This window comes from Pseudonocardia humida, assembly GCF_023898865.1.
In the GTDB taxonomy this organism is placed as follows: Bacteria; Actinomycetota; Actinomycetes; order Mycobacteriales; family Pseudonocardiaceae; genus Pseudonocardia; species Pseudonocardia humida.
The window spans coordinates 56,005-111,311 of record NZ_JAGSOV010000034.1 but is presented as its reverse complement, the minus strand read 5'-3'; the positions used below and the strand labels follow the sequence as shown (position 1 = coordinate 111,311).

Below are 55,307 nucleotides of genomic sequence, written 5' to 3'. Positions count from 1 at the left end.
GGCGAACTGCCGAGCACGTCGTGCAGCGCGCGGGCGTCCTCCGGGTCGAGGAAGTCGTAGGTGGCGTGGCTCAGCACCAGGTACGAGCCCACCGGCACGGCGTCCAGCAGCGCGCGCACGTGCTCCTCCGGCGCCTCGTCGTCGCGGATGTGGTGCAGGACGGCCACCAGCATGACCGCGGTCGGCCGGGCGAGGTCGAGGAACCGCTCGGCCTCGGCGAGCAGCCGGGCGGGCTCGCGCAGGTCGCTCTCGATGTAGGCGGTGGTGCCCCCCGGATCCAGCAGCGCCTGGGCGTGGGCCAGGACGATCGGGTCGTAGTCGACGTAGACCACGCGCGCATCGGGGTTCACCCGGTGCGCCGCCTCGTGCGTGTTGGCCACGGTGGGCAGCCCGGTCCCGATGTCGAGGAACTGGTCGATCCCCTGGCCCGCGACGAACCCGACGGCGCGGTTGAGGAACGCCCGGTTGTGCCTGGCCCACACCGGCATCTGCGGCGTCACCTGCAGGATCTGGTCCCCGGCCGCGCGGTCGACGGCGTAGTTGTCCTTCCCGCCCAGCAGGTAGTCGTAGACCCGCGCTTCGTGCGGCATGGACGTGTCGATGTCGTCGGGCACGCCGGGGATGCTACTGATCGGCCTTCGCCCGACCTTCCTCCGACACGGTGGGGTTAGGGTCCGGTGTGCGCCAGGCCTTCGGCGAGGGGTTCGACGTCCCCGACGGCTACCTCGACTCGGCCGGTTCGGGTGTCCCGCCGGCGTCCGCGGTCGCCGCCGTGACCGCCGCGGTGCACGACTGGCGCGGGGGCGCCGTGGACTGGGCGGGGTTCGAGGACGCGGTCGCCGCCACCCGAGCGGCGGTCGCCGCGCTCACCGGTTTCCCCGCCGACCGGGTGGCGCTGGGCCCCGCCGTCTCGGCGCTGGTCGGACTGATCGCCGCCGACGTGCCCGACCGGGCCGCGGTGCTCGTCGCCGAGGGCGAGTTCACCAGCGTGAGCTGGCCGTTCGCCGTCCAGCGGGGCCGCGGGGTGACCGTCGATGAGGCGCCGCTGGAGCGGCTGGGCGAGCGCGCCGCCGGCTACGACGTGGTCGCGGTGAGCGTGGCGCAGTCCGCCGACGGGCGGGTCGTCGACCTCGACGCGCTGCGCGCCGCGCGCGCCGCAGGATGCCGGGTGGTGCTCGACGCGACCCAGTCGCTGGGTCGGCTCGACGCCGACCTGTCCTGGGCCGACGCGGTGGTGGCGGCGGGCTACAAGTGGCTGCTGGCTCCCCGTGGCGCGGCCTGGCTGGCGCTCGGTCCCGACCTCGACCCGGTGCCGCACCTGGCCGGCTGGAGCGCCGCGGAGCAGCCGTGGGACAGCGCCTACGGCCTGCCGGTCCGGCTGGCCCGCGACGCGCGCCGGCTCGACCTGTGGTCGTCGATGCTGGTGCTGGCCGGTGCCGGGGTCAGCGTGCCGTGGGTGGCCGGCCTCGACCGGGCCGCCGTGCACGCCCACTGCGTCGGCCTGGCCGACGCGTTCCGGGAGGGCCTGGGGATGGGTCCGGGCGGCTCGGCGATCGTGTCGGTGCCGGGCGATGACGCGGACGATCGGCTGGCCGCCGCCGGGGTCGTCGCCACCTCCCTCGCATGCGGCGCTCGCCTCGCCTTCGCGCTGTACAACACCCAGTCCGATGTGGACCGGGCGCTGCGCGCGCTGCACGGGGCGAGCTGAGTGCCCGGCGTGGTGCGCGCCGCCCGGCAGCCGGGCGAGGGCGGCTCGCTCACCCCAGCCCGAGCAGTTCGGGACGGGCGGCGATGGCCAGCCAGTAGCGGCCCGGGTCGGGCAGCAGCCGCCGGGTGTCGAGGTCCAGCAGGCCGCCGACGCTGCTGACCTCCGCGGCCAGCACGCCGTCGCCGCGGCGCAGCTGCTGGCGCACGCGGCTGGTCCGGCCGGTGCCCCACTCGAACGCGGTGACGACCTCGACCGCGTCGTGGGGGCGCAGCTCGCGGTGGTAGCGCAGGGTGGTCTCCAGGTTGACCGGCCCGATGCGGCGCGCCCGCAGGTCGGCCGGCTCGACGCCGGCCGCGTCGAGCGCGGCCCAGCGCGCGTGGTCGCCGTAGGCCAGGTACGCCGACCCGCGGACGTGACCGTTGGGGTCGAGGTCGTCGCTGCGCACCGCGACCACGACCCGGAACGCCCATTCCTCGTCGACGGCCTCGGCGAGGGCGGCACCGCGGGCCTCCGGCGCGGGCGGGACGGTGGGGTCGGCGGCGGGGTCGGACCGGGACTGCGGATCGGGCGTCATGCGGACCTCCGGCTGGGACGGCGACTGGTCACCGCCCCAGCGTCACCGCCGCCGGCGTCCTGGTCTTGTGGAATCCGGCCATGCCCCGGCCCCGCGCGGCGGTAGGCGACGAGCAGCTCGGCCGGGGTGGACCCGGAGAGCCTGCGGCACTCGTGCCCGAGGTGGGCCTGGTCGACGTAGCCGACCCGGGCCGCCGCCGCGGCCAGCGACTCGCGGCCGGCGAGGACGTGCTCGAGGCGGGCCAGGAACGCCTGGAAGCGCAGCACCCGGTGCAGCGACTTGGGCCCCAGCCCCACGGCGGCCCTGATCTGCCGGCGCACCGTGCGCTCACCGAGCCCCACCGTCGAGGCCACGTCCGGCACGCGAGCGCCCGGTACGCCCAGCGATCCCACCACGGCGGCCAGCCGCGGCTCGGCCGCGCCGGATCCGCCCGCGCCGGCGGCCGTCCGATCGCCGATCCACTGCTCGAGCACGGCGCGTCGACGGGCCGGTCCCCCCGCCGTCCGCAACCGCTGCTCGACCTCGGACACGCCGGCGCGGCCGCCGAGGAGGTCGGCCACCGGGATGCTGCGTCCCGGCTGGTCCCAGACCGCCCCGGACAGCACCGCCGCCGCGGTCCCGCAGCGCAGGCGCACCCCGACGCTCGGCACCGCCGCGCGCAGGCGCACGCGCAGCGGCTGCTCACCCGCCCACGTCACCCCGAGCGCTTCGCCGTCCCACCAGACGTCGACGCACCCGTCCGGCAGCAGCCGCAGCCACCCGTCGCGGCCCGGCTCGCCCTCCCAGGTGGCCGCCACGTGGCGTGCCGTGCGGGTCGTCGGGCGGTACTCGCGGACCAGCGAGGTCCACCCCGTGGTCGCGGCACGGGCGCGCAAGGAGACCGACACACCACCAGTGTCGCCCTCGACGGCGCGCAGGCTCGCAGATCCGCCGCTCGACCCGGTGGGGGAGTCACGCGCGCGCCGCGGCCCGGGTGACCAGCTCGCGGACCAGCGCGGCGACCTCGTCCGGGGCCAGTTCCACGGCGTTCTCGCCCACGCTGACCTCGAACGAGCAGCGGCCGGGGTCGGGGGCGGAGCGCAGGTAGCCGAAGAGCTGGACGCCGGTCTCGGCGAGCAGCTCGGCGTGCGCGCGTTCCACGGCTCCCGGGGCGGCGGGCAGGTGGACGTGGAACAGGGGAGTGGGGGGCACCTCGGGGACCGTGCGGGCCGCGCCGTCGGCGTTGAGGGCGGCGGCGAGCGCGACCGCGTGGTCGCGGAAGGCGGGCATCCGGGGCAGCAGCTCGTCGAGCCCGAGCAGCGCGACGGCGGCCAGCGGCCAGGCGTCCGGGATGCGCCCGCCGAGCCGCCTGCGCCACACGTCGGCGTGCGCGACCAGCTCGTCGTCCCCGGCGAGGACGGCGCCGCGGGCGCCCTGCAGGCCCTTGTAGAGCGAGACGTACACCGAGTCGAACAGCCCGGCGATCTCGCTCAGCGGCCGGTCGTAGCCGGTCTGCGCCTCCCACAGCCGGGCGCCGTCGAGGTGGGCGGCGGCGCCGCGGTCGCGGGCCCAGGCCACCTGCGCGGTGAGCTCGGCCCAGCCCGGCAGCCGGCCGCCGAGGTCGCGCTGGGGCAGCTCCAGCACCAGCGCGGCCAGCGGCTCGGCCACCTCGGCCAGCGCCTCGAGGGTGAGGGGGGCGTTGCGGTCGCCCACGGGGTGCAGGCGCAGCCCGTGCACGACGGCGTGCCCCTGGCCCTCCCACACCGCGAGGTGGGTCTGCGGGTGGGCGGCGAAGGCCCGGCGCCCGCGCCGCTCGGCGTGCACGCGCAGCGCCACCTGCTGGGCCATGGTGCCGCTCGGTAAGAACAGCGCGGACGGCGTGCCGAGCAGCCCGGCGATGCGCCGCTCCAGCACCGCGACCGGCCCGTCGGGGCCGTCCGGTGGCGTGTCGGCGGGCAGGTGGTCGAGCACCCGGCGCAGGACGTCGTGCGGCATCCGCCGGATCGGCGCGTGCAGGAACAGCGAGCGGCGGATCGGGGCGGCGGTCACCCCAGGAGCGTACTTGTTGCCATATATAGGCAACAGCGCTCCAGCTGGTCGTCGGGCTCGGCGCGGCCGCCGTGCAGGACCGGTCGGGCGCCCCCGATCGGGCCCGGAACCCGGGGCGTGGAACGGCGGCGGGATCGGCCGGACCCGGTGGCCACTACGGTGAGGGCGCGGGTCCGGGTGGGAGTGGTGGTCGGAACGATGCCGTCGTGGTGAGCCAGCGCGAGCGCAGCGAGCGCACGATCGCCGCGATCCTCGGGGCCGGACGGTCGTTGATGACCGAGGCCGGGTACGCCGGGGTGACGGTCGACGACGTGACGGCCCGGGCCGGGGTGGCCAAGGGGGCGTTCTACCACCACTTCTCCTCGAAGCGGGCGCTGCTCGACGCGGTGGTCGACCAGCTCCAGGGCGAGATCGCCGACGAGCTGCGGGCGGACCGGGCTCCGGACCCGTTGTCGAGCGACGACCTGGCCGCGGCGCTGGAGGGCTACCTGAAGCGCGCCGCCGACCCCGCGCGGCGGCGGCTGGTGCTCGTCGAGGGTCCGGAGGTGCTGGGCTGGGAGCGCTGGCGCGAGATCGACGACGCCCATTTCGCCGGCATGACGCGCGCCGCCCTCGAGGCCATCCTCCCGGTGGGGACCGACCCGGAGCGGGTGGCGGCGGCGACGCGGCTGATGCTGGGTGCGGTCATGGAGGCCGCACTGGCGCTCGGGCGCGCACCGGAACCGGACCGAGCGGCGCCGCGGTACGGCGAGGTGCTGCGAGATCTGCTGTCCGGACTGGCCTCGCGCGCCTCCTGAACCGACTCGCAGTCGGTTGTGCTCCGTCGCGCCCGGTCCCCGGCGCACCCACGTCCTTCACTTACCGACTTCCAGTCGGTACCTTCTCCGCATGCCGTTCGAGACCCTCGCCACACTGGTGCACGACCGCGCAGACGCCTCGCCATCGGACGTCGCGCTGCGCCATCGCGAGGGCGGTGCCTGGACCGACGTGACCTGGGCGCAGCTGCGGACCCGCGTCGAGCACATCGCCGCCGGGCTGCTCACCGGTCCGGCACCGCTGCGGCCCGGCGACCGGGTCGGCATCGTGGCCGAGACCTCGGCGGCGTGGATCGCCTGCGACTTCGCCGCGCTGTCGGTGGCCGCCCAGACCGTGCCGATCTACACCAGCCTGCCCGCGCCGGAGATCGGCTACGCGCACGTGGACACCGCGATCCGCGTGCTGATCGTCGGCGACGCCGCGCTCTACCGGAAGGCCGTCTCCGTCCGGGAGGGCTTCCGGTTCTTCGACCGCGACTACGACCCGTCCGAGCTGGTCCTGGAGCACGTGGTCGTCATCGACCCGACCGGCCTGGAACCCGGCGACGACTGGGAGTCGCTGAGCGCGCTGGAGGAGCGCGGGCGCGCGTACCTGGAGTCGGTCGGCGCCGAGCTCGCGACGCGCCGCACGTCGGTCTCGGCCGGGGACCTCGCGACGTTCACCTACACCTCGGGCACCACCGGGCCGCCGAAGGCGGTGACCCAGACCAGCGCCAACCACCTGGCGATCGTGAGCGGGACCGCCGAGGTCGGCATCCTCAGCGACGCGATGCGCGAGGCCGGGCTGTTCCTGTTCCTGCCGCTGGCGCACTCCTTCGGGCGGCTGGTGCAGTTCGCCGCCCCGGTGCACGACCTGCCACTGGTGCTGTCCTCGGTGCCGACCGTCGTCGCCGACCTGGTCGAGACCAGGCCGGGCTTCGTCCCGGCGGCACCCCGGGTCTACGAGAAGCTGCGGGCCGGGGTGCTGCGCCGCATCGAGGGGTCGCCGGGTCCCCGGCGGGCGCTGGCGGTGTGGGCGCTCGGCGTGGGCGAGGAGGTCGCGGCCACCCGGCTGGAGGGCGGGACCCCTTCGGTCTCCGCACGGTTGCGCTGGGCGGTGGCGGACCGCCTGGTCCTCGCCCGGATCCGGGCCGGCCTCGGACTGGACCGGGCGGGCGCCCTGCTGAGCGGGTCCGCGCCCCTGCAGCCGTCCGTCCTGCTGTTCCTGTACGCCCTGGGCCTGCAGGTCTACGAGGCCTACGGCCTGACCGAGACCTGCCCGGGGCTGACCGCCAACCGCCCGGGCCGGGTGCGGCTGGGCACCGTGGGGCAGGCGCTGCCGGGCGTGGAGCTGCGGATCGCCGCGGACGGCGAGATCCTCGCCCGCGGTCGCAACATCACGGCCGGCTATCACAACCGGGAGGAGGAGACCCGCGCCGCCATCGACGCGGACGGCTGGTTCCACACCGGCGACCTGGGCAGCCTGGACGACGAGGGCTTCCTCACGATCACCGGGCGCAAGAAGGAGCTGATCAAGACCTCGGGCGGCAAGTACGTCGCCCCCACCAAGATCGAGGGTGCGCTGAAGCTCTCGCCCCTCGTCTCCGAGGCCGTGGTCGTCGGCGACGGGCGCCCGTACTGCGTGGCGCTCCTGGCGCTCGACCCCGACGCGGTCGCCGACCACCTGGCCCGGGCGGAGGAATCCGCCCGCGAGGGCGCCGTCGCCGCCGCGCTCGACGCCCACGTCCGCACGACGAACGCCGACCTGGCGCCCTTCGAGACCGTGAAGTACTGGCGGATCATCGATGCGCCCACGGTCGGGTCCGGCGAGCTGACCGCCTCGCTCAAGGTCCGGCGCACGAAGGTCGAGGAACGCTGGGCGGAGCAGGTCGAGGACATGTACGCGACCGTCCGCCAGGCCTGAGCCGACCGCCGGTACGGGGTCAGGGCCGGGGCTCACTCCACCGGGCGCGACGATGGTCGTGCTGAGCCGCGGGTATCAGGCGCAGCGCCGCGGTGCTCGTGAGGAGCGCGAGTCGCTGCGCCAGCAGCCCGGAGCCCCGGAGGAGGTCGCGTGCCGGCCAGTGCCCCGAGACCACCCCGCCCCGGTGGGCGCCGTCGCAGTGGCGTCCCGTGGCTGGCGCTCGCCTACGTCGCGCTCTGCGCCGCGGTGGTCGTCCCGGTCGTCCTCGTCCTGGTGGACGGGCTGGACCACGCGCTTCGTGCGTTGCTCATCTTCGGCACGGCCTTCGTGCTGTGCTTTCGCATGTCCCGCCGGCAGGCTCTGCCGCAGGCGGACTCGATCGAGGACTTCCCGACGGCCGCCGACTCCGTCCTGTTCCTCCGGCCCTTCCGCGGGGAGAAGGCGCCGTTCTCGCAGTCCGACGACCGCCACGGGCGCCATCGGCTGAAGGCCCTCGTCGTCGACCCGGACGAAGAGTTCCTGTCCTTCGAGCGCTACCTCGGGCCGGAGCTGACCGCGCAGGTCGGGCCGATCATCGGGCTCGGCGCTCCCGGCGACCGCCTGCCCCCGGAAGGTCCGGTCGTGCGCCACTACGCGTCGGACCTCTCCTGGCAGGACGACATCGAGCGGCTGATCCCCGCCGTGCGCTGCATCATCATGCTCCCGCAGACTTCTGAACCCCTTCGGGACGAGCTGCGGCTCATCCGCGCGCACCGTGCGACCGGGAAGCTCTTCCTCGTGCTCGGCCCATACGACGAACCGGGGGAGCAGGCCACTGGTAGGCGCGCCCCGGCCCGGCTGCGCACGAGCCGCGCGCTGATGGGTGCGCAGCCTCCTCGCTGGACGGAGCTGGTACCGGTCTTCGCCGAGCACGGTCTCGTGCTGCCGCCCCGCCACCCCGGGCCCGGCAGCGTCATCGCGTTCCGATCCGACGGCCGCGCCGTCGTGCTGGCCTCCGGCCTGGACCGCGCCGCGGACTACGTCTCGGCCATCGCCGGCCGCCTCCCCGGGCAATAGCGCGTGGGCGCTCCCAGAGCCGGCAAGACGCTGCGCCGGTTGCTGCGCGACCGGGGACGACCCGGGTGAGCGGATCCGCGGTCGTGGTCGTCGCCGGTGAAGCGGGCCCACTGAGCCGCACGAACCAGATGGAGGTGGCGATGCGCGGCGCCCGGGATCCGGCCATCAGGTCGTCGACGGTGTCCGCCTCGGCTCGCCGATGTCGTTGACGAGCGCGAGCAGGGTCGCGGGGTCCTCCTGTTGCACGTCGCGGACGATCCGCTCCGCGGCGCCCGGTCGGCGACCGGCGACGCCGAGGGCGGCGTCGCGGAGCCGGCGGGCCGACGGTGAGCGCAGGTGGGCCGGCCGGGTCAACCGGTCGGCCCTGGTCTGCACGGCGTGCACCGCCGGGCGGCGGCGTGCGGTGTAGCCGGCCAGCCCGGCCTCGACGGGTCCCGGCCGCGGACAGCTCGGCGACCAGGACGGCGGCGTGACGCCGAGAACCGGGCCGGCCGCCCGGCGACCGCGGTGAGCACACCGACGGACGCCCTCACCGGTCGACGCCGAGGAACGCGGCCACGGCCTCCTTCATCGGGCCGGAGCGCTGCTTGGGCCCGCCGTGCCCGCTGCCCGGGAAGATCCGCAGCTCAGCGTCCGGGATCGCCGCCGCGGTCGCCGCCAGCGCGTCCGCCGGGAAGAACGGGTCGACCGACGCGCCCAGGACCAGCGCCGGCACCGCCAGCACCGCCAGCACCGCCAGCACCGCCAGCACCGCCAGCACCGCCAGCACCGCCAGCACCGCCGAGGTGGTGGTCACGAAGTCGGCGGCCTCGGTGACGGTGGGGGCGGTGCCGGTCAGCGACATGATCGTCCGCGCGAGCCCGCGCAGCACGGGGCCGTCGACCACCTCCGCGGCCATGTCGCCGGTCAGCTCGCGCCAGCGCCGCGCGCGGGCCAGCTCCAGCCACCGCAGGCAGATCCGCTGCCCGGACGGGGCCAGCCGGGCGCCCGTGACGACCAGCGCGAGCCGGCGCACCGCGTCCGGGTGCGCCAGCGCCAGCTGCTGGGCGATCATGCCGCCGGTGGGCAGGCCCATCAGGTCGAAGCGGCCGATCTCGGGCCCGAGCACCGCGGCGTACTCGGCGGCCAGGTCGGCGGTCGCCGTCGGCGAGCCCCTGCGGCCGCTGGACGATGTGGAGCGTGTGGTCCCGGGCCAGCCGGTGGAACGCGCGGGCGTAGGTGGTCACGGCCGGCCCGCTCGGGGCCCCGTTGGCCAGCGCGAGGCCGGGCGGCACCACCAGCGGCGCCGCGCCACCGTCGATCCGGACGAACGAGAGCCGCCCGGCGAAGGTGTCGGCGAGGGCCCGCGCGGCCGCCATGTCACCGCACCTCGGCGGGAGCAGGGGCGTCGGCGCGCGCGGCGGAGGTCGCGGCGCGGCGCTTGAGCCAGTGGCCCACGCCGATCAGCACGGCGTCGACCACGGCCAGCCCGATCAGCGCGGTGGGCAGGTGCGCGAGCGCGCCCTCGCCCCCGCCGACGACGAACGTCCAGACGACCTTGAACAGCACCCCGGCGTTGATCACGACCAGGCCCCAGCCCAGCGATCGCCGCCAGAGGGCGGCGCCGAGGCCGACGAAGAGCAGCGGGATGAGCAGTGCCGCCGCGACCTTCCAGATCGTCCACTCGCCGAGCAGGTACTCCTGCTCGACGCGCAGCATCTCGATCACCGCGGGGTCCGGCGTGGACGGCGTCGGGAACCACGCGATGGACGACATCAGCGCGACTACCGTGCCGATGGTGCCGGCCCAGCTGCGCCGCCAGGCGAAGAAGCAGAACGGCAGCAGGAACAGCGGGCGGATGTACCAGCTCAGGATGTTGTGGTGCCGGCCCCAGGCCCAGGACACCAGCTCGGTCAGCCACTCGTTCATCGGGATCCCCTCGGGTCGGTCCGGCTCCGTCGAGCCTCCGCCGGGGCGGCCGGTCGCGGCAGCGGGACAGCCCGCGTCCGGATGAGGGACAACCCTGTACGCCCGATTCGCCGCCCTCGGCCAGAGGGCGAGGAGGGCCGGGCCGGAAGGACGTGCAGGAGGAACTGCCGGCGATCACGCCCTGCCCGGCGGCCACGTCCGGCTCAGCCGTTCACCCGGGCGAGCAGCGGCCAGAACGCGGGGTCGGTGCTCGCGTAGTCGTAGTGGCCGGCGCCGATCGCGCCGCCGTCGCGGGCGGCGTCGACGAACCGGGCGATCCGGTCGGCGGTCAGCGGGGTGCGGCCGGCGCCGGCGACCCCGCCCTCGACGGAGACCGGGCGGCCGGTCAGCGCCCGGGCCCGCTGCACCTGGTCGAGGACCCACGCGTGCACCTGGTCCGGGGTGAGGTCCGTGCGGTAGGACCACAGCGCCATCGGCAGCACCACCTCGCTGCGCTCGCCGACGGCGGTCCACGGGAACCCGGCCCAGTTGTTGCCCGGGTCGGTGGTGAACGGCGCGGGCACGATCGCCACGACCATCGCGTCGGTCCGGGCCCTGACCTCGGCCAGGTGGGTCACCAGGCGCTCGGCGAACCGCGCGCGGTCGACCTCGTCGAGGCGCTCGATGTCGATCCCGACCGCGTCGAAGCGCTGCCCGCCGGGGCTGGCGTACTCGGCGATCGCGGTGGTGCGCCGCAGGTCGCGGGCCATGTCCCCGTACCCGGGGACGTACCAGCCGACGACGCTGAGCCCGGCCCGGTGCGCCTCGTCCAGCCACCGGCCGGCGGCGACGGCGTCGTGGAAGTCCGCGCCGCTGGTGAACCGGGCGGTGGACAGGTACAGGGTGCGCACGCCGCGCGCCCGCATGTCGGCGACCGCCGTCACCGGGTCGAGCGCGGCGTAGTCGAACACGTCGACCCACGTCGCGAGCCCCCGGAACGGCCGGTACGGGTCGGCCGCGGTCCAGCCCGACCAGTCGCCCGACGGCGAGGGGCGGGTCGCCTCGTGGACGACCCCGTCCGGAGCCCGGCCGACGACCCGCACCGCGCCGCCGTCGGCGTGCGCGCCGGGGCCCGACGAGAACCGCCCACCCAGCGAGCTCCACCCGGCCCAGCCGGTGTCGGGGCGGTAGCGGCGCAGGTGCGCGGCCCGGTCCGGGCCCACCACGACGACGTCGAGCAGGCCCGGGCCGGACGCCGCGATCGCCGGCTGCGAGGCGAGCACCCCACCGAGGGGAGCCCACTCGCCCCAGCGGCCGCCGTCGAACGCCTTGTGCCACAACCCCTCGTCGGGTCCGCGGACGGCCACGTCGAGCCGGCCCGCCGACCAGGACGCGACGGCCGGGGCCGAGGTCGCCGTCCCGCCCTGGGACGCCCAGCCCCACCAGCGGGTGCCGTCGAAGGCGCGGTGCCACAGGGCGCCGTCGGACCCGCGGACGAGCACGTCGAGCCGGCCCGCGGACCAGGACGCGACGGCCGGGCCCGAGCGCAGCGACCCGCCCAGCGCTGCCCAGTCCCACCAGCGCGCCCCGTCGTAGGCGCGGTGCCACAGCCGGTCGTCGGTGCCCCGGGCGAACACGTCGAGCCGACCCGGTCCCCAGGACACGACCGCGGGCTGGGAGGCCAGCGCGCCGCCGAGGTCGATCGGTCGGGTCCACGAGCCCCCGGCGGGCCGGTACCGGTACTCGAGGCGCCCGGTGTCCGACCGGGTGAACAGGTCGACCCGGCCGGGCCGCGACGCGGCGACGGCGGGCGAGCTCGGTCCGGTCGCGTCCGGCACCGGGGCCGCGCCCGCCCGGTCCGGGGCCGCGACCGTGGTCAGGGCCAGTGCGGTGGCCACGGCCAGCAGCATGCCCGCCACCCTGCGGGGGAGTCGCGGACGGGACGGCACGGGCACCTCCAGGGGCGGGTGGCCGGGCCAGTAGACCGTCGGCTCCGCCGTCGGCACCAGGGCTGTCCTCCCTCCGGTGGACGGCCGCTCGTCTCGCGCCTGTCCACCACGCCCGCACCTGGCCGGAGTCGTTCACCCCACCCCAGCGGGGCGGGCCGGGCAGGTTCCGGCACCGGACGGGCGCGGAAGGACCCGTCCCCGGTGGCGTCCGCCTGCGTGGAGCCGAACGGCCCGCGCGGCGCGGGACCTGCGCCGCTGCCGTTCCCCGTCGTCGTGGAGCAGCGTCGGGCCGGACCCGAGGAGGACGACATGATCGCCGAACGGGTTGTGCGGGTCAGATCAGCCACTTCTGGCGCTGCACGAAGGGCAGGGCGGCCCACTGCTTGCCCAGGCCCCAGGTGTGGCCGGCGTAGGTCATGGCGGCGACGATCAGCGCGATGGCGTAGATGATGTGGTAGTCGATGACGGGGTTGGTCGACATGCTGGGTTCGCCCGCGGCGGTGAAGCGGTCGAGCGGGAACTCGGCCAGCCACATCAGCAGCATCATGATGGTGCCGGCGATGGCGCTGAGGCGCAGGGCGATGCCGAGGGTGACGGCGATGCCGATGCCGGCGAGGCCTGCCATGAACAGCCAGTTGGCCCACCATGCACCGGCGATGGCCTGGAAGGCGGTGTCGAAGGGTCCGACTTCGACGCCACCGAGGAAGCCCTCGGTGGGGGATCCGCCGTTGATCCAGGCCCGCTCGGCGGTGGTGGCGTAGCCGAGGCCGAACAGCTTGTCGAGGAAGGCCCAGAGGAAGACCAGGCCGGTGCTGATCCGCAGCACCGCCAGGGCCTTGGCCGCTGTGGTGCCGGCCGCGAGGGTGGTCGCGTGGTCCGCCTGGGTCGTGTGTCGGACGCTCATGGCTCCTTCTTCCCTGTGCTCTCTCGTTGCCTGCACCAGAACACTCCCGCGCGGACCGGTCCGGTCGCGCCTGCACAACTGCCCGTCCTGACCGGGTCGAAGGTCATCGCGATCGGCGTCCCCCGCGGGACCATCGGCACCTCGAACCGCGGCGAGCGGCGGCCTCAACGGTGGCGGTCGCGGGCCGCGCCGGGCGCCCGGGAGCCGTGCCGTCGGGGACGCGCGGCTGGGGTGGCGCAGCCGGCGTCCGTGCCGGCTCACTCCTCGGCCGGCGGGACCTGCTCGCTCGTCGCGGCGTCGTCGGCCACGGCGGGAGCCGGGACGCTCCGGTCCCCGCGCCGGGTCCGCGGGACCCGGGCGATCCGCCGGTCGAGGCGGACCGCGCGGTGGCACTCGCCACCGCGGACGAGCACCTCGACCGGACCGGCGGCCGGTCCGGTGCGGGTGGCGTTCACCGGGGAGCCGCGAGTCGGTCCTGCTCGGCCTGCATGGCGCTCGTCCTGTCTGTCCGGGTGCTCGTGCGGTGCTGCCGCGGTTCCAGGGTGAGCGGGTCCGCGCTGCGGGGGAGGGGCGGAAGTCCCGGGTCCGGTCGCCCGGGGGCACCGGTGGTCGGTGCCCAACGGCGGCCGGTAGCGGGTCGGTCGGCCGTCGTCGCGGACGCCGTCGCGACCGACACTCGCCGGATGGGCGTGCGGGACGTGGTGGATGCCGGATCCGGGAGCCGCGACGGCGTGGTCACCGACTCGGTCCGGGCGGTGCTCGGGTCGGTGCCGGTCGTGCCGGGTGCCCGCCGGTGGTGGGTCGAGTCGATCCCCCAGGGCTTCGAGCTGCACGGCGAAGTGGGCGGGACGGCCCACGACGTCCCCGGAACCCGGGAGACCCGGATCGCGGTCGGCGCGGGCCTGTTCGCCGCGCACCTGGCGGTGGCCGCGAGGGGGACCCGGCCGGTCACCACGCTGCTGCCGCGCTCGGCCCGACCGGGCCTGCTCGCCGTCGTGCGCCGCGGCGACGAGCGCCCGCCGACGCCCGTCGAGCGAACGCTGCACGTCGCCCTGCGCGGTGGCGCCGGGCGGGCGCCTGCGCCGGTGCCGGTCCTGCGCCGGTTCCTGCGCCTCGCCGCCGATGCCGAGGGAACGTGGCTGCGCAGCGCGGTCGGGAACGGCGGGCGCACGACCCCGCGCGGGCTCCTCGTCGACGCCCCCGACGCGCGCACCGACGTTCCCGACGAGGTGCTGCTCGTGCTGCTCGCCGCGGCCCGGGACCTGCCGCTGTGCCAGTTGCGCGCCGGTCGCGCGTTCGAACGGGTGCTGCTCACCGCGTCGGTGCTCGGGCACGTCGCCCGGGTGCTCGCCGGGCCGGGTGGGCTCGATCCCACGCCGCGCGCCCTGCGCTCCGCCGGAGTGGATCCCGCGGTGACGCCGTACCTGCTGCTGTCGGTCGCGCCCCGCGGCTGACCGGGGCGACGGCCCGATCAGCCCGCACGGGGCACCACGAGGATCGTGGGCGCTCGGCGGACGAGATCGGCGCCGCGTGCAGCAGGACGAGTTCGCCGTCCAGCGGCCGGCCGCGTCGACCGCCTCGACGGGCACCGGTTCGTCCCCGGGCAGCTCGCCGAGGGCCGCGACGACCCGCGGCCGGTGGACGTCCCGGTGACGGCCGTCGGGTCGAGACGGACGGTGTCCTCCGGACCGAGCAGGTCGGCCGGGCCGTGTCGGTGGGTCATGGTGTGCTGCTCCCGCAGCCTGCGCGGTCGAGCGTGGATCAGCGGCGGTCGCCCCGGCAGGGCCGTGCGGACCGGTCCGGCCCGCGGATGGACCCGGTGCTCCGGGTCCAACGGCCCGTCCACGGGGGCCGCCGGGCGGTGGCCACCGACTCCCCCGGCGGGCAGCGTTGGCGGCGACGGCGACCGTCGGCCGCCCGGACACGCAGCCGATCCGACCGCGGGACCGCGATCGGAGCCCTCGAGGAGGAGACGACGATGAGCCCTGGGGTCGCACCCGGCACCCGACCCGTGGTGGTCGGGGTCGACGGATCGCGGAGCGCGCTCGACGCGGTGCGCTGGGCGGCGGTCGAGGCCGCGCGCCGCGAGACGGAACTGCTGGTCATGACCGTCGTCCCGACGGGCGACCGGCTCGTCGCCCGGCCCGTGCTCGGCGACCGGCTCCGCCAGGAGCTGCTCGCCCGCGGCCGGCGCGCCCTCGACGAGGCCGCGACCGCCGCTGAGAGCGCCGCGCCCGGCCTTCCGGTGAGCGCGGACCTGCTGACCGGGTCACCGGTCGGGGTCCTCGCCGACCAGACCCACCGCGCGCAGCTGCTGGTGCTGGGCAGCCGTGGGCTGGGCGGGCTCGCCGGGCTGGTGGTCGGATCGGTGAGCGTCGCGCTGTCGGCACGGGCGTCGTGCCCGGTGGTGGTCGTGCGCGGTGCGGACGGCGCCGAGCGCGCCACGGGGCCGGTCGTCGTCGGGGTGGACGGGACGCCGAACAGCGAGGCGGCGATCGCCTTCGGCTACGCGGCCGCGGCCTCGCGGGGGGTGCCGCTGGTCGCGTTGCACACCTGGACCGACGTCGAGTACGCGCCGAACCTGGCACCCCTGCTGGAGTGGGACGCCATCGCCGAGGAGGAGCGGGTCGTGCTGGCCGAGCGGCTCGCGGGCTGGGGCGAGAAGTACCGCGACGTGCCGGTCCGCCGCGTCGTCGGTCGAGACGGCGCGGCCGCCGCGCTGGTCCGGCTGTCCGCGGACGCCCAGCTGGTCGTGGTGGGATCGCGGGGGCGCGGCAACCTCACCGGCCTGGTCCTCGGCTCGGTCAGCCACGCGGTGCTGCACCACAGCCACTGCCCGGTCGCGGTCGTCCGCCCGGACACCGCCGCGCAGGAGCGGTGATGCGCGGCCGGCCGATGGCCCGGCAGGCCGTGATCGGTGACGCCGGCCGGCGCCGGCACCGCGCCGTCAGCCGGTCGGGAGCCGAACCGCGGTGAACGGGCGGCGGGGCGAGGCGGGCAGCGGGTCGGCCCCCGGCGCCGGCCACCCGACGCGGATCACCAGCTGCGGGTGCTCGGGGATGCCCAGGACGTCGCGGCGCAGCCGCAGCCGGCTCGCCCCGACCTCGACGGCCTGGCTGAACGGGGTCGTCGCCAGGCCCATCCCGGTGGCGGTGAGCAGGACCGCGCTCGCGGCCTGACCGGCCAGCATCCGGTCCCGCTCGGTGTCCCCGGCGGTCACCAGCACCAGGAACAGCGCGCCGTCGTCCTCGTCGGGGTCGCGGCCCGGACGGGCCGGGCTCCGGGCGAGGCCGGCGGGTCCGAAGGGGCGTTGCGGTGCGGGCACGCTCGCGCCGATCGGGGGTGGGGGGACGTTCTCGGCCGGAACGCCGTCGTGGGTGTGGGCGGGTCGGTGGGTCCAGCGCTGCAGCTCGGCGGCGTAGCCGGGGTGGTGGCGCTGCAGGCTCGACGCCTCGGCCAGCGTCGCCAGCAGCAGCTCGCGCCGCGCCGCGGCCACCACCGGCACGAGCAGCGGGCCTTCGGCACCCGCCCGCCTGACCAGGGCGTCGCGCAGCTCGGCCGGCACCGGTCGGTGGCTGAGCCTGCGCCGGTCGGTGCGTCGGCGGGTGATCGAGCTCGCCATCCGGACGAGGGCCGGGTCCGGTGGCCCGGTCACCGCCCGGACGGTGGCCAGGTGCAGGCGGTTGGCGGGGTCGGGCAGCAGCGCCACCCGCTCGGCGACGCCCGCCCCGGCGAGCGCGGCCCGCAGGTGGTGCAGCGCCGCCCCGCAGCTGATCAGCAGGTCCCGCCGGTCGGGGTCGGTCGCGGCCAGGTGGCGGAACCGGTCGGCGTGCAGCTGCACCTCGTCCGGACCGATCCGCCACCGCCACGGCTGGGTGTTGTGCACCGACGGGGCGCGCAGCGCGAGCTCGACCGCCGCGACCGGGTCGCCGGCCGCGGCGTCGGCTCGATCGTCGGGTCCACCGCTGCCGGTGGTGCGTGGCTGGACGTCCATGGCCTCGTCTCCCTGCTCGGGTGCGCCGAGGATGCGGCCGGTGAGCCGATCGGGGCAGGACCGCTGGGCCCCCGGCGGCCGGGACGTTCGGCCTGACGTCACCGGGCCGCGCCGACCGGCGGCGCGGTGCCGACCACCGGCCCGGCCGAGTCGGGACCAACGACCTGGTGATCTGCGGTCCGCGGCCACTGCCGGCCGGCGGGACGCGGCGCGCAGCGTAACGGCAGTCGTTCGTTCGAGGAGGACATGATGACCGCACCGACCAGCCGACCCGTCGTCGTCGGGATCGACGGTTCCGAGAGCGCTCTGGCCGCCGCCCGGTGGGGCGCGGTCGAGGCCCGCCGCCGCAACGCCCCGCTCCGCCTCGTGACGGCGTTCGCGTGGACCCGCAACCGCGACCTCGTCGCGGGCGCCCCGGAGCTGGGGGAGCAGTACCGCAGCGACCTGCGGGTCCACGCCGAGCGGCAGTTGGCCGATGCGGTCGCCGTGGCCGAGCGGACGGTCCCCGACCGGCCCGTGGACGGCTCCGTCGTGGTCGGCTCCCCCATCGGCGCGCTCGGCGAGGAGGCCCGGCACGCGCAGCTGCTGGTGCTCGGCAGCCGCGGTCGGGGTGGTCTCACCGGCCTGCTGATCGGGTCGGTGGCCGTCGCGCTGGCCCCCAAGGCGGCCTGCCCAGTGGTCGTCGTGCGCGGTGAGGACCGCGAGCCGGGCAACTCGGCGCCGGTCGTCCTCGGCGTCGACGACTCGCCGGCCGGCGACGCCGCGATCGCGTTCGCCTTCGAGGCCGCCGCGGCCCGCGGCGCACCCCTGGTGGCCGTGCACGCCTGGCTGGAGCACATCTACGACGCCCAGATCGCCCTCATGGTCGACGCGGCGGGCACCGAGGAGCAGGTCCGTTCCACCCTCGCGCGCAGGCTGGCCGGCTGGACGCAGAAGTACCCGACCGTGCCGCTCACCCTGGACGTCGCCCGCGACGCTCCGGCCAGAGCGCTGGTCGAGCGTTCGCGCGACGCGCAGCTCGTGGTGGTCGGCTCGCGCGGGCACGGCAACCTCGCCGGGCTCGTGCTGGGGTCGGTCAGCCACGCCCTGCTGCAGCACAGCCACTGCCCGGTCGCCGTCGTCCGCCGCTGACCCGGCGGGCCCGGCTGCGGTCAGGTCGGGCCTTGGTCGGCTCGGTCAGGTCGTGGGCCGCGCGGTAGGCGGCGACGGCGGTCGGCGGGGGTCGGGAAGATCAGGTCCTCGTCGATCCGCTCGGCCCGTCCGCTGCGGTGCCGCACGCCCAGCGCGTCCAGGCAGGCCACCGCGGTCACCGCGGCGGCCAGCAGCACCGCGATCAGCGGTCCGGGCAGCCGGGGCAGCAGCAGGCCCAGGACCACGAGCAGGGCGAACACGGTGCCGGCGACGGCGACCGTCGGCGCGTGGACGCCGACGAGACCGGAGGCGAACGAGACCACCTCGGCCGGCACGGTGTCGCCCTCGACGGGCACACCGCTGACGTTGCGCAGCCGGCCGACGATCATGACGACGCTGATCCCGGCCAGGTAGTGGCCCGGAGCCCGGGGACGAATGTCCCGACGGGCCCGTGGAGAGGGTCCCAAGGCCGAGATCATCCGCTCCCGCGACCGGATGCAGCTGCTGCTGGACGCGGTGCTGGTCGTCGCCGAGGACCTCGACCTCGACCTCGACACCACCCTGCACCGGATCGTGCAGGCCGCGGTCGGGCTGGTCGACGCCCGGTACGGCGCACTGGGCGTGCTCGGCCCCGGCGGCCGGATCAGCCGGTTCATCAACGTCGGGCTCGACGACGAGACCCGGGCCACGATGGGCCCGCTGCCCGAGGGCAAGGGCCTGCTCGGACAGCTGATCCTGGACCCGAGGCCGCTGCGGCTCGCGGATCTGGGCGCGCACGAGGCCTCGGTCGGCTTCCCGCCCAACCACCCGCCGATGCGCAGCTTCCTCGGCGTGCCGGTCCGGGTGCGCGACGCGCTGTTCGGCAACCTTCGGGGCGATGGATGCGCCGGCGCGGGGGCGGTGCTCCGGCCGCTCGTCGACCCCACCGCGTGGCGCCGTCAGGGAGGTGGCGATCATGCAGGACCGTGATGTGGAACGGGACGAGGAGCGGACCGTGGGGGCCGTGGCCGGTGACTGGTTCGTCGTCCCGGGCCCGCTCAACGGGCACCAGTGGCACTGGGGCCGGATCACCGCCGTGCTGCCGGCGCCCGACGGGACGGCGCGCTACCGCGTCCGCCGGCTCGGGGAGGCGCACGACTCGGTCGTCGTACCCGCGGACGGCGCGCGCGTGGCGAAGGAAGCCGACTGGCCGGAACCGGCCGGCGACGCGATCGGCGTGTGGCCGAGCTGACCGGCCCGCGGACCCGGTCCGACGAGAGGCGGTGCGTGGTGCCGGGCGCGGCGTCAGTCCTGCTGGCCGTCGCGGCGGCGGTCGGCGGCGTAGACGGCGGCCTCGGTGCGCCGGGCGAAGCCGAGCTTGTGCAGCAGCGAGGACACGTAGTTCTTCACGGTCTTCTCGGCCAGGTACATCTCGGCGCCGATCTGGCGGTTGGTCAGCCCGTCGGCGATGAGCCCGAGGATGCGCTTCTCCTGCGGGCTGAGCGAGGCGTAACGAGGATCCTCGGGCGCGTTGCCCTTGCGCAACCGCTCGAGCACGACCGCGGTCGCGTTCGGGTCGAGCAGCGAGCCGCCCGCGGCGACGGTGCGCACGGCGCCGACGAGGTCGGTGCCCGCGACCTGCTTGAGCAGGTAGCCGGACGCACCGGCCATGATCGCGCCGAACAGCGCCTCGTCGTCGGAGTATGACGTCAGCATCAGGCAGGCCGGCGGCCGCTCCAGGGCGGCGCGGACATCACGGCAGACCGAGACGCCTTCGCCGTCGGGCAGGCGGACGTCGAGGATGGCGACGTCGGGGCGCAGCGCGGGGATGCGGGCGAGGGCCTGGGACGCCGTGCCGGCCTCGCCGATCACCTCGATGTCGTCCTCGCTCTCGAGGAGCTGCGCGATGCCGCGCCGGACGATCTCGTGGTCGTCGAGCAGGAACACGGTGATGGGCACGGGAAGGACGGTAGTGCCGAGGGAACGGGCCGCGCAGGTGCAGGCGGGCCCTGGCTCGAAGGGACTTCGGTCCGCGATCCGCACGCCGATGGTCCCGAGCCGCACCGCAGGCGGCGACCGGCAGGATGGGGCGTGGCGGCGCGATCAGCGGGCGGCGCGGACGCCGCCGTCGCCCAGGCGCACCTCCGGGTTCGTCGCTGCTCCGTGCCGCTGGACGCGGGAGGTGCCGGTGCCCCGGCGCCCGCCCTGAGCGTCGATCGCCGGCAGGGTCCGACCGGGCGCTCCCACCGGCCCTGCGTCCCGCCCGGACCGGGCCCAACGACCCCCCGTCATGACGGGACCGGGCGGGGCTCCACGCCGCGGCCGAGCGGAGGGTTCTCGTCCGCGTGCAGCTCACGCCCGGGGCCGGGGACGAGCGGCCCCGGGCGGCCGTCGAGGAGCCCCGGTGAACTCCGGTCCATCGGGCACCCCGACACGGGACTTTCGGCCCACAGCGGTGGTCGATGCCGTGACCGAGGATGACCAGATGCCCCTGTCGACCGACCGCGCCGCGGTCGCCGGCGAATTCGCCGAGCTCGACCGCGCCGCCTGCCTGCGCCTGCTGGCGACGGGCGTCGTCGGGCGCGTGGTCTTCACCGAGTCCGCGCTGCCCGCTGCCCAGCCGGTGAACTACCTCCTCGACGACGAGGAGGTGGTCTTCCGCACGGCGAACGGCAGCAAGCTGGCCGCCGCGACCCGCCACCACGTCGTCGCCTTCCAGGTGGACCGCATCGACGAGGCCGCGCGCACCGGCTGGAGCGTGCTCGGCGTGGGCGAGGCGTACGAGGTCGTCGACCCGGTCCGGCTCGCCGACCTGGCCGAGCGCCTGCCCCCACCCTGGGTGCCGGGGCAGGGCCTGCACACCATCAGCATCCCGCTGCAGCGGCTCACCGGCCGGCGCCTCGACCACGACTGAGCAGGGCGCGGCACCCCCCGCCGTCGACCGCGCCCGCCCGGTCAGGTCGCGACGGGCCGGGCCGCGGGCGCGAACAGCTCGACGAGGTTGCCGTCCGGGGGGCTCCTACCGGTACGTGGCGTCGTCGACGGTGATCTGGATGAATGCGCAGTCGGGCCAGCGAGGGCTGTCGTGGTCGTAGCCTGCGGTCACCTCGGTCGGCACGGTGAAGCCGTCGAAGGTCGCCTCACGGTGGATCTCGGCGCCGAAGGGGCGCAGGGCGTAGGGGCCGCGGTCGATGGCGGCCCAACGAGGCATCGTCACCTTCTGCAGAGCACCTGTCGGGTCGACCGTGATCGTGACCTCGTGCGCGTCGCCACCGGAGGGCAGCCGCACGGTGGCACTGTGCTCGTCGACGGGCGTCCACACGAGATCGGGGGAGAGCGCCGCGGCCGGAGTCCAGATCACCTCGCTGACGAGCCGGCCGGCTGCGCTGCGGGTGAGGTCGGGCCCGGACTCGTAGACCAGGGCGATGCGGCCGAAAGCCCGGTGGACCATGTCACCGCGGCCGTGGACGAGACGGTCGTAGCCGTACACGGGGATGCCGGCGACGCGGGTGGCGCACGCCCAGACGTAGCCGTCGAGCCCGGCGATGACCTGGCGGGCGCGGAAGTCGCGCCAGGCGCCGATGCGGATGCGACCGTGCTGGGCGAGCTCGACCCGGCGGCGCAGAGGCGTACCGGGGGCGATGGCGTGGGTCAGCCACCGCTGCGCGGGCTCGGGCAGGTCCCGCACCGCCCGCGCGTCGAACGCGCCGTCGGTCGGCGACGGCTGCGCGAGCTCGGCCCAGTCGTGGCGCACGGCGACCGGCAGCCGTGCGACCGGGTCGACCCGTCGCGCGGTCGTCATCGGGTCGTCCGCCGCGCGGCGATGCGGATTGCGGCCGTCAGGACCAGGACGAGGCCGTCGACGACCAATCCCGGGGCGGCGTCCCCGGCCGGTAGCGCGATCACCGCGACCGACCCGGCCTCTCCGGCCGCGACCCATCGGCACCACGTCGGGCCAGGAGCCGTCGCAGGGGCGTGGGCGGGCGTCCATCCGGGCGCTGCTGGAGCTCTCGACGCGGGTTGCTGGGGTGCCATGGCTCCTGCTCCTCGTGCTCGACGAGCCCAGGGTCCCGCTGCCGGCCACGGACGGCGAGTGCCGGAAGACCCGACCGACCCGGCCATGGAAGCAGCGGGAAAGCCCGCGCGGCCCGGCGAGGGGACACCCGCCGAGGCCGCGCCGCCGGGCGGAGCGCACGACGAGGGGTGCGCCGACCGCCGTCGGGAGGAGCCAGAGGACCGGGCCGGGGAGCTGGTCCCACAGCGGCAGGCGGGGCCCGTTGTCGACGTAGAACGCGGTGAGCATGGCGATGTAGCCGCTGCTCATGCCCACGAGGTGCGCGAGGAGGCGCGGTGGCCGCGACCAGTGGACGGCGCGGTAGCCGGCGGCGGCGCTCGCGAGGGCGGCACCGCCGAGGACGACGAGGTGCCAGCGGTGCGCCCAGTCCACCGCGGCCAGCACCGGAGCGGTCGTGCCCAGGACAGTGAGGGCCACCAGGTGGGCACGGCCCAGTCGGCGGTGGCCCCGGCTGCCCTTGCGGGTCAGCATCGCGCCCGCGCCGCAGGCGACCGCCACGATCCCGCATCCCACGTGCAGCGGGACCAGTCCCAGCACCACCACCTCGAGGACCTCGGGCTGCGCGACCGACGGGGCGGGACCGGGCAACCGGTGTGCGGGAACCACGGGCACCTCCGCGGACAGTAGCGTCGCTATACGTAGGTACGCTACTCTCTCCGACTGTCATCGCAGCTCGGGTGGTGTGTGGTCCACCGAGAAGGAGTAGTGTCGCTACGCATGCGGGCCGAGGCGTTGAAGGGACACCTGGACGGTCTGCTGCTGGCCGCGCTGGAGCCGGGCCCGCTGCACGGGTACGGCGTCATCGACCACCTGCGGGCGGGCAGCGGCGGGCGCATCGACCTGCCGACCGGAACGATCTACCCGGCCCTGCACCGGCTCGAGCGGGCCGGGCTGGTGCGCAGCCGGTGGTCGGACTCCTCCGGTCGCCGCCGGCGCACCTACGAGCTGACCCCGGCGGGCGCGGCGGCGTTGGACGAGAGCCGGGTCGGGTGGGCGGAGTTCGCGACGGCGGTGTCGGCGCTGCTGGGGAGGCGCGCATGGCCGGCCGCGACGTAGCCCGGGACGGGTTCGACGCCTACCTCGACGCGGTGGGCCGGCGGCTGTTCGGGCCGCGACGAGCCCGAGCGGCGATCCTCGACGAGCTGCGCGACGGCCTGCACGAGGCGGCGGCCGCTGCGCGCCGCAGGTGTCCTGGCGCCGACACCGGCGCGGCCGTGCGGGCGGCGGTCCGCGAGTTCGGTCCGGCGCACCTGGTCGCCGCGGCGTTCGCCGGCGAACTGGCCTGCGGTCAGGCCCGCCGCACCGTCACCGGCCTGCTCGTCACCGGGCCGCTGGTCGGGCTGCTGTGGCTGGCGGCGGGGTCGCCGGTCGCAGCCTCCGTGGTCGGAGGGGGGCCGCTGGCGGCCGTGCCCCCCGCTCCGCTGGTCGCCGTCGCAGTGCTCGCCGGCGCCGTCGTGCTGGCCGCCACCGGCCGCCGGGGTGCGCTGCTCGGGCGCGGCCGGATGCTCGCCGTGGACGGTGCGGTCGTCGTCGTCGCGGCGGCCGTCGTCGCCGATCTGGTCATGCTCGCGGTGCTGCTCACCGGGGCGACCGGATCGTCGATCGGGGCGTCATCGGTCGCGTTCCTGGCCGGCTGCGCCAGCCTGGCCCGCCTGGGCGCGTGCGGTGTCCAGGCCGCGCGCGTCCTCGGGTGTCGGCGGGCGTTGACGGGGCCCGGCGAGCACTGACGACGTGCCCGGCAGCGGGTGCTCAGGCGGACGCCGCCTCCGGTGGCTGCGCGGCGCCGCTGCCCGCGATGGCCAGGAGGTCGGAGAGCCGTCCGAGCGCGCCGGGATCGGCCCGGTAGTACACCCAGGTCCCGCGGCGTTCGCCGGAGATCAGGCCGGCCTCGCGCAGGACCTTCAGGTGGTGGGAGATGGTCGGCCCGGCCAGGTCGAACCCGTCGGAGACGTCGCAGACGCAGGCCTCGCCGCCGGGGTGGCTGGCGATCAGCGACAGCAGGCGCAGCCGGGCGGGATCGCCGAGGGCCTTGAACGCCCGGGCCAGCTCCACCGCCCGCGCCGGCCCGAGCGGCTCCTCCGCCAGCGGGGAGCAGCACGCCGCCAGCGCTCCGGCGAGCGAGCCGCTCTGGTTCGACATCGCTCTACCTTGACAGTTGTCTATCCAGGGAGCAACCTCTTGCTTTGACGTTCGTCGATACAGCGACGTAGGAGGAGTGCCATGGCGGATCGAGCACCGGTTGCCGGAGCCGACGTCCGGGAGGAGGTGCGGGCGCGGTACGCCGCGGCGGCGGTCAGGGCCACGGCGGGTGAGCACCGGCAGGCCCGGGCCGCCGAGGCCGAGAGCTGTTGCGGGCCGGGCGCGGGATGCGGGTGCGGACCGGCCGAGGTGGCCTTCGGGGAGGGCCTCTACAGCTCCGCGGAGTCGGCGGGTGCGCCGAGCGCCGCGGTCGCGGCGTCGCTGGGCTGCGGGGTGCCCACCGCCGTCGCCGACCTGCGCCCGGGCGAGGTCGTGCTCGACCTCGGTTCGGGAGCCGGGGCCGACGTGCTGATCTCCGCGCGCCGGGTCGCTCCCGGCGGCCGGGTCTACGGGGTGGACATGACGACCGAGATGCTGGAGCTCGCCCGTCGCAACGCCGCGGAGGCCGGGGTGGACAACGTCGAGTTCCTGCAGGGCTACCTGGAGGACGTCCCGCTGCCCGACGCCAGTGTCGACGTGGTCATCTCCAACTGCGTGATCAACCTGGCCGCGGACAAGGCCGTCGTGCTCCGCGAGGCGGCCAGGGTGCTGCGTTCCGGCGGCCGGTTCGCGGTGTCCGACGTAATCGCCGACGCCGACCTGGACGCCGTCACCCGCGCGGCCATGGGCCAGTGGACCGGCTGCGTCGCCGGTGCCCTGACCCGAGCCGAGTTCGAGCAGGCCCTGTCCGGTGCGGGGCTGGTCGACGTGGAGATCGTCGAGACCCACCGGGTGCACGAGCACGCCGCCTCGGCGATCGTCCGGGCGCGCAAACCGGCGGCCTGACCCGCTGCGCGGCCCGGGTCCGCGCTACCGGTGCGCTCCGGGCCCGGCGAGCCGGGCGGCGAGCGTCCGGACGCGGGCATCGATGTCGTCGCGGATCAGCCGCATCCGCTCGATGCCGTCGATCCCGCGTTCGGACGGCTCGTCGGTGTCCCAGTTCTCGACTCGCACGCCGACGGGCGCGTCGACGGTGGCCTCCCCGCCGAGGGTGACCACGAGGTCGACCGAGCGCAGCAGCTTCGGGTCGATCGGCTTGGGCGACTCGGCGCTGATGTCGACCCCCACCTCGGCCAACGACCGCGCGGACAGCGCGTTGATCGACGGGCCGGGATCGGTGCCGGCCGAGTGCACCTCGACCTCCGTGCCTGCGGCCGCGCGCATGAGCCCGGCCGCCATCTGGGACTTCCCGCCGTTGCGCACGCAGACGAACAGCACCGACGCCGTCATCACCGGGATCCGGGGGAGGTGGTGCCCGCGGCGGGGTCGAGCAGGTCGGCGATCAGGGCGCGGACCCGGGCGTCGATGTCGTCGCGGATGGGGCGGATCTCGGCCGGGGTCCGGCCCGCGGGGTCGGTGAGCTCCCAGTCGAGGTAGCGCTTGCCGGGGTAGACCGGGCAGGCGTCCCCGCAGCCCATGGTGATCACGACGTCGGCGGCGCGGACGGCGTCGTCGGTGAGGGGCTTGGGGAACTCCTTCGACAGGTCGAGCCCGATCTCGGCCATCACCTCGCGGACGGCGGGGTTGATGGTGTCGGCGGGGGCGGAGCCCGCGGAGCGGACGCGGACCCGGCCGGCGGCGCGGTGGTCGAGCAGCGCGGCGGCCATCTGGGAGCGACCGGCGTTGTGGACGCAGACGAACAGGACCTCGGGGACGGTCTCCATGAGCACTCCCTGGGCTCGGGCGAGGGCGGTGGGCCGCTCGGTCAGGACGTGGCGGTCAGCGCGGTTCGACGGGCCGGCGCGGCTCGTCGACCTGCTCGACCCGCCTCCTCGACGCCCGGTCGGCCGTCGATCCGGTCGCGGTGGACGGCCCCGGCCAGCGCTTGCGCAGGGCGAGGGAGACGTAGACGAGCGCGACCAGCACCGGCACCTCGATCAGCGGGCCGACCACGCCGGCCAGCGCCTGCCCGGAGGTGACGCCGAAGGTGGCGATGGCGACGGCGATGGCGAGCTCGAAGTTGTTGCCCGCGGCGGTGAAGGCCAGGGTCGCGGAGCGCTCGTAGCCCAGGCCGATGGCGCGGGCCGTGGCGAGCGAGCCGAACCACATGAGCGCGAAGTACGCCAGCAGCGGCAGCGCGATGCGGGCGACGTCGAAGGGCCGGCCGATGATGGCGTCGCCCTGCAGGGCGAACAGGATGACGATGGTGAACAGCAGCCCGTAGAGCGCGAACGGGCCGATGCGGGGCAGGAACCTGCTCTCGTACCACTCCCGGCCCTTCGCGCGCTCGCCGAGCCGGCGCGAGAGGTAGCCGGCCACCAGCGGGACCCCGAGGAAGATCAGCACGTTGACCGCGATCTCGATCGGCGACACGTCCAGCGCCGTCTGGGGCAGGCCCAGCCAGCCGGGCAGCACGTCGAGGTAGAACCAGCCCAGCGCGGCGAACGCGATGACCTGGAAGACCGAGTTGAGCGCGACGAGCACGGCGGCGGCCTCGCGGTCGCCGCAGGCGAGGTCGTTCCAGATGATCACCATGGCGATGCACCGGGCGAGCCCGACGATGATCAGCCCGGTGCGGTACTCGGGCAGGTCGGGCAGCATCAGCCAGGCCAGGGCGAACATCAGCGCCGGGCCGAGCACCCAGTTCAGCACCAGCGAGGCCAGCAGCAGGCGGCGGTCGGCGGTGACGGTGTCGAGCCGGTCGTAACGGACCTTGGCCAGCACCGGGTACATCATGATCAGCAGCCCGAGCGCGATCGGCAGCGAGACGCCGTCGATCGCCACCGCGTCCAACGCGGCGCCGAGACCGGGCACGAGCCTGCCGCCGATCAGGCCGACGGCCATCGCGGCGATGATCCACACTGGCAGGTACCGGTCCAGGGTCGACAGCCGCGCCGCGACGGGCGCCTCCAGCCGCGGATCGGCGCTCACACCGTCACCTCGGCGGCTCCTGCGCCGGTCATCGCGCCGTCCACGTGCAGCACGCGCGCGAGTTCGGCGAGCGCCTCGGGCCGGATGCGGTAGTAGATCCAGGTGCCGCGGCGGTCGCTGGTGATCAGCCCGGCCTCGCGCAGCACCTTGAGGTGGTGGCTGATCGTCGGGCCGGACAGCTCGAAGGCGTCGGTCAGGTCGCACACGCAGGCCTCGCCGCCTTCGTGCGCGGCGATCAGGCTGAGCAGCCGCAGGCGCACCGGGTCGGCCACGGCCTTGAAGGAACGGGTCAGCTCGGCCGCCTGCTCCGCGCTCAACGCCGCGCGGGTGCGGGGCGTCGGAGCGCAGAGACCGATGACGGGGAGCTGTTGCTTAGACACAGGTCTATCTTTACCTATGTCGAAGTTATGGGCAACGTCCGACTGCCGTCACGGTGGAGGTCCGGTCGACGCGGTGAACGCCCCCCGGTGGTGCCGGTCCGATGAGCCGTGCGGTACCGGCGGCGGCCCGACCGGCAGGAAGAGCGTGAACACGGGCGGCGCGGGCCGGGTGAGGACCAGCCGAGCGCCCTCGGCTCCGGCCAGGCGCTCGGCGAGGGCGAGACCGAGGCCGTCCGCGGAGCCGTGGCCCGGCGTCAGCGGCAACGACGCATCGGGGGGCAATCCATCCCCGTCGTCGCCCACGTCGATCGCGACGGTGCCGGCGATCTCCCGGAAGGTGAGCCGGACGGTCCCCGATCCGTGGACGGCGGCGTTGTCGAGCAGGACGGCGATGATCTGGCGCGTCGCCGCCGCGGAAGCGGGGGTCGGGGGCAGGTGCGGCGCGACCTGCACCTCGATGGCCCGGCCGACGTGGGTGAGCCGGTCCGCCCACGCGGCCCGGATGTCGGCCACCAGCTCGCCGATCGCCAGCGGACCCCCGCGCCGCCGATTGCCCTCGCGCGCCAGCAGGAGGAGCTCCTCGATGGTGGACTGGAGCCGGTCCGCCGAGCCGAGCGCGTCGGTGATGACGCGCCGGAGGTCGTGGCCGGGCTGGTCGAGCGCGGCTTCGAGCTTCAGCCGGAGCCCGGACAGCGGAGTGCGCAGCTGGTGGGAGGCCTCGGCGGCGAACTCGCGCTCGCGCGCCAGCAGGTCGTCGAGCCTCCCGGCGGTGCTGTCGAGCGCCGAGCCGACGGCGTCGATCTCGCGGATGCCGGTGGCCGGCGATCGGACGCTGAAGTCGCCGTCCCCGAGCCGGGTGGCGTTGATCGACAGCCGCTCCAACGGCCCGGTCAGCCGATCGACGTAGCGGCGCGTCAGCAACCAGACGCCCACCATCACCGCGGCGGCCAGGCCGAGCATGCCCATCCAGATCGGCAGGAGCTCGTCGTGGGCTGCCGCGGCTGGGCGGGCCGCCCGCACGACGCCGGCCACCTCGTGCCCGTCGCTGATCGGGACCGCCACCACCAGGTCGTCGCCGTCGTCGGTCGCCGGGGCGTTGCTCCGCAACGAGGTGAGGACCGCGTCGTCGGCGATGGTCGGCCCCGACCCGAGCACGATGCGCCCGTGGTGGTCGTACAGGGCGAGACCGGGTACGTCGTGGAGCCCGGGCAGGGTGTCGGGCGTCTCGTCGTGGATCAGGTCGGGCTGCACGGCGCGGGCGGTGAGGTCGGCGATGCGGTTCAGATCGGTCCGCTCCTGGTCGATGACCGAGCGGGTGATGCCGATGGCCAGGGGGATCCCGAACAGGGCGATCGCGATCGCGGCGACCGCGAGCGTGAGGGTGACGATGCGGTTGCGCACCAGCTCATCCGTCCGTCGATGGGGCGTCGAGCCGGTAGCCGTGCCCGCGCAGGGTGGTGATCGTGGGCAGCCGGGCGATCGGGCTGCCCGCGCTCATCCGCCGGCGCAGGGACGCGACGTGGACGTCGAGCGTCTTCGTCGATCCGTGCCAGTGCTCGTCCCACACGTCGACCATGAGGGTGCGGCGGCTGAGCGCGGTCCCCGTATCGCGCACGAGCCGAGCCAGCAGGTCGAACTCCTTCGGCCGCAGCGCGATCTCCACGCCCTGCACGGTGACCCGTCGGCTGCTGGTGTCGAGCACGAGGTCGCCGAGCGTGACCGTCGTCCGCCGGGGGGTCGGGGGGGTCTGCGACGGCTCGGCCCGCCGCAGGTGGGCCCGGAGCCGGGCCAGCAGCTCGGTCAGCCGGACCGGCTTGACCAGGTAGTCGTCGGCCCCCGCGTCGAGACCCACCACGACGTCCATCTCCGAGTTCCGTGCCGTCAGCACCACCAGCACGGCGGAGGGTTGCCGGGCCCGCAGGTGCCGGCACAACGCGAAGCCGTCGACGTCGGGCAACCCGAGGTCGACGAGGATGAGGTCGTAGGGGCGGGCGGTTGCCTCGTGCAGCGCTGAGCGCCCGTCGACCGCCCAGCTCGCCCGGTAGCCGTGAGCGCGCAGGCTCGACTCCAGGACCTCACCGATCGTCGTGTCGTCCTCGACGACGAGTACTGCGGCCACAGTCCATGGTATGTCGCGTTCGCGCATGACAATGGACGGACCGTGCAGGGTGGGCACGCCCGTGCGTGAGCCCATGCGTGAGCGGGTTTTGCCGTCCTCTTGCCGTCCGGAGGGCCCACTCGGAGGTGACGGTCGTAGCCTTCCGCTCACCGAGAGTGAGTGCGGTGCGCTCGCTCCGAGGCAGAGAAGAGGTGGAACCACACATGACGACCAGCAGGGGCCTTCGCGGGCCGAGGCCGAACTCCGGCTCGACCCGATCGCGGATCGGGCTCGCGGCGGTGGGGATCTCGATCGTGCTCGCCGGCTCGGCGTGCGGAACCGGAGCGGTCGAGGCGCCGCCCACCGAACCGGGGACGGCGAGTTCCGCGGCCACCGGTCCGGGGCCGTCGGGTTCCACGACCACCGCTCCCGAGCACCCGCTGGTGCAGCGGTTGAGTGGCGAGGTGAGCGTGGCCGCGGCGGTGCCGCACCTGCAGGCGTTGCAGCGGATCGCCGACGAGAACGGCGGCAACCGGGCCACCGGGACCCCCGGTTACGCGGCGAGCGTCGAGTACGTGGCCGGCGTGCTGCGCGAGGCCGGCTTCGAGGTGAGCACCCCGACCTACGAGACGTCGGACGACGATGACGCACCTGTGCGGGGACGCAACGTGATCGCCCAGACCCGCACCGGCGACCCCGGCCGGGTCGTGATGATCGGTGCCCACCTGGACTCGGTCCCGGAGGGCCCGGGCATCGTCGACAACGGCTCCGGGGTGGCGAGCCTGCTGGAGATCGCCGGCCGCCTCGGTGCCGAGCCCGACGTGCGGAACGCGGTCCGGTTCGCGTTCTTCGACGACGAGGAGAGCGGCGCCGTCGGCTCGGCCGCCTACGTCGAGGGCCTGTCGGACGAGGAGCGGGGGAGGATCCGGCTCTACCTGAACGTGGACATGGTGGCCTCGCCGAACGCCGGCTACTTCGCCCAGGGCGGTGCGGGTGACGACCCGGAGACCGCGGGCCCCGCGGGCTCGGCCACGATCGGGCGGGTGCTCGCCGACCAGCTGGCCCGCACCGGCGCCGCCGACCCCGAGATCATCGAGTTCGTCGGCGACGACGAGTCGCCCTTCATCGAGGCCGGCATCCCGGTCGGCGGTGCCGAGAACGGCGACGACGAGGAGAAGACGAGCGCGCAGGCCGGAGCCTGGGGCGGGGAGGCCGACCAGGTCTACGACCGCTGCTACCACCAGGCCTGCGATCGCGTCGAGAACGTGAACCAGGAGGTGCTCGGCCACTACCTGCCGGCGCTGGCGGGCACGCTGGCCCACTTCGCGACCTCGGCGGAGGAACTGGGCTGAGCCGCCCCGCGCCCGCGCTCCCGGGCCCGGTTCGGAGCGCGGGCGGTCGTGGCGGCGAGCCCGGGTCCGACCGGATCGGCTGACCCGTCAGGGGCGGTGCGTCGCGACGGCGTCGGCGCCCTGCGCGTCGCCCCGCGACCGCAGGCCGGTGATCACGCCGTCGATGTCGGCGGCGGGCCGGTTCTGGCTGAGCTTGAACTTCGCGTCGATGCGGTCGATCCGGACCTCGACCCCGACGATGGCGCGCAGCTGGCCGCGGACGAACCTCTCGGGGGCGTCCTCGACGGTCCAGGGGACCGGACGGTCGGCCTCGTGGTGGTCGGTGAGCCGGCGCACCGCATCGGCGACCCAGCCGGCGTCGTCGTGGACGGTCGCGGTGCCGTGGACGTGGGCGGTGACGTAGTTCCAGGTCGGGACGACGCGGCCGTGCTCGGCCTTGGCGGCGTACCAGGACGGGCTGATGTAGGAGTCGGGTCCGCGCACGATCACCAGGCAGCGCTGCCCGTGGACGCGCGTCCAGTGGTCGTTGTTGCGGGCGAAGTGGCCGAGCAGCGTGCCCCGCTCGCGGTCGTGGACGAACGGCAGCATCGTCGCCTCCAGCCCGTCGGGGCCGGTGGTGATGAGGTCCGCGGCGCCGTGGTGGGTCAGCAGTTCGCGCACGTGGTCGTCGTGCGGGGCGAAGTGCGCGGGCACGTACATGGGGGTGCTGCTCCTCGTGGTCGGTCGGTCCCGTCCATCGTCCGGCGAGCAGTGGCTTTCTGCGATGGCCAATCGCGGGCGGTGGCAAGATGCCAATCCGCGGACCGGGCTGCACTCCGGAGCTGATCGTGAGCGACCTACACCAACCACTCGCCATCGCGCATGAGCGTGCGGCCCGCGATCTCGTTCGCCTCCCGCCAGGCCTGCACGCGGACCGGGCGCAGCACGAGGAACACGTACCCGGCCGCGCTCCGCGGATCCCAATCGGCCTGCGCCACGTAGGCCTTCCCCAGCGCCTCGTCGTCGCCGACGCCGACCGCGCGGTCGAGCACGGCGTCGATCATGACGACGTCCCGGGTCGGGCCGACGGCGAGGCGCGCGCGACCGGACGCGGTGAGGTTGCCAGCGGTGGTCGAGGTGTCCGCGACCGCGAGCACCAGCCGCTCGTCCACCCAGGCCAGCGACAGCGGGACCAGGTGCGCCTCGCCGGCCGCGGAGGCGCTGCAGACCCAGGCGTCGATCGCCGGGGTGGCCAGCACGGCCAGCGCGTCCGCCTTGCGGGCCCGCCGGTCGCGCGGCTCCGCCTGCGCGCTCACCCGTGCCGCTCGGCGGTCGAGGACTCCCAGGCGAACCCGTCGGGGTCGGTGAACGCCCCGGCGTCGCTGCGCACCACGATCCGGTGCGATCCGCTGCCGTCGGGGTCCACCCCGGCGGCCTTGGCCGCGGCGCGGCGCGAGTAGAGGGCCAGGTCGATGCCCTGCCCCGGCGACGCGAACTCGACGTACCTGCTGCCGAAGCTCTTGGTGACGGTCAGGCCGTGCTCGACGTAGAACTGCTTGGTCGTCTTCACGTTCGTGACGCCGAGGAGCAGCACCAGGTCGTCGTACTCCAGCGCGGCCGGCCCGGTGTCCTTCTTCGACGACGTCGCGACCTGCCAGATCGCGCCGTCCGGTGCCTGCACCACACCGCCGTAGCCCCAGAAGCTCTTCGCGGGCGGCTTCACGGCGGTGGCGCCGCCGTCGAGGGCGGCGCGGATGAAGGCGTCCACGGTGCTCGGCTGGGAGACCACGAGCGAGAGCGTGTACCCGCGGAACCCCCGCGTCGGCGCCTCGCCGAAGCGGACGTGGACCCGGTCGGCGACGCCGAGCGCCGCGTGGAAGGCCTCCGCCGCGGCGACGTCGGCGACCTCGAGGACGATGGAGTCGATGGTCGGAACGGTGGTGGTGGTCATCTCCGCGCTCCTCCGGTGCTGGTGATGAGCCACGCTAGGACCCGTTCCCCGACCGGGGCTTCTCGATTCCTGACCGGTCCGGTGCACCCCCGCCTGCACTCCCGGTGGCACCACGCATGCCAGGCGCCGGTTCGGGGGTACTCACCGCCCACGGCGCCTCATCTGGCGCGGGCGAACCGGCCCGGCGCGCACGTGGCCGCCCCCGAGGAGAGGAACGTCGATGAGCGAGGGCACGTGGTTCTACTGCCTGCGCCACCACGCGGTGGAGCCGGTCGAAGGGTGTCGGGCCATGGACCGGCTGGGCCCCTACCCGGACCGGGAGACGGCGGCGCGCGCGGTGGAGCTCGCCCGGGAGCGCACCGAGCGGGAGGACCAGCGCGATGAGGAGTGGAACGGCTGACCGCGGGGGTCCGCGGTCCGGAAGCGGTAGGCCGGGGCGAGTCCGGCCCGGCGGCGGGACCGGCACCGCCTACAGTGCGGCGGCATGACCCACCGATCGGCGCTCGTGGCGGTCGCCTCCGCCCAGCTGGCCGCCCAGCTGGGCGGGCACGTGCTCGCCCTGCGGCGGCGCCGGCACTTCGACGTCCCGTTCATGGTCGGCAGTCCCGAGCACCTCGTGCGGGACTGGCTCTGGTTCGGGACCGCCTACAGCGCGCCCCCCTACCTGCTCGGGCCGCAGATCTGGGCCGTCACCCGGCTGCTGCGCGGACCCGACGAGCGGGCCCGCTGGGTGCTGCGCTGGATCGGCACCGGTCTGACGCTGGGCTACCTGAGCGAGCGGTACGCCCGGATCCGCGTCCGCCCCGGTGGCTTCGACCGGGCCGAGACGCCGGTCGTCGTGACCGGCTGGGGTGGCGCGGTGGCGATGGCCGTCCTCGCCCGCCGCAGACCGGGCGCACCGCTCATCCCTGCCCGAGGCCCAGGCGGGCGATCAGCTCCGCGGCCCGTTCGCGGAACCGCCGGACGCCGGCCAGCTTGACGTCCTCGTAGCCCCGGACCAGGTCGGGCAGGCCGGCGAGCTCTTCGACGAGGTCGGCGGTACCGGGGTCGAGCCGGGCGAGCGCGCGGCGGACCAGTGCCTGGTACTCCCCGATGATCCGGCGTTCGGTCCGCCGCACGCCCGCGTAGCCGAACACGTCCAGGGGGGTGCCGCGCAGCTTCCGGGCGGCGCGCAGGGCGCGGAAGGCCGGGGTCGCCGTGGCCCGCAGCCGGATCTTGCGGTTCATCCCGAGCGCCCGCAGGACCGGTGGGTGCAGCAGCACGGACACGCGGGCGTCGGCGCCGTGGGCCTCGGCGCGGCGCGCGGCCTCGACCGGGTCGAGGTGCAGCCGGGCGACCTCGTACTCGTCCTTGTAGGCCATCAGCTTGTGCAGGCCGCGGGCGTAGGCGAGGCCGATCCGGTCGCCGGCCCGCGGGCCCGCGGCCGCCGCGGCCAGGTCGCGGACGCGGCGGACCTCCTCGGCGTAGCGGGCGGCGTAGGCGGCGTCCTGGTAGCCGGTCAGGTCGGCGATCCGGACGGCGAGCACGTCGCCCAGGCCGACCTCCTCCGCGCGGGCCCGCACGGCGGCGTCGACGGGCACGGTCTCCCGCGCGGGCGGCTCGACCGCGGCGCGCACCGCCGCCGGGTCCTGCACCGCCGCCCGACCCCACCGGAAGGCGGCCAGGGTGTTCTCGACCGCGGCCCCGTTGAGCCGGATCGCCTGCTCCAGCGCCTCGGCGCTCACCGGCATCACACCGCTCTGGTAGGCCGCGCCCAGCAGCACGACGTTGGTCGGCATGTGGTCGCCGAACAGCCGCTCGGAGAGCCGCTGCGCGTCCAGGTGCACCTGCTCGGCGGTGACCGCCGTGATCCGCTCCAGGGCGTCGTCGGGCGAACCCGGCAGCACCACCCGGCCGGTGATCATCGGCGCGGTCGGCACGATCGCGGAGTTGACCACGGCCACGGTCCGCTCCGGCACGCAGACGCCGAGGTTGGCGGCGTCGGCCGCGCCGAGCAGGTCGAAGCCCACCAGCACGTCGACCGTGCCGCGGGAGGCCCGCAGCGACCCGACGACCGGCGTCTTGGAGATCCGCACGTCCGAGACGACGGGGCCGCCCTTCTGCGCCAGGCCGATCTGCTCCAGCCCGGCGGTGAAGCGGCCGTCGAGGTGGGCGGCCATCTGCAGGACCTTCGACGCCGTCACCACGCCCGTCCCGCCGATCCCGGGCATCCGCAGCAGGACGTCGCGCTCGCCGAACCGCCGCTGCGGCTCGACGAGCGCCACCGGCAGCTCCGGCAGGTTCCGCACGGGCCGGGTCCTCGGCTCCACCAGCAGGAACGACGGGCAGTCGCCGTCGAGGCAGCTGAGGTCGGAGTTGCAGGAGGGCTGGTGGATGCGGGTCTTGCGGCCGAACTCGGTGTGCACCGGCTGCACCGACAGGCAGGTCGACTTGTCGCCGCAGTCGCCGCAGCCCTCGCAGACCCGCTCGTTGATCACGACCCGCTCGGTGACGGCGGGGAGCTTGCCGCGCTTGCGCAGCCGGCGCTCCTCGGTGGCGCAGCGGTCGTCGTGCAGGAGCACGGTGACGCCGTCGACGGCGGCGAGCTCGCGCTCCACGGCGGCGAGGTCGTCGCGGTGCCGGACGGACGCGATCGGGTCGAGCGCGACCCCGCGGTACCGGGCCTGGTCGTCGGTGGTGACCACGATCCGGCGCACCCCCTCGACGGCGAGCAGCCGGGTGACCGACGGGATGTCGAGGCGGCCCTCGGCGCGCTGCCCGCCGGTCATCGCGACGGCGTCGTTGTAGAGCAGCTTGTAGGTCATGCGCACGCCCGCGGCCACCGCGGCGCGGACCGCCAGCGAGCCGGAGTGGTGGAAGGTGCCGTCGCCCAGGTTCTGGATCAGCGTCGGGTCGTCGGTGAACGGCGCGAGGCCGATCCACTGCGCGCCCTCGCCGCCCATCTGGGTCAGCCCGATCTGGGTGCCGCGGCCCTCGCCCTCCAGCGCGATCAGGGCGTGGCACCCGATGCCCACGCCGACCAGCGAGTCGTCCTCGGTGCGGGTGGACCGGTTGTGCGGGCACCCGGAGCAGAAGAAGGGCGTGCGCTTGGCCAGCGGGAGCTCGATGCGGGGCGCCCGCGCGGGCCGCAGGCGGTCCAGGTGCTCCCGCGCCGGGCGCGGCAGCCGTTCCGCGCCGAGCACGGTGGAGATCCGCCGGCCCAGGGCCACCGCGACGTCCTCGGCGGCGACCTGGCTGCGCCCGGTGAGCAGCGGGCGGCCGGTCTCGTCCATGCGCCCGACGACGTTCGGGGCGTCGGCGCGCCGGTAGAGCGCCTGCTTGAGGGCGCCTTCGACGAACGGGGTCTTGTCCTCGACGACGAAGACCTCCTCGAGGCCCTCGGTGAGCGCGGCGAGGTGGGCGGGGTCGAGGGGGTGCGGCATGCCGAGGCGGACCAGCCGCAGCCCCAGCGACTCCATCGCGGCCTCGTCGAGACCCAGGTCGTGGGGGGGGGGGGGGGGGGCGGCGGGGGGGGGGGGGGGCGCCCCCCCCCCGCGCCGCCCTCGGGGCCGCGTCGCGCCCCCCGGCGCCCCCCCCCCCCCCCCCGACGGCGTGGGCGGTGCCGGACGCCACGATCCCGAGCCGGGCCCGCCGGGCGGAGAAGGTGATCCGGTTGAGGCCGTGCTCGGTGCCGTAGTGGCGGGCGATGTCGAGGCGGCGGGTCAGCATGTCGTGCTCGGCGTCGAGACCGACGGGCCCGACGATCGGGGGCAGCAGCGGGCGCGGGGCCGCGGGCGGGTGCGGGATGCCGTGGCGCAGCGCGCCGACGTCGATGGTCGCCGCCGAGTCGGCGACGTCCGCGACGATCTTCAGCGCGGTCCAGAGCCCGCTCGCCCGCGACAGCGCGACGGCGTGCAGGCCGTAGGAGATGATCTCCGCGACGGTGCCCGGCGCGAACAGCGGCAGCGCCAGGCTCTGCGCCATCGGCTCGCACGAGCTGGGCACGGTGGAGGACTTGCAGGACGGGTCGTCGCCGATCCAGGCCACCGCCCCGCCGGTGGTGGCGGTCCCGGCGAGCTGGCCGTGCCGGATGGCGTCGGCGGCCCGGTCCAGGCCGGGGGCCTTGCCGTACCAGAACCCGGTCACCCCGTCGTGGCGGCGGCCGGGGAGCGCGGCGAGCATCTGGGTCCCGGCCACGGCGGTGGCGGCCAGCTCCTCGTTGACGCCCGGGCGGAACACCACGCCGGTCTCGTCCAGGTGCCGGCGCGCCCGGCCCATCTCCAGGTCGACGCCGCCCAGCGGCGAGCCCTGGTAGCCCGAGACGAAGGCACGCGTGTCCAGCCCGCGTTCGGTGTCGAGCCTGCGCTGTTCGAGGACCAGCCGGACCAGTGCCTCGATGCCCGAGACGAGCGCCCGGCCGGACGTCGCGCCGTACTTGTCGTCGAGGGTCACCGCGCTCGCACGCACCTGGCCGCCTCCTCGTCGTGATGAACAGCACCGTGGTGAACAGCACCGTGGGATCTCCGAGGAGATCCCAGGCGGGGGGCGTTCGGCAAGATAGGAAATCCGGTCCGCGCGATCCACGCAGGAATCCTTCGCTCGATGCGCAGGGGCGTCATTATCCTGCGCGCGTGACCCCGCTCGACGACGTCGACCGCAAGTTGCTCGCGCTGCTGGAGGCCGACGGCAGGCGCACCTTCGCCGATCTCGCCGGTGAGGTCGCGCTGTCACAGCCCGCGGTGAAGCGGCGGGTGGACCGGCTCGTCGCGGTCGGCGTGATCATCGGGTTCACCGCCGTCGTGGACCGGGCCCGCCTCGACCGACCGCTGGAGGCGTTCTGCGAGCTGCGCTTCCAGGGCACCACCTCGCCGGAGGACATGGAGGCGCTGCGCAGGGACCTGCCCGAGGTCGAGGCGGTCTACGTACTGGCTGGTGACTTCGACGCCCTGTGCCACCTGCGGGTGCGCGACATGGCGCACCTGCGCGAGGTGGTCGCCCGGCTGCGCGCGACCACGGGCGTCGTGGGGACCAAGACCCTGATGGTGATGAGCAGCGTGCGGGGTCCGCGCTGAGCCGGCGCTGAGCCCTCACCGGCCCTCGTAGCTCGCCTGGCCCGGGCCGTCGGCGAGGAAGGAATCGACGGCGCCGCGGAGGTCCTCGGTGCCGAACAGCGCCCCCGAGAGCGGCGCCACCACCGCATCGGCCGCCCGGACGCCGTCGCGCACGGCGGTGCCCACCAGCTGCTTGGTCGCCGCGTGCGCCACCGTCGGGCCGGCCGCGAGGCGGTGGGCGAACGCCCGGGCGGCCTCGGCGAAGCCGTCGTCGGGCAGCACCCGGTTCACCACGCCCCACCGCTCCAGCGTGGCGGCGGGGTAGCGCTCGCCGGTGAAGACCAGCTCCTTGGCCCGGCTCGGCCCGGCGCGCTCGGCCAGCCGCTGGGGCCCGCCCATCGACGGGGTCAGCCCGACGACCATCTCGACCAGGCCGAACGAGGCGCGCTCGGCGGCCAGCAGCACGTCGCAGGCCAGCGCGAGCTCGAAGGCCGCGGTCAGGGTGAGCCCGTGGGCGGCGAAGACGACGGGGACCGGGAGGTCCTCCAGGGTCTGCGCGAGGCGGATCAGCCTGCTCCACAGCGCGGTGCCGCGGCCCACCGGGTCGGGTGCCCGCGCGATCTCCCGGAAGGCGTGCACGTCGACGCCGGCGGAGACGACCTTGCCGCGCGCTTCGAGCAGCACGGCCCGGGCGCGGTCCGCCCGTCCCGGTGCGGTCAGCTCGACCAGCTCGGCGAGGCAGCGCTCGAAGCCGGCGAAGACGCTCTCGTCGAACAGGTTGAGCGGGGGCCGGTCGAGGACGACGACGGCGACACCACCGTCGCGCTCGACACGGACGGGGGCGGCGTCGGGGGCGCTCATCCGGACATCCTCGCCGCGGGACCGCGCTCCCGCCCATTCGGCCGTCGACGACGAGAACGTGTTGCACCCTCAGGTGACCACGACGCCGGGTTCGGTGGTCGCGCCACCGGCGCTGATCCGGGGCCTGGGCGATCCGCCGTACCAGTCCAGGCAGACGGTCGTGGCGTCGTCGCGCAGGCTCCCGCCGGTGGCCAGCAGGACCTCGGCGCCGAGCGCGTGCACCACCTGGCGGGGGTGGAGCTCGCCGCTTCCGGCGATCGCGGCGGGGAGGTCGCACCGGGCGGCCTCGCGCTCCAGCATCCCGTCGGTGACGAACACGATCCGGTCGCCCGGCTCCAGCGCGAACCGCTGCAACCGGAACGACCAGCCCGCCTGCAGCCCGAACGGGGGGTCGATCTCCAGCGCGATCTCCTCGACGCGCCCCCGGCGCAGCAGCAGCGGGAACGGGTGCCCGGCGTTGACGATCGTCGCGGTGCCGCCGTCCAGGTCGATGTGCATGACCTGCCCGGTCACGAACTGGCCCACCCGGGAGTGCGCGACCAGGGCGTCGTTGGCGTTGCGCAGCTGCTCGCCGAGGTCGGCGCCGCGGCGCCGTTCGTTGCGCAGGCTGCCGACGAGCACCGTGGCCAGCAGGGCGGCGGCCACGTCGTGGCCGGCGGCGTCGGTGATCGACACCTGCAGCGAGTGCTGGTCGAGCGAGTAGTCGAAGGTGTCCCCGCCCACCGAGCTGGCCGGCTCCAGCCAGCCGGCGATGGTGAACTGGCCCGCCTCGCAGGTGAACGCGCTGGGCAGCAGGCGGCGCTGGATCTCCGCGGCCAGCGTGAACGGGATGGACCGCTGGCCCCACTCGAACAGGTCGGTGTGCTGCCTGCTCGCCACCACGATGTAGGCCAGCGCGTGGCCCGCGGCGGCGATGTCGGCGACGCGCGCCTCGTCGGGGTGGTAGGGCAGGTCGAGCTCGATCAGCCCGATGGCGTCGCCCCGGTCGGTGACCGGCACGGTCAGCTGCGCGCCGTCGCCGACCTCGCGCACGTCCACGTGCTGGGTGATCAGCACCCGCTCGTAGACCGTGCCGGGCAGATGCACCTGCTCGGCCCCCGGGAACCGCGTCCCCGAGGCGCCCTCCCGTGCGCGACCCATCCGGAAGACCGCGCGCCCGCTGAAGTCGGCGATCAGGAAGCTGACCGCCCGGGCCCCGAACACCGCGCCGAGCTCGTCGGCGACCACCTCCACCGCCTGCACCGGCGAGGCCGACTCGACCTTCTCCAGCAGCGCCCGCAGATCGGGCCCGGAACCGCGGTGCTCGGGCATCCGTGCACACTAGAGGGAGTCGGCCCACCACCAGCGTTGCCCGGTCGGTCAGCGCGTGCGGTCCCGCATCACGGCCGGGCCGGGCTGGGCACCTCGCGCCCGCCCGCCGCGGTGCCGTCCCCGGCGCGCACCTTCTCCCGCCGGATCGCCACGGCCAGCGCGGGCACCAGCGCCACCCCGACGCCCGCCGCGGCGGCGATCACGTAGTAGGGCGCCACGAGGCTCCCGGTCGCCTCCTCGACCAGGCCGTAGACGACCGGCCCGACGAACCCGCCGGTGATCCCCAGCATGAGCCCGACGCTCCAGGCCGGGCTGGAGACGGCCAGGAACGCGAGCACGATGACCAGCCCGGAGCCGGCGGACAGCCCGATCAGGATGATCTCGCGGCCGTAGCGGCGCAGCAGCCACGGGAGAACAGCACGCCGGCCAGCCCCGCGATGCCGCTGCCCCCGGCGACGACCTCGATGAGGAAGGGGCTGGACAGGCCCAGGGACTGGATCAACGAGGGGAAGTTGAAGCCGATCCCGGAGCTGATCGCCTGGTTGATGAAGTGGATCGTGCCCAGCAGGAGCACCGTCGGCCGCCCGAACGCCAGCCGCAGTGGCGCCCACGGCGCGCGCGATGTCGTCGGGCCAAGTTCGACCTCTTCCTCGCGGTCTACGAGGAGGGGATGCGGCGCGTGCGGGAGCGGGTCGAGCCGCACGCCGACGCCGACGGCACCGGCCGCGAGCGCCTCGTGGCCATGGCGATCGCGCACGAGCTCAACCTCATGGAGGACCTCGCGTACCACCACGTCGTCCACCAGGCGGTGCGGGGCGAGGTCGCCGGCGCGCTCAAGGTCCGCCAGCGCGACGCCCTGCGGGCCCAGAACGAGCTCCGCCACGTGTGCACCATGGCGCCGGCGTGCTCGGTGACCAGGGGGATCCCGGCCGGCCGGGTGGACAGCAGCGCGCTGAGCGTCCACCCGGTGACCGCGACCCGCACGTCGTGCTCGCGGAAGTGGGCCAGCTCGCCCAGCGCGTAGCTGTGCAGCTCGTCGTCGGTCCACATGCTCTGCCCCGGGGTCGCCGATGCCCGGCAGCGAGCGGACGAACGCGGCGGCGCGCCGCGCGTCCATCGGCGTGTCGGCGAGATCGTAGGGGAGCCCGGGCAGGCAGATCATGGCGTTCCCCGTCCTGGGTGATTGATAGGTAAGGTATTACCTATGGCACGGGAGATGGGTCTCCCGGCGGCCGAGGCGGCCCTGCTGGGTGCCGACGACGCCGTGCGGGTCCGCACGTTCCGGCTGCTGCTGGTGCTCGCGCAGCAACTGCGCACGCTGATGGACCAGCGGCTGCGCGGCGACGGGCTGACCACCCAGCAGGCCGCCCTGATCACGGTGGTGGACGCGCTCGGCGCGCCGAAGCTGTCGGAGGTGGCGGCGGGGATGGGCACCACCCACCAGAACGCGAAGCAGGTCGCGGCCGTGCTGGAGCGCAAGGGGTTCGTGGTGATCGAGCCCGACCCGCGCGACCGGCGCGTGCGCCGGGTCCGCACGACCGAGCTGAGCCGGGCGCACTGGGGAGCGCGCAGCGCCGACGACCAGCGCTACGTCCTGGAGTGGTTCGCCGACCTCAGCGCCGAGCAGGCGCGCACGCTCTTCGACCTCCTGCTCGTAGTCCGCAAACGGGCGTCTGACGGCGTCCGATCTGAGGATCGGTGACGAGGGTTCGCTAGGCCGATTGCCTGACGACCGCTTCCACGGCCGGTGCGAGCCCGCGGTACGCCACTGCGGTCGCATGGCGTGATGACGTCGAGAGATCGGCGCTCAGGAGGCAGCCGTTCGGCTGATCGGGGTGACGCGTTCGGAACGGTGGGCCGCCATCCGGCTGCTCCTACCGTGCAGTACGGTGTCGCCCGATCCTCCGACCGGGTAGGTGGGCATGCTCGATGTCGTCGCTCGACCGATCCCCCCAGCGGGCATCGGCAACCCCTCGCTGACCGCCGCCGTCTTCGGCGCCTTCGTGCTCGTCACGCTGGTCGTGGTGTTCCGGGTCAGCCGGAACAACAAGACCGCGTCGGACTACTACGCCGCAGGCCGGGCGTTCACGGGCCCGCAGAACGGCGTGGCGATCGCGGGCGACTACCTGTCCGCGGCCTCGTTCCTCGGCATCGCCGGGGCGATCGCGGTCAGCGGCTACGACGGATTCCTGTACTCGGTGGGTTTCCTGGTCGCCTGGCTGGTGGCCCTGCTGCTGGTGGCCGAGCTGTTGCGCAACACCGGCAAGTTCACGATGGGCGACGTGCTGGCGTTCCGGATGCGCCAGCGCCCGGTGCGGGCGGCCGCGGCGACCTCGACGCTGGTGGTGTCGTTCTTCTACCTGCTGGCCCAGATGGCCGGGGCCGGGGCGCTGGTGGCGCTGCTGCTGCAGATCCCCAACGACGACCCGATCGGGCAGAGCGTGGCCATCGCCGGGGTCGGCCTGGTGATGGTGGTCTACGTGCTGGTGGGCGGCATGAAGGGCACCACCTGGGTGCAGATCATCAAGGCCGGGCTGCTGCTGGTCGGCGCGGGTGTGCTGACCGCGTGGGTGCTGGGCTACTTCGGGTTCAACCTGTCCGCCCTGCTGGAGCGGGCGGTGCAGCGCAACCCCGAGGTGCTGCCGCCGGGCGCGGGCGCGGCCGTCCCGCTGGGGGAGCGGTTGCTCGTGCCGGGCCTGCAGTTCGGCGCCGACACCCTGGCCAAGGTCGACTTCCTGTCGCTGGGCCTGGCGCTGGTGCTGGGCACCGCGGGCCTGCCGCACATCCTGATGCGCTTCTACACCGTGCCCAACGCCCGCGAGGCCCGCCGGTCGGTGGTCTGGGCGATCTGGCTGATCGGTGTGTTCTACCTGTTCACGCTGGTCATCGGGTACGGGGCGGCGGCGCTGGTGCCGGGCGGCGTGCAGCGGATCGTCGACGCGCCGGGCGGCACCAACTCCGCGGTCCCGCTGCTGGCCTACCAGCTGGGCGGCGAGCTGATGCTGGGGATCATCGGGGCGGTCGCGTTCGCCACGATCCTGGCCGTGGTGGCCGGGCTGACGATCACCGCGTCGGCGTCGTTCGCGCACGACGTCTACGCCAACGTGATCCGGCGGGGGCGGGCGTCCCCCGACGCGGAGGTGCGCGTCGCGCGCACGACCGCGCTCGTGGTCGGCGTCGTGGCGATCGGCGCGGGCGTCCTGGCCCGCAACCAGAACGTGGCGTTCCTCGTCGCGCTGGCCTTCGCGGTGGCCGCGTCGGCCAATCTGCCGACGATCCTGTACTCGCTGTTCTGGCGGCGGTTCAACACGACCGGGGCGCTGTGGAGCATCTACGGCGGGCTGACCTCCTGCGTGGTGCTGATCGTGCTCTCGCCCGCGGTGTCGGGCCGGCCCACGTCGATGATCCGGGGCGCCGACTTCGACGTGTTCCCGCTGAGCAACCCGGGCCTGGTGTCGATCCCGATCTCGTTCCTGCTCGGCGTGATCGGCACCTTCGCCGGCCGCCGCGACCGCGGTGAGCGCCAGCGGGCGGCGGCGATGGAGGTGCGGGCGCTGACCGGCGTCGGGGCCGCCCGGCCGGACCGGGTGGTGCGCAGGCGCTGAGCCGCGGCGGGTGGCGGGCGGCCCCCGCACGCACCTCACACCATCGACGCTTCCACGGGGTGACAAGGTCGATTGACCCCGGGGGGCTCGACTCGTAGAGAGGGTCGATGAGCGAGTCGCAGCGCGAGGCGAACCCGGAGAGCTACTTCCGCGGCGGGCGGGACCTGTTCACCGACGCGGGTCTGCGGGATCGGCCGCGTTCCCCCGCGCCCGCGGTGCCGTCCGTCGCCACGATCACCGAGCCCGCCCGGGAGACACCGGTGCACGAGGAGACCGACGTCCTCGTCGTCGGTGGGGGTCCGGCCGGTACGGCCGCCGCGCTCGCGGCGCGGCGGCTCGGTCAGCGGGTGACCCTCGTCGAGCGCTACGGCGACCTCGGGGGGCTCTCGGCCGGTGGGCTGGTGATCTGGATCGACCGGATGACCGACTGGGAGGGCACGCCCGTCATCGCCGGCATCGGCGCCGAGCTGCTGGACCGGCTGCCCGAGGGCGCGCTCGCCGGGCCCGGCCCGGAGCTGTGGGGGTCGACCGAGCCCGAGCAGGTGGCGCACTGGCGCGAGCGGCTCTCGGCGTTCCGGGAGACCGTGTGCCGGTCGCCGATGATCGACCCGGAGTGGCTCAAGATCGTGTCCCACGAGGCGCTCGTCGGCGAGGGCGTGCGGGTGCTGCTGCACTCCTGGGTCGTCGCGGCGATCGGCGGAGGTGGCGCTGACGGGGACGTCGTCCGGGGCGCGATCTTCGAGAGCAAGCAGGGGCGCCGCGCGATCCTGGCCAAGGTCGTCGTGGACGCCACGGGCGATCTCGACGTCATCGCGCAGGCGGGCGGCGCGTTCGTCACCGACGCGCAGACCGACGGCACCGGCGGCAACGTGCAGCACACCATGAACACCGCCTTCACCTGGACCGGGGTCGACATGGGGCGGTGGCTGGAGTTCAAGCGCACCGACCCGGCGGGCCACCGCGCCCTGATGAACCGCGGGCGCGAGCTGCTGGGCTACCTCGACACCCCGCACGTCGGCTGGCGGGACGACGTCGTGGTGTTCATGGGGCCGCGGATGTCGGGCTACAGCGGGCTCGACGTCGAGCACCTCAGCGCCGTCGAGCTCGAGTCCCGCCGCCGCATGGTCGACCACCTGGACTTCTTCCGCCGCGAGGCACCCGGGTTCGAGGGCGCGTGGATCATGCTCGCGGCCCCGCAGATCGGCGTGCGGATGACCCGCAGGCTCGCCGGTCTGCACCCGATGTCGGCCGACGAGTGGCGGGCGGGGGTGCGCCATCCCGACGAGATCGGAGTGTCGCCCTCGCCGTCGCAGAAGTTCCCGACGATCTCGGTGCCCTACCGCGCCCTGGTGCCGCACCGGCTCGACGGCGTGGTCGTCGGGGGCAGGCACGTCGCCAGCGACGCGGCGACCCAGGCCTTCATGCGCGAGATCCCGCAGTGCTGGATGACCGGGCAGGCGGCCGGGACGGCCGCCGCCGTGGCGGCGCGCACCGGGCTCGCCCCCCGCGCGCTCGACGTCGGGGAGATCCGCCGGGAGCTGCGCCGCCAGGGCGCGTTCCTGCACGAACCGGCCGCGACCGGCGCGGTGCGGTGACCGGACGGCGTCGATCGCGTCGCTGCGCCGGGGTCAGCCGCGTTCCTCCAGCACCACCAGCGGGATCTCCCGCTCGGTGCGCTTCTGGTAGCTGGCGTAGTTGCGGTAGCGGCCCGCGATCTGCGGCCACATCCTGGCCCGCTCCTCGGCCGAGGCGATCCGGGCCAGCATGGGGCGCCGCTCGCCTCCCTTGATCGCCACCTCGACCTCGGGGTGCTCGCGCAGGTTGAGGAACCAGGCCGGGTGCCGGTCGTCGCCGCCGCGCGACGCGACGACCACGTAGCCCTCGCCGTCCCGCAGCGGTGCGGTGAGCAGCACGGTGCGGGGCTGTCCGGACTTCCTGCCGGTGGTGGTCAGCTCCACGACCGGCATGCCGCCGAACTCGTGGCCGACCCGCCCCCGGGTGAGGCCGACCAGCAGCCGGTGCACGGAGTTCATGGTCCTCAACGCGAAGTCGCTGGGCACACCGCGATGCTACTGACCGCAGCTGTGTCCGGCCGTCGATCCCGGTCACCTCGTCGGGGTGCCGTACCGTGCCGCCCGACCACGATCACGGCGGACGGCGGGACGGACCGGACTGTGTCGACGAGCGGCGACGGCGAAGAGCGCCCATCGAAGAGGTCGGCCGCGCGCGGGCCCCTGGTCGAGCGGCCGGTCCGGCCGCTGCTCGGGCTCCGCGGGTTCGTCCGCGACGCCGGTCCGGTCTACGCCGCGAACGGCCTGATCGGGTTGGTCTTCGCGGCCACCGGCCCGGTCGCGGTGATCCTCGCGGTCGGCGCGCAGGGCGGGCTGTCCCAGGCGCAGCTGGCGTCGTGGATCTTCGGGGCGTTCTTCCTCAACGGGGCGCTCACCGTGGCGGCCTGCTGGCTCTACCGCCAGCCGCTGGCGTTCTTCTGGACGATCCCCGGCGCGGTCCTGCTGGGACCGGCACTGGCGCACCTGGGCTGGCCCGAGGTGGTGACCGCGTTCGTCGTCACCGGGCTGCTGATGGTCGTGCTCGGGCTGACCGGGTGGGTCCGCCGTGCGATGGCGGTCGTCCCGATGCCGATCGTGATGGCGATGGTGGCCGGGGTGTTCCTCCGGTTCGGGGTCGACCTGGTGCGGTCGCTGCGGGACGACGTGGCGATCGCGGCCCCGATGGTCGTGGTGTTCCTGCTGCTCAGCGCGCTGCCGATGATCGGGCGCCGGGTGCCGCCGATCATCGGTGCGCTCGCCGCGGGAGCGCTCGCGGTGGCCGTGTCGGGGCGCTTCCAGCCGGCGGCCGACGCGCGGTGGTTCGCCGCCCCGGTGCTGCAGGCGCCGCAGTGGTCGTGGCAGGCCGTCCTGGAGCTGGTGATCCCGCTGGCCATCACGGTGCTGGTCGTGCAGAACGGCCAGGGCATCGCGGTGCTGCGCGCGGCCGGGCACCAGCCGCCGGTCACCGCGATCACGATCGCCTGCGGTGGCTGGTCGCTGCTGGGCGCGGCGGTCGGGGCGGTGTCGACCTGCCTGACCGGTCCGACGAACGCGCTGCTCGTGGCGTCGGGCGAGCGGGAGCGCCAGTACACCGCGGGCGTGGTCTGCGGGCTGCTGGCGATGGTGTTCGGGCTGCTCGCGCCGCTGTTCACCCGGCTGATGCTGGCCATGCCGGTGGCGTTCATCGCCGCCCTCGGCGGGCTGGCCATGCTGCGGGTGCTGCAGACCTCGTTCGTCACCGCCTTCGGCGGCCGCTTCACCCTCGGTGCCCTGATCACGTTCGTGGTGACCGTGGCCGACGTGGAGGTCCTGTCCATCGGGGCGGCGTTCTGGGGGCTGGTCGCGGGGTTGGCCGTCGCCTGGCTGCTGGAGCGCCCCGACTTCGCCGCGTCGGACTGATCCGGCGCAAGGCGGAGTCCGGGCGGCCCACCTACCTGATCCGCCGGCCGGTCTCGGCGCACGAGTAGCCGCCGAGCTTCTCGACCCCGGCGCGGAAGTCGGGCCGCTCCAGCAGCGCCCACAGCGGGGCGAGCACGTCCTCCTCCAGCGCGGATGCGCGCAGCACGAGGTCGTAGGGCTCGCGGGCGACCGGCACGAAGTCCAGCCCGAACGCGCGGGCGGCGGCCTGGATGCCCAGGCCGGTGTCGGCGCGCCCGGCGGAGACGGCGGCGGCGACGCCGAGGTGGGTGTGCTCCTCGCGGGAGTAGCCGGCGATCGCGGCCGGGTCGATGCCGCGCAGGCCCAGCTCGTGGTCGAGCAGGACCCGGGTGCCCGCGCCGCGCTGGCGGTTGACGTAGCGAAGGTCCGGGCGGGTGAGGTCGTCGACGCCGGCCAGGCCCAGCGGGTTGCCGGGGGCGACCAGCAGGCCCTGGTCGCGGTGCACCAGCCGGACGACGGCCAGGTCGGCGTCCGGGCCGAAGATCCGGTCCAGGTAGGGCAGCGTGTACTCGCCGGTCGCCGGGTCGAGCAGGTGCGAGCCCGCCAGGTGGCACAGGCCGTCGCGCAGGGCGACGAGCCCGCCGAGCGACCCGACGTTCGACGACGCCAGGGTGACCAGCGGGTCGTCCGCGCGCAGCGCGGAGGCCGCGACGTCCAGGACGAGGTCGTGCGAGCCGATGGCGACGATCGTGCGGGCGATGTCGCCGAGCCCGCGCAGCAGCTCGACCCGCACCTGCTCCCCGGCGTGGTGGCCCTCCAGCCCCGCAGGCACGACGAGCAGGCCGTCGGCGCGCACGAGCGAGGTCAGCACGCCGGCCGCGCGCGGCAGGGGCGTGGCGACGACGTCGCCGCCGACGCGGCCCAGTCGGACGCGGACCCAGTCGTCGGAGCCGATGGCCGAGGCCAGCTTGCGCGCCAGCCGCGCGGTCGTCGACGGGCGCTCCCGCGGGGCGGCGCCCTCCAGCGCGGCCAGCACCGGTGCGGCGAAGATGTCGAAGGTCAGCGAGGCCGACACGGGATAGCCGGGGGCGCCCAGGATCGGCGTCGCCGGCTCGCCGGCCACCGTGCCGAGCACGACGGGGTGCCCGGGCCGCACGGCCACGCCGTGCACGGCGAGCGAGCCCGCCGCGGCGACCACGCGGGCCGTGTAGTCGTCGCGCCCGGCGCTCGACCCGGCGATCAGCACGACCAGGTCGGCGTCGCGGGCGGCCTCGCGCACGGCCGCGGTGATCAGCTCGGGGTCGTCGGCGACGATGGCGGTTGTGCGGGTGTCGCAGCCGATCTCGGCGGCCTGCGCGGCCAGCATCAGCGAGTTGGTGTCGGCGATCTCGCCGGGGCCCAGCTCGGTGCCGACGGGGCGGATCTCGTCGCCGGTGGGGATGATCGCCACCCGGGGCCGGCGCCGGACGGCCACCTCGAACACCCCGGCGGCGGCGCACGCGGCGACGTCTACCGGGCGCAGCCGGTGGCCCTCGGGCAGCAGCAGCTCGGTGGCGCTGATGTCCTCGCCGATGGAGCGGACGTGCTGGTAGGGCGGCACGGCGGCGCGCAGCTCGGCCCGGCCGTCGGGGGTGCGGTGCACGTGCTCGCGCATGACGACGGCGTCGTAGCCGACCGGGAGCGGGTCGCCGGTGTCCACGACCTCGAAGTCGTCCAGCAGCACCGGCCTGGTCTCGGCGGCGCCGACCGTCTCGGCCGCTCGCACCGCGATGCCGTCCATGGCCGCGGAGTCGAAGGCGGGGGAGGAGCGCCGCGCCCACACCGACTCCGCGGTGACCCGCCCGACCGCCTCCCCGACGGGCAGTGCCACGGTGTCGACCCGCGGCGGGCAGCCCGCCGCCGCGCACGCGTCGCGCCAGGCCTGCCGCGCCTGCTCGGCGGGGATGTCGGACACGAACGGCGACCCCATGCCCCGGACCGTAGCCGCCGCCCCGGTCACCGGTGGAGGGTGACGGTCAGCTCGGTGCCGGCGTCGAGGCCGGTGGCGGGCTCGGGGACGATCACGTAGCCGTCCGCCCGGGCCAGCACGGACAGCAGCGCGGAGGGCCCGAAGAGCGGTTCGGCCGTCGGTACCGGGACGCCGTAGCGCACGGCGACCTGCACGACGTCGAGCCGACCGGTGGCCGAGGCCAGGTCGCGGCCGAGCCGGGCCCGCACGGTGGGCTCCGGGGGCGGGTGCTCGCAGCCGGCCAGCCGCCACACCAGCGGCACCCCGACCAGCCCGAACACCACGAGCGCCGACAGGGGGTTGCCGGGCAGCCCGACCAGCGGCACGCCCGCGCAGTCGGCCAGCAGCGTCGGCTTGCCCGGCTTGACGGCCAGGCCGTGGCACCAGATCTCGCCGAGCGCGGCCACCGCCCCGGCGGTCTCGTCGCGGGCGCCGACCGACGACCCGGCCGACACCACCACGAGGTCGGCGTCGGCGAGCGCCGCGCGCAGCGCGGACTCCAGGGCGCCGCGGTCGTCCGGGACGATCGCGGCGGCCACCGGCTCGCCGCCGGCGTCGCGGACCAGCCCGGCCAGGGCCGACGCGGTCGCGTCGCGCACCTGCCCGGGGGCGAGCGTCGCGGTCCCGGGTGGCACCACCTCGTCGCCGGTCGAGACGATCGCCACCCGCGGGCGGGCGCGCACCGCCACAGAGGTCACTCCGGCCGCGGCCAGGAACCCCAGCTGCGCGGCGCGCAGCGGCCGGCCCGCGGCCACCAGCACGTCGCCCGCCGCGGCGTCCTCGTCGGCGCGGACCAGCCCGGCCCCGGGCGCGACCGGGCGGGTCACCTCGATCGTGCCGGGCATCGTCTCGGCGGTGTGCTCGACCATGACCACCGCGTCGGCGCCGTCGGGCAGCACCGCGCCGGTCGGGACGGCCACGCACTCGCCGTGCGAGACCGCGACGGTCGGCGCGGTGCCCATCCGCACCGCACCGGCCAGTTCCACGTAGGAGGGCAGGCCCTCGGAGGCGCCGTACGTGTCGGCCGCGCGGACCGCGTAGCCGTCGACGGTGGATCGGGCGAAGCCGGGCATCGCCGCCGGGGCGCGCACGTCGGCGGCCGGCACCCGGTGCAGGGCATCGGCCAGCCCGACGGTCTCGACGGGCGTGCGACGCGCGGGCCGGAACCCGGCCAGCGCCTCGCCGACCGTGCGCGCGGTGAAGAACTCGCGGGAGGCTCTGCGCAACGGTTCGCTCAGCGGTCCGGCTGGTCCGCCGCGCCGCTCGGCCGGGGCTGCTCGCGAGCGGCCGCGCCGCCCTTGTTGAGCCCCAGCACGCTCACCACCGGGCCCAGCGCGACCTGCCCGAGCCCGCAGATGGAGGTCTTGCGCATGGCCTCCTCCAGCCGCAGGACGTGCGCCCGCTGGTCGTCGTCGAGCTCGGCGCCCGCCTCGACGGCACCGCGCAGGATGGTGTGGGCCTTGGTCGAGCCCACCCGGCAGGGCACGCACTTGCCGCACGACTCGTCGCGGAAGAACCGCAGCACGTTGGTCGAGGCGGCGAGCAGGTCGGTGCCCTCGGCGAGCACGACCACCGCGCCCGAGCCGAGCATCGTGCCGTTCTCCGCCGCGGCGCCGAAGTCGAGCGGCATGTCCAGCTTGTCCGGCCCGATGAAGTTCGACGACGCCCCACCGGGCTGCACCGCGCCGACCTCCCGGCCGCCGCTGACGCCGCCGGCCAGCGCGATCAGCTCGCGCACGGTGGTGCCCATCGGCACGCAGTAGACGTCGGGGCGCTCGACGTGCCCGGAGACGGCGAAGAACTTCCAGCCCACCGAGTCGCCCGCGCCCTGCTCGGCCCACCACTGCGCACCGCGCTGCAGGATGACCGGCACGTCGGCGAAGGTCTCCACCGAGTTCATCAGCGTGGGGCGGCCGTGCAGGCCGTAGTTGCCCGGGAAGGGCGGCTTGTTGCGCGGCTCGCCGCGGTGGCCCTCCATGCACTCCAGCAGCGCGGTCTCCTCGCCGAGGATGTAGCCGCCGGGGGAGACGAACACCTCGACGTCCAGGCGCCGGCCGCTGCCGCAGGCGTCCGGCCCGGTGACGCCGGCCTCGCGCAGCGCGTCCAGCTCGGCGCGCAGCACGTGCTCCTCGGGGCCGTACTCGTGGCGGATGAACACCCAGCCCTGCTCGGCGCCGACCACCGCCATCCCGAGCAGCAGGCCCTCCAGCACCAGGTGCGGTTGGGTGGCCAGGATCTGGCGGTCCTTGAACGTGCCCGGCTCGGACTCGTCGGCGTTGCAGATGGCGTACTTGGTCCCATCGACACTGTCGCCGGGCCGGGTGTCGCGGACCAGCCCCCACTTCTGCCCGGTCGGGAAGCCCGCGCCGCCCATCCCGCGCAGCCCGGAGTCCTTCAGCACCTGCACGACCGTGTCCGGGTCGAGCTCGCCGGCCAGCAGCGCGCGCAGCGTGGTGTACCGCTGGGCCACTCCGGACCCGGCCGGGTACGGGTCGTTGGGCCAGGGCTCGGTGCGCTCCTTCGCGGGCGCCGCGCCGACGTCGCCGGCCCGCGCGTCGGCGACCAGCGCGTCGGTGTCCTCGACCGCCGCCGGGCGTTCGTTGACCGCCACCGCCGGCGCCGTGTCGCAGCGGCCCAGGCAGGACACCTCGACCAGCTCGACGTCGGCGTCCGCGCCGTAGCGCGCCCGCAGCTCGGCGATCCGGGCCTCCCCGTCGCGCAGGAAGCACGGCAGGTCGTGGCAGACGTGCAGCGCCACCTTGGGCGGCGCCGCGGTGCGGAAGTGCGGGTAGAACGAGATCAGGCCCTCGATCTCGTAGAGCGGGCGGACCGCCTCGCGGGCGAGCTCTTCGAGCTCCTCGCGGGGCAGCCAGCCCAGCCGGGCCTGGATCGCGTTGAGCGCCGGGATCAGCGAGGGCCCGGGGAACTTCCCGGCCCGCGCCTCCACGCCCGGCACCCGCCGCGCCCGGACCTCGGCGGCCCGATCGGTCACCGCACCGGCTCGCGCGCTCGCGAGCTCGTCCGCAGCCGTCACGCCCGTACCCCCAACGGCTCGACCTGGATGGCGCAGAACTTGAACTCCGGGATCTTGCCGTACGGGTCGATCTCGTCGATCGTCAGCAGGTTGGCCGCGGCCTCCCGGAAGTGGAACGGGATGAAGCAGTTGCCCAGCTGCTCGCGGTGGGAGATGCGCACCTGCAGCTCGATCGCCCCCCGCCGCGAGCGCGCCCGCACCATCTCCCCGTGCGCCAGGCCGCGGTCGGCGGCGTCCTTGGGGTGCATGTAGACCTCGGCGACCGGGGAGATCGCGTCGAGGGCGAACGAGCGCCGCGTCATCGAGCCGGTGTGCCAGTGCTCCAGCAGCCGCCCGGTGTTGAGCACGAGCGGGTACTCGGCGTCGGGCAGCTCCTTGGGCGGCAGCCACTGCGCCGGCACCAGGTGGGCGAGCCCGTCGTCGGTGTTGAACTTCTCGTCGAACATGACGATCGTGCCGTCGCTGTGCTCGGGGTCGTCGTTCGGGTAGAGCTTCCCGGACAGCCCCAGGTTGTCGTAGCGCAGGTTCCGGTAGGACGGCATCAGCGCGACCATCTCGTCGAAGACCTCGCCGGGCGCGCCGTAGTCCCAGTCCAGGCCGACCCGGCGGGCGATGTCCTGGACGATCTGCCAGTCGGGGCGGGCCTGCCCGGGCGCGTCCATCACCTTGCGCCCGAGCTGCACCCGCCGGTCGGTGTTGGTGTAGGTGCCGTCCTTCTCCAGGTAGGAGGTGGCCGGCAGGATCACGTCGGCGAACTCGGCGGTCTCGGTCAGGAAGATGTCCTGCACCACCAGGAAGTCGAGCGAGGACAGCGCCTTGCGCACCTTGTTGATGTTCGGGTCGGACAGGAACGGGTTCTCGCCGAGCATGTACATCCCGCGCACGCCGTCGGGCTTGAGCACCGAACCGATGATCTCGGTGACGGTGAGCCCGCGGTTCGGGTTGAGCGGGGTGCCCCACGCCTGCTCGAACCGGCGCTGCGTGGCGTCGCGGTCGACGCCCTGGTAGTCGGGGTAGAACATCGGGATCAGCCCGGCGTCCGAGGCGCCCTGCACGTTGTTCTGCCCGCGCAGCGGGTGCAGCCCGGTGCCCGGGCGCCCGACGTTGCCGGTGATCGAGCACAGCGCGATCAGGCAGCGGGCGTTGTCGGTGCCGGTGGTGTGCTGGGAGATCCCCATCCCCCAGTAGACGACCGCCGACCCGGCCTCGCCCCAGGTGCGGGCGACCTCGCGGATGGTGTCGGCGTCGACCCCGGTGATCTGCGCGGCGCGCTCGGGCGGGTAGTCGGCGACCGTGCGGGCCAGCTCGTCGTAGTTCGACGTGCGGTTCGCGATGAAGTCGCGGTCGATCAGCCCCAGCCGGATGACCTCGTGCATGACCGAGTTGTAGAACGCCACGTCCGTGCCCGGCTTGAGCTGCACGAAGATGTCGGCGTGCTCGGCGACCGTGGACGCCCGCGGGTCGACGTAGATCACCTTGGTGCCGCGGCGGCGGGCCTGCTTGAAGAACGAGCTGGCCACCGGGTGGTTCGCGGTCGGGTTGGAGCCGGTGATGATCACGCAGTCGGCGTTGGCGACGTCGCCGTAGGTGGTCGACACCGCCCCCGAGCCCACGCCCTCGAACAGCGCCGCCACCGACGAGGCGTGGCAGAGCCGGGTGCAGTGGTCGACGTTGTTGGTGCCGAAGCCGGTGCGGATGAGCTTCTGGAAGAGGTAGGCCTCCTCGTTGGAGCACTTCGCCGAGCCGAACCCGGCGATCGCCTCCGACCCGCGCAGTGCGTGGATCTCGCCCAGCCTGCTGGCCACGAGGTCGAGGGCCTCGTCCCAGGTGGCCTCCCGGAAGTGCGGCATGACCTCGTCGTAGTCGACCAGGCCGCCGGGCTTGCGCTTGCCGCCGCGCTTGTCGCCGGGCTTGCGGCCGCCGCCGCTGCGCTCACCGCCGTTCACCCGGCCCCGGTCGTTGCGGGTGCCGCCGTGGCCGTCGCCGCGGACGTCCGCCGAGAGCGGGCCCTTCGGGTACGCCGAGTCCACCCGGATCAGCGGCACGGTCAGGCGCTGCGGGGACGCGGAGTAGTCCCAGCCGTAGCGGCCCTTCACGCACAGCCTGCTCTGCGAGCCGGGCTGGTCGCGGCCCTCGGCGAAGGAGATCGCGCCGCGCTCGCGGTCGACGTAGTAGGTCAGCGCGCAGCCGACCCCGCAGTACGGGCAGACGCTGTCGACGGCGTCGAGCTCCTCGCGCGGGCGGATCGGGATGCCGCGGATGGGCTTGTTGGTCAGCGCCCCGGTCGGGCAGGCCTGCACGCACTCGCCGCAGGTGACGCAGGAGCTGGACCCCATCGGGTCGTTCAGGTCGAACGCGATGCGGGTGGCGTAGCCCTTGCCGGAGCGGCCGATGACGTCGTTGCCCTGGATGTCGTCGCAGGCGCGCACGCAGCGGTCGCACAGGATGCAGGCGTCGTGGTTGACGTCGATGACGGGGTTCGACGAGTCGGTGCCGCGCCCGGAGCCGCAGGGCAGCTCGGTGGTCTCCCTGGCCACGCCGAAGCCGTCGGCCAGGTCGAGCAGCAGGTTGTCGCGCGTGGTGGTGTCCTTGGGGTCCTCGGCGCGCGGCGGCTGATCGGAGACCAGCAGTTCGGTCAGGGTGGCGCGGCTGCGCTCCAGCTCCGGCGTGGAGGTCTGCACCTGCATGCCGTCCTCGCAGGGGCGCACGCAGGCGGCGGCGAAGACCCGGCCGCCGGTGTCGACGACGCACATCCGGCACACGCCGACCGGGTCGTAGCGCTCGTCGTGGCACAGCACCGGGATGTCGACGCCGACCTGCCTGGCGGCGTCGTAGATGGTGGTGCCGTCGGGCACCGTCACCTCCCGGCCGTCGATCCGGGCGGTGACCGTGCGCACAGTCGTGCGCGGCTCTTGCACCGCTGTCATAGCGACCCCCAACCGGTAGTGCATACCGCATACAATCTAGCCGATCACGTCCCGTGCGGCGAATTCTCGGTCGTGTGACCCTCCAGCAGCAATGCGCCTTCCGCCTCCCGGGAGGCTCGTCCCCGCTCGTCGAGGCCGCGCTGGGCGTAGTAGCCGGCCACCATCGCCCCCAACCGGTCGGCGGTGAGCGCGGCGACCCGGCCGGACCCGAGCCGCAGCGGGGTCTCCAAC

57 protein-coding genes and 1 pseudogene (2 of these 58 only partly in view) are annotated in these 55,307 nt (G+C 75.0%); 23 read left to right on the top strand and 35 right to left on the bottom strand.

What is annotated here, in order from left to right; genetic code table 11:
• Positions 1-614, bottom strand: partial view of an SAM-dependent methyltransferase gene (locus tag KDL28_RS15090; RefSeq protein ID WP_252438982.1) — the 5' portion only. 184 nt of this gene lie to the left of the window's left edge; only the first 614 of its 798 coding nucleotides appear in the window; it begins with the start codon at positions 612-614; its stop codon lies beyond the left edge, outside the window.
• A 65-nt stretch (positions 615-679) separates the two neighbouring features.
• Between KDL28_RS15090 and KDL28_RS15085 the strand changes: the two genes are divergently transcribed.
• The gene (locus tag KDL28_RS15085; RefSeq protein WP_252438980.1) at positions 680-1,708 is read left to right on the top strand and encodes an aminotransferase class V-fold PLP-dependent enzyme; all 1,029 of its coding nucleotides are present in this window, start codon (positions 680-682) and stop codon (positions 1,706-1,708) included.
• 49 nt (positions 1,709-1,757) lie between these two features.
• Here KDL28_RS15085 and KDL28_RS15080 read toward each other — a convergent pair whose 3' ends face one another.
• The 3 genes from KDL28_RS15080 to KDL28_RS15070 form a co-directional block, all read right to left on the bottom strand.
• Positions 1,758-2,282: an acyl-CoA thioesterase gene (locus KDL28_RS15080; RefSeq protein WP_256501638.1), complete on the bottom strand. Its 525-nt coding sequence runs from the start codon at positions 2,280-2,282 to the stop codon at positions 1,758-1,760.
• Entirely contained in the window at positions 2,279-3,169 is an 891-nt protein-coding gene (locus tag KDL28_RS41500) for a helix-turn-helix domain-containing protein (RefSeq protein ID WP_252438978.1), read from the bottom strand. The genes KDL28_RS15080 and KDL28_RS41500 overlap by 4 nt, the downstream gene beginning before the upstream one ends.
• A gap of 64 nt (positions 3,170-3,233) precedes the next feature.
• Positions 3,234-4,310 carry a threonine aldolase family protein gene (locus tag KDL28_RS15070; RefSeq protein ID WP_252438976.1) on the bottom strand — a complete coding sequence of 359 codons (1,077 nt, stop codon included), beginning with the start codon at positions 4,308-4,310 and terminating at the stop codon, positions 3,234-3,236.
• Between the two features lie 206 nt (positions 4,311-4,516).
• Between KDL28_RS15070 and KDL28_RS15065 the strand changes: the two genes are divergently transcribed.
• The 3 genes from KDL28_RS15065 (at position 4,517) to KDL28_RS15055 (ending at position 8,084) form a co-directional block, all read left to right on the top strand.
• Positions 4,517-5,107, top strand: a complete 591-nt coding sequence (locus tag KDL28_RS15065; protein WP_252438974.1) for a TetR/AcrR family transcriptional regulator — start codon at positions 4,517-4,519, stop codon at positions 5,105-5,107.
• 91 nt (positions 5,108-5,198) lie between these two features.
• Positions 5,199-7,028 (top strand): AMP-dependent synthetase/ligase, encoded by a 1,830-nt coding sequence (locus tag KDL28_RS15060; protein WP_252438972.1) that lies wholly within the window; start codon positions 5,199-5,201, stop codon positions 7,026-7,028.
• A 150-nt stretch (positions 7,029-7,178) separates the two neighbouring features.
• Complete coding sequence (locus KDL28_RS15055; RefSeq protein ID WP_252438970.1) at positions 7,179-8,084, top strand: hypothetical protein; 906 nt, start codon at positions 7,179-7,181, stop codon at positions 8,082-8,084.
• Between the two features lie 165 nt (positions 8,085-8,249).
• On the opposite strand, the gene KDL28_RS15050 is transcribed toward KDL28_RS15055, so the two are convergent.
• The 6 genes from KDL28_RS15050 to KDL28_RS15025 all read right to left on the bottom strand — a co-directional run bounded on the left by KDL28_RS15050 (position 8,250) and on the right by KDL28_RS15025 (position 13,279).
• Positions 8,250-8,459, bottom strand: a complete 210-nt coding sequence (locus KDL28_RS15050; RefSeq protein ID WP_252438968.1) for a hypothetical protein — start codon at positions 8,457-8,459, stop codon at positions 8,250-8,252.
• 154 nt (positions 8,460-8,613) lie between these two features.
• Complete coding sequence (locus tag KDL28_RS15045) at positions 8,614-9,192, bottom strand: alpha/beta fold hydrolase (RefSeq protein WP_252438966.1); 579 nt, start codon at positions 9,190-9,192, stop codon at positions 8,614-8,616.
• 251 nt (positions 9,193-9,443) lie between these two features.
• Complete coding sequence (locus KDL28_RS15040; protein WP_252438964.1) at positions 9,444-9,992, bottom strand: hypothetical protein; 549 nt, start codon at positions 9,990-9,992, stop codon at positions 9,444-9,446.
• A gap of 203 nt (positions 9,993-10,195) precedes the next feature.
• Positions 10,196-11,977: a PLL family lectin gene (locus tag KDL28_RS15035; protein WP_252438962.1), complete on the bottom strand. Its 1,782-nt coding sequence runs from the start codon at positions 11,975-11,977 to the stop codon at positions 10,196-10,198.
• Between the two features lie 277 nt (positions 11,978-12,254).
• Entirely contained in the window at positions 12,255-12,824 is a 570-nt protein-coding gene (locus KDL28_RS15030; protein ID WP_252438960.1) for a DoxX family membrane protein, read from the bottom strand.
• 257 nt (positions 12,825-13,081) lie between these two features.
• The gene (locus KDL28_RS15025) at positions 13,082-13,279 is read right to left on the bottom strand and encodes a hypothetical protein (RefSeq protein ID WP_252438958.1); all 198 of its coding nucleotides are present in this window, start codon (positions 13,277-13,279) and stop codon (positions 13,082-13,084) included.
• 228 nt (positions 13,280-13,507) lie between these two features.
• Between KDL28_RS15025 and KDL28_RS15020 the strand changes: the two genes are divergently transcribed.
• Positions 13,508-14,278 (top strand): hypothetical protein, encoded by a 771-nt coding sequence (locus KDL28_RS15020; protein ID WP_252438956.1) that lies wholly within the window; start codon positions 13,508-13,510, stop codon positions 14,276-14,278.
• A gap of 524 nt (positions 14,279-14,802) precedes the next feature.
• Positions 14,803-15,705: a universal stress protein gene (locus KDL28_RS15015; RefSeq protein WP_252438954.1), complete on the top strand. Its 903-nt coding sequence runs from the start codon at positions 14,803-14,805 to the stop codon at positions 15,703-15,705.
• A 66-nt stretch (positions 15,706-15,771) separates the two neighbouring features.
• On the opposite strand, the gene KDL28_RS15010 is transcribed toward KDL28_RS15015, so the two are convergent.
• Positions 15,772-16,818 (bottom strand): Acg family FMN-binding oxidoreductase, encoded by a 1,047-nt coding sequence (locus KDL28_RS15010; protein ID WP_252438952.1) that lies wholly within the window; start codon positions 16,816-16,818, stop codon positions 15,772-15,774.
• Between the two features lie 249 nt (positions 16,819-17,067).
• On the opposite strand from KDL28_RS15010, the gene KDL28_RS15005 reads away from it, so the two are divergent.
• The gene (locus KDL28_RS15005; protein ID WP_252438950.1) at positions 17,068-17,949 is read left to right on the top strand and encodes a universal stress protein; all 882 of its coding nucleotides are present in this window, start codon (positions 17,068-17,070) and stop codon (positions 17,947-17,949) included.
• A gap of 20 nt (positions 17,950-17,969) precedes the next feature.
• Here the strand turns inward: KDL28_RS15005 and KDL28_RS15000 are convergent, their stop codons facing one another.
• Complete coding sequence (locus KDL28_RS15000) at positions 17,970-18,416, bottom strand: hypothetical protein (RefSeq protein WP_252439250.1); 447 nt, start codon at positions 18,414-18,416, stop codon at positions 17,970-17,972.
• Positions 18,417-18,420: 4 nt separating this feature from the next.
• Here KDL28_RS15000 and KDL28_RS14995 point away from each other — a divergent pair.
• Positions 18,421-18,819, top strand: a pseudogene (locus tag KDL28_RS14995) (GAF domain-containing protein); the annotation flags it as partial.
• Between the two features lie 85 nt (positions 18,820-18,904).
• Positions 18,905-19,180 carry a DUF1918 domain-containing protein gene (locus KDL28_RS14990; protein ID WP_252438948.1) on the top strand — a complete coding sequence of 92 codons (276 nt, stop codon included), beginning with the start codon at positions 18,905-18,907 and terminating at the stop codon, positions 19,178-19,180.
• A gap of 53 nt (positions 19,181-19,233) precedes the next feature.
• Here KDL28_RS14990 and KDL28_RS14985 read toward each other — a convergent pair whose 3' ends face one another.
• The gene (locus KDL28_RS14985; RefSeq protein WP_252438946.1) at positions 19,234-19,887 is read right to left on the bottom strand and encodes a response regulator; all 654 of its coding nucleotides are present in this window, start codon (positions 19,885-19,887) and stop codon (positions 19,234-19,236) included.
• A 526-nt stretch (positions 19,888-20,413) separates the two neighbouring features.
• Here KDL28_RS14985 and KDL28_RS14980 point away from each other — a divergent pair.
• Positions 20,414-20,842, top strand: coding sequence for a pyridoxamine 5'-phosphate oxidase family protein (locus KDL28_RS14980; protein WP_252438944.1), 429 nt, complete (start codon positions 20,414-20,416; stop codon positions 20,840-20,842).
• 105 nt (positions 20,843-20,947) lie between these two features.
• On the opposite strand, the gene KDL28_RS14975 is transcribed toward KDL28_RS14980, so the two are convergent.
• Positions 20,948-22,609 (bottom strand): DUF6544 family protein, encoded by a 1,662-nt coding sequence (locus KDL28_RS14975; RefSeq protein WP_252438942.1) that lies wholly within the window; start codon positions 22,607-22,609, stop codon positions 20,948-20,950.
• A 99-nt stretch (positions 22,610-22,708) separates the two neighbouring features.
• Here KDL28_RS14975 and KDL28_RS14970 point away from each other — a divergent pair, with 99 nt between their 5' ends.
• Both KDL28_RS14970 and KDL28_RS14965 read left to right on the top strand, forming a co-directional pair.
• On the top strand, positions 22,709-23,059 hold the full coding sequence (locus tag KDL28_RS14970; protein ID WP_308216008.1) for a PadR family transcriptional regulator: 351 nt from the start codon (positions 22,709-22,711) through the stop codon (positions 23,057-23,059).
• Positions 23,041-23,730 (top strand): HAAS signaling domain-containing protein, encoded by a 690-nt coding sequence (locus tag KDL28_RS14965; protein WP_252438940.1) that lies wholly within the window; start codon positions 23,041-23,043, stop codon positions 23,728-23,730. The genes KDL28_RS14970 and KDL28_RS14965 overlap by 19 nt, the downstream gene beginning before the upstream one ends.
• 22 nt (positions 23,731-23,752) lie before the next feature.
• Here KDL28_RS14965 and KDL28_RS14960 read toward each other — a convergent pair whose 3' ends face one another.
• A complete protein-coding gene (locus tag KDL28_RS14960) occupies positions 23,753-24,142 on the bottom strand; it encodes an ArsR/SmtB family transcription factor (RefSeq protein WP_252438938.1) in 390 nt (129 codons plus the stop codon).
• Positions 24,143-24,223: 81 nt separating this feature from the next.
• On the opposite strand from KDL28_RS14960, the gene arsM reads away from it, so the two are divergent.
• On the top strand, positions 24,224-25,027 hold the full coding sequence (gene arsM, locus KDL28_RS14955) for an arsenite methyltransferase (RefSeq protein ID WP_252438936.1): 804 nt from the start codon (positions 24,224-24,226) through the stop codon (positions 25,025-25,027).
• Positions 25,028-25,051: 24 nt separating this feature from the next.
• On the opposite strand, the gene KDL28_RS14950 is transcribed toward arsM, so the two are convergent.
• The 6 genes from KDL28_RS14950 to KDL28_RS14925 all read right to left on the bottom strand — a co-directional run bounded on the left by KDL28_RS14950 (position 25,052) and on the right by KDL28_RS14925 (position 29,611).
• On the bottom strand, positions 25,052-25,471 hold the full coding sequence (locus KDL28_RS14950; RefSeq protein ID WP_252438934.1) for an arsenate-mycothiol transferase ArsC: 420 nt from the start codon (positions 25,469-25,471) through the stop codon (positions 25,052-25,054).
• Complete coding sequence (locus KDL28_RS14945; RefSeq protein WP_252438932.1) at positions 25,471-25,905, bottom strand: arsenate reductase ArsC; 435 nt, start codon at positions 25,903-25,905, stop codon at positions 25,471-25,473. The genes KDL28_RS14950 and KDL28_RS14945 overlap by 1 nt, the downstream gene beginning before the upstream one ends.
• Positions 25,906-25,960: 55 nt before the next feature.
• Positions 25,961-27,112, bottom strand: a complete 1,152-nt coding sequence (gene arsB, locus KDL28_RS14940) for an ACR3 family arsenite efflux transporter (RefSeq protein ID WP_308216007.1) — start codon at positions 27,110-27,112, stop codon at positions 25,961-25,963.
• A complete protein-coding gene (locus KDL28_RS14935) occupies positions 27,109-27,429 on the bottom strand; it encodes an ArsR/SmtB family transcription factor (RefSeq protein ID WP_252438930.1) in 321 nt (106 codons plus the stop codon). Before KDL28_RS14935 ends, arsB begins: the two co-directional genes overlap by 4 nt.
• Before the next feature lie 111 nt (positions 27,430-27,540).
• Complete coding sequence (locus KDL28_RS14930) at positions 27,541-28,893, bottom strand: sensor histidine kinase (RefSeq protein WP_252438928.1); 1,353 nt, start codon at positions 28,891-28,893, stop codon at positions 27,541-27,543.
• Between the two features lie 4 nt (positions 28,894-28,897).
• A complete protein-coding gene (locus KDL28_RS14925; RefSeq protein ID WP_252438926.1) occupies positions 28,898-29,611 on the bottom strand; it encodes a response regulator transcription factor in 714 nt (237 codons plus the stop codon).
• 203 nt (positions 29,612-29,814) lie between these two features.
• Between KDL28_RS14925 and KDL28_RS14920 the strand changes: the two genes are divergently transcribed.
• A complete protein-coding gene (locus KDL28_RS14920; RefSeq protein WP_252438924.1) occupies positions 29,815-30,942 on the top strand; it encodes a M20/M25/M40 family metallo-hydrolase in 1,128 nt (375 codons plus the stop codon).
• Between the two features lie 87 nt (positions 30,943-31,029).
• Here the strand turns inward: KDL28_RS14920 and KDL28_RS14915 are convergent, their stop codons facing one another.
• From KDL28_RS14915 to KDL28_RS14905, 3 genes are all read right to left on the bottom strand, one after another.
• Complete coding sequence (locus KDL28_RS14915; protein ID WP_252438922.1) at positions 31,030-31,641, bottom strand: FMN-binding negative transcriptional regulator; 612 nt, start codon at positions 31,639-31,641, stop codon at positions 31,030-31,032.
• Positions 31,642-31,778: 137 nt separating this feature from the next.
• Positions 31,779-32,237 carry a pyridoxamine 5'-phosphate oxidase family protein gene (locus KDL28_RS14910; RefSeq protein ID WP_252438920.1) on the bottom strand — a complete coding sequence of 153 codons (459 nt, stop codon included), beginning with the start codon at positions 32,235-32,237 and terminating at the stop codon, positions 31,779-31,781.
• Positions 32,234-32,872 carry a VOC family protein gene (locus KDL28_RS14905; protein WP_252438918.1) on the bottom strand — a complete coding sequence of 213 codons (639 nt, stop codon included), beginning with the start codon at positions 32,870-32,872 and terminating at the stop codon, positions 32,234-32,236. Before KDL28_RS14905 ends, KDL28_RS14910 begins: the two co-directional genes overlap by 4 nt.
• Before the next feature lie 220 nt (positions 32,873-33,092).
• Here KDL28_RS14905 and KDL28_RS14900 point away from each other — a divergent pair, with 220 nt between their 5' ends.
• Together KDL28_RS14900 and KDL28_RS14895 are read left to right on the top strand one after the other, a co-directional pair.
• On the top strand, positions 33,093-33,272 hold the full coding sequence (locus KDL28_RS14900; RefSeq protein WP_252438916.1) for a hypothetical protein: 180 nt from the start codon (positions 33,093-33,095) through the stop codon (positions 33,270-33,272).
• Positions 33,273-33,356: 84 nt separating this feature from the next.
• The gene (locus tag KDL28_RS14895; RefSeq protein WP_252438915.1) at positions 33,357-33,851 is read left to right on the top strand and encodes a hypothetical protein; all 495 of its coding nucleotides are present in this window, start codon (positions 33,357-33,359) and stop codon (positions 33,849-33,851) included.
• Here the strand turns inward: KDL28_RS14895 and KDL28_RS14890 are convergent.
• A complete protein-coding gene (locus KDL28_RS14890; protein ID WP_308216006.1) occupies positions 33,775-36,330 on the bottom strand; it encodes an indolepyruvate ferredoxin oxidoreductase family protein in 2,556 nt (851 codons plus the stop codon). The genes KDL28_RS14895 and KDL28_RS14890 overlap by 77 nt on opposite strands.
• A gap of 202 nt (positions 36,331-36,532) precedes the next feature.
• Here KDL28_RS14890 and KDL28_RS14885 point away from each other — a divergent pair, with 202 nt between their 5' ends.
• Together KDL28_RS14885 and KDL28_RS14880 are read left to right on the top strand one after the other, a co-directional pair.
• Positions 36,533-37,339, top strand: coding sequence for a hypothetical protein (locus KDL28_RS14885; RefSeq protein WP_252439248.1), 807 nt, complete (start codon positions 36,533-36,535; stop codon positions 37,337-37,339).
• Between the two features lie 143 nt (positions 37,340-37,482).
• Positions 37,483-37,923, top strand: coding sequence for an Lrp/AsnC family transcriptional regulator (locus tag KDL28_RS14880; protein ID WP_252438914.1), 441 nt, complete (start codon positions 37,483-37,485; stop codon positions 37,921-37,923).
• A 15-nt stretch (positions 37,924-37,938) separates the two neighbouring features.
• Here the strand turns inward: KDL28_RS14880 and KDL28_RS14875 are convergent, their stop codons facing one another.
• The 4 genes from KDL28_RS14875 to KDL28_RS14860 all read right to left on the bottom strand — a co-directional run bounded on the left by KDL28_RS14875 (position 37,939) and on the right by KDL28_RS14860 (position 40,648).
• On the bottom strand, positions 37,939-38,763 hold the full coding sequence (locus KDL28_RS14875; protein ID WP_252438913.1) for an enoyl-CoA hydratase/isomerase family protein: 825 nt from the start codon (positions 38,761-38,763) through the stop codon (positions 37,939-37,941).
• 69 nt (positions 38,764-38,832) lie between these two features.
• Positions 38,833-40,074 (bottom strand): PP2C family protein-serine/threonine phosphatase, encoded by a 1,242-nt coding sequence (locus tag KDL28_RS14870; protein WP_252438912.1) that lies wholly within the window; start codon positions 40,072-40,074, stop codon positions 38,833-38,835.
• A gap of 68 nt (positions 40,075-40,142) precedes the next feature.
• The gene (locus KDL28_RS14865; RefSeq protein WP_252438911.1) at positions 40,143-40,412 is read right to left on the bottom strand and encodes a hypothetical protein; all 270 of its coding nucleotides are present in this window, start codon (positions 40,410-40,412) and stop codon (positions 40,143-40,145) included.
• Positions 40,413-40,444: 32 nt separating this feature from the next.
• Entirely contained in the window at positions 40,445-40,648 is a 204-nt protein-coding gene (locus KDL28_RS14860; RefSeq protein WP_252438910.1) for a hypothetical protein, read from the bottom strand.
• Between the two features lie 96 nt (positions 40,649-40,744).
• On the opposite strand from KDL28_RS14860, the gene KDL28_RS14855 reads away from it, so the two are divergent.
• The 4 genes from KDL28_RS14855 (at position 40,745) to KDL28_RS14840 (ending at position 45,274) form a co-directional block, all read left to right on the top strand.
• Positions 40,745-41,098 (top strand): hypothetical protein, encoded by a 354-nt coding sequence (locus KDL28_RS14855; RefSeq protein WP_252438909.1) that lies wholly within the window; start codon positions 40,745-40,747, stop codon positions 41,096-41,098.
• A 192-nt stretch (positions 41,099-41,290) separates the two neighbouring features.
• A complete protein-coding gene (locus KDL28_RS14850; RefSeq protein ID WP_252438908.1) occupies positions 41,291-41,776 on the top strand; it encodes a MarR family transcriptional regulator in 486 nt (161 codons plus the stop codon).
• Between the two features lie 220 nt (positions 41,777-41,996).
• Positions 41,997-43,679, top strand: coding sequence for a monocarboxylic acid transporter (locus KDL28_RS14845; RefSeq protein ID WP_252438907.1), 1,683 nt, complete (start codon positions 41,997-41,999; stop codon positions 43,677-43,679).
• Positions 43,680-43,786: 107 nt separating this feature from the next.
• Complete coding sequence (locus KDL28_RS14840; protein WP_252438906.1) at positions 43,787-45,274, top strand: FAD-dependent oxidoreductase; 1,488 nt, start codon at positions 43,787-43,789, stop codon at positions 45,272-45,274.
• A 33-nt stretch (positions 45,275-45,307) separates the two neighbouring features.
• Here the strand turns inward: KDL28_RS14840 and KDL28_RS14835 are convergent, their stop codons facing one another.
• Positions 45,308-45,739: a nitroreductase family deazaflavin-dependent oxidoreductase gene (locus tag KDL28_RS14835; RefSeq protein WP_252438905.1), complete on the bottom strand. Its 432-nt coding sequence runs from the start codon at positions 45,737-45,739 to the stop codon at positions 45,308-45,310.
• Between the two features lie 114 nt (positions 45,740-45,853).
• On the opposite strand from KDL28_RS14835, the gene KDL28_RS14830 reads away from it, so the two are divergent.
• Complete coding sequence (locus KDL28_RS14830; protein ID WP_252438903.1) at positions 45,854-47,128, top strand: benzoate/H(+) symporter BenE family transporter; 1,275 nt, start codon at positions 45,854-45,856, stop codon at positions 47,126-47,128.
• 31 nt (positions 47,129-47,159) lie between these two features.
• Here KDL28_RS14830 and KDL28_RS14825 read toward each other — a convergent pair whose 3' ends face one another.
• The 5 genes in view from KDL28_RS14825 to KDL28_RS14805 are tightly spaced (at most 44 nt apart) and all read right to left on the bottom strand, a layout consistent with a single transcriptional unit that may run on beyond the window.
• Entirely contained in the window at positions 47,160-49,076 is a 1,917-nt protein-coding gene (locus KDL28_RS14825) for a molybdopterin biosynthesis protein (RefSeq protein WP_252438901.1), read from the bottom strand.
• A 26-nt stretch (positions 49,077-49,102) separates the two neighbouring features.
• Positions 49,103-50,341, bottom strand: coding sequence for a molybdopterin molybdotransferase MoeA (locus KDL28_RS14820; protein ID WP_252438899.1), 1,239 nt, complete (start codon positions 50,339-50,341; stop codon positions 49,103-49,105).
• An 8-nt stretch (positions 50,342-50,349) separates the two neighbouring features.
• The gene (locus tag KDL28_RS14815; RefSeq protein ID WP_252438897.1) at positions 50,350-52,149 is read right to left on the bottom strand and encodes an NAD(P)H-dependent oxidoreductase subunit E; all 1,800 of its coding nucleotides are present in this window, start codon (positions 52,147-52,149) and stop codon (positions 50,350-50,352) included.
• The gene (fdhF, locus tag KDL28_RS14810) at positions 52,146-55,076 is read right to left on the bottom strand and encodes a formate dehydrogenase subunit alpha (protein ID WP_252438895.1); all 2,931 of its coding nucleotides are present in this window, start codon (positions 55,074-55,076) and stop codon (positions 52,146-52,148) included. The genes KDL28_RS14815 and fdhF overlap by 4 nt, the downstream gene beginning before the upstream one ends.
• A gap of 44 nt (positions 55,077-55,120) precedes the next feature.
• On the bottom strand, positions 55,121-55,307 hold the end of the coding sequence (locus tag KDL28_RS14805; protein ID WP_252438893.1) for an aldehyde ferredoxin oxidoreductase family protein. It continues 1,646 nt past the right edge of the window; the window shows 187 of its 1,833 coding nt (coding positions 1,647-1,833); the start codon falls outside the window, past its right edge — the gene reads right to left on this strand; the stop codon is at positions 55,121-55,123.

Coding starts and splice junctions, on each gene's coding strand:
- KDL28_RS14875 (WP_252438913.1), bottom strand. CDS start 38,763: ATGAGCGCCCCCGACGCCGCCCCCGTCCGTGTCGAGCGCGACGGTGGT.
- KDL28_RS14960 (WP_252438938.1), bottom strand. CDS start 24,142: ATGTCGAACCAGAGCGGCTCGCTCGCCGGAGCGCTGGCGGCGTGCTGC.
- KDL28_RS14905 (WP_252438918.1), bottom strand. CDS start 32,872: ATGACCACCACCACCGTTCCGACCATCGACTCCATCGTCCTCGAGGTC.
- KDL28_RS14990 (WP_252438948.1), top strand. CDS start 18,905: ATGCAGGACCGTGATGTGGAACGGGACGAGGAGCGGACCGTGGGGGCC.
- KDL28_RS14920 (WP_252438924.1), top strand. CDS start 29,815: ATGACGACCAGCAGGGGCCTTCGCGGGCCGAGGCCGAACTCCGGCTCG.
- KDL28_RS15020 (WP_252438956.1), top strand. CDS start 13,508: ATGGGCGTGCGGGACGTGGTGGATGCCGGATCCGGGAGCCGCGACGGC.
- KDL28_RS14915 (WP_252438922.1), bottom strand. CDS start 31,641: ATGTACGTGCCCGCGCACTTCGCCCCGCACGACGACCACGTGCGCGAA.
- KDL28_RS15015 (WP_252438954.1), top strand. CDS start 14,803: ATGAGCCCTGGGGTCGCACCCGGCACCCGACCCGTGGTGGTCGGGGTC.
- fdhF (WP_252438895.1), bottom strand. CDS start 55,076: ATGACAGCGGTGCAAGAGCCGCGCACGACTGTGCGCACGGTCACCGCC.
- KDL28_RS14900 (WP_252438916.1), top strand. CDS start 33,093: ATGAGCGAGGGCACGTGGTTCTACTGCCTGCGCCACCACGCGGTGGAG.
- KDL28_RS14845 (WP_252438907.1), top strand. CDS start 41,997: ATGCTCGATGTCGTCGCTCGACCGATCCCCCCAGCGGGCATCGGCAAC.
- KDL28_RS14850 (WP_252438908.1), top strand. CDS start 41,291: ATGGGTCTCCCGGCGGCCGAGGCGGCCCTGCTGGGTGCCGACGACGCC.
- KDL28_RS14825 (WP_252438901.1), bottom strand. CDS start 49,076: ATGGGGTCGCCGTTCGTGTCCGACATCCCCGCCGAGCAGGCGCGGCAG.
- KDL28_RS14980 (WP_252438944.1), top strand. CDS start 20,414: ATGCCCCTGTCGACCGACCGCGCCGCGGTCGCCGGCGAATTCGCCGAG.
- KDL28_RS15080 (WP_256501638.1), bottom strand. CDS start 2,282: ATGACGCCCGATCCGCAGTCCCGGTCCGACCCCGCCGCCGACCCCACC.
- KDL28_RS15040 (WP_252438964.1), bottom strand. CDS start 9,992: ATGAACGAGTGGCTGACCGAGCTGGTGTCCTGGGCCTGGGGCCGGCAC.
- KDL28_RS14965 (WP_252438940.1), top strand. CDS start 23,041: ATGGCCGGCCGCGACGTAGCCCGGGACGGGTTCGACGCCTACCTCGAC.
- KDL28_RS14870 (WP_252438912.1), bottom strand. CDS start 40,074: ATGCCCGAGCACCGCGGTTCCGGGCCCGATCTGCGGGCGCTGCTGGAG.
- KDL28_RS14855 (WP_252438909.1), top strand. CDS start 40,745: ATGCGGCGCGTGCGGGAGCGGGTCGAGCCGCACGCCGACGCCGACGGC.
- KDL28_RS14840 (WP_252438906.1), top strand. CDS start 43,787: ATGAGCGAGTCGCAGCGCGAGGCGAACCCGGAGAGCTACTTCCGCGGC.
- KDL28_RS15060 (WP_252438972.1), top strand. CDS start 5,199: ATGCCGTTCGAGACCCTCGCCACACTGGTGCACGACCGCGCAGACGCC.
- KDL28_RS15010 (WP_252438952.1), bottom strand. CDS start 16,818: ATGGACGTCCAGCCACGCACCACCGGCAGCGGTGGACCCGACGATCGA.
- KDL28_RS14895 (WP_252438915.1), top strand. CDS start 33,357: ATGACCCACCGATCGGCGCTCGTGGCGGTCGCCTCCGCCCAGCTGGCC.
- KDL28_RS14950 (WP_252438934.1), bottom strand. CDS start 25,471: ATGACGGCGTCGGTGCTGTTCGTCTGCGTGCGCAACGGCGGGAAGTCC.
- KDL28_RS14890 (WP_308216006.1), bottom strand. CDS start 36,330: ATGGAGTCGCTGGGGCTGCGGCTGGTCCGCCTCGGCATGCCGCACCCC.
- arsM (WP_252438936.1), top strand. CDS start 24,224: ATGGCGGATCGAGCACCGGTTGCCGGAGCCGACGTCCGGGAGGAGGTG.
- KDL28_RS14945 (WP_252438932.1), bottom strand. CDS start 25,905: ATGGAGACCGTCCCCGAGGTCCTGTTCGTCTGCGTCCACAACGCCGGT.
- KDL28_RS15005 (WP_252438950.1), top strand. CDS start 17,068: ATGACCGCACCGACCAGCCGACCCGTCGTCGTCGGGATCGACGGTTCC.
- KDL28_RS15030 (WP_252438960.1), bottom strand. CDS start 12,824: ATGAGCGTCCGACACACGACCCAGGCGGACCACGCGACCACCCTCGCG.